Below are 54915 nucleotides of genomic sequence, written 5' to 3' on the forward strand. Positions count from 1 at the left end.
ATCCGACCGACGACGCTCGCCTGCGCCTTCACCGCGAGCTTGGCGGCGGGCATCCCGACGAAGCTGCCGAAGGACAGATTGTAGCTCTCGGCGGCGATCGCCGCGACGTTGGTCTTGTCGGGCGCGACCGTGACCTGCACGGTCAGCGGCCGGTCCGGCGGCGATTTCGCCTCCGATCGCACCGTCTGCTCGGTGACGCCGACCACCGCGGCGGTGCTCGACAGGGCAAGCTTGAGGGCGTTGCCGCCGGCGAGCGCTCCGGCGTCGACGGCGGCCTGCAACTGGTTCCGCCGGGCCGCGAGGCGCGCATAGTCGACGCCGCCGCCGACGAGGCCGAGCAGCACCGTCGCGCAGAGGCAGAAGATGACGGCCACGGCGCCGCGTCCGTCGGCTCCGAACGCCCGGAAGCGAGACGCCGCGGACGCGAACGCCACGCCGCCGCGATGCCCCGTTCGCCACCCGCTCCCCATCCCGACCGCCTCCTCGGCCCATCTTGAACCGACGGGTCTACAGGCTTCGGATTAATGAAAGGCCCTCTCGATCCGATCGGATGGAGGCGGGCGCAGAGTGATCGCGTCTGGCGTGCAGGACTCGATGAAAACAATCAAGGATTGAATTTTAAGGGTCGATGCTCGTCTCCGGACGAGGACCGTTGCAGGATCGAGCCTGAATCTACATCTACAGGTAGAAATTTGCGGCGGCCTGTCGACGACATCGACCGTAGCGCCCGGCCGGCATCGAATATCGGTATTACCCCAGGTTGTAGGCCTGTTCGCCGCTCGGATCGCGTCGTCGCCGCTGCGATTGCCTTGCCCGGCCTCAGGAATTTTAAAGCTCTACCACCGTAGACTGCGGTCCATTCGGGGTAGGACCGGGCCGACGATCGGCGATCCGATGCCCTTCAGGCCGAGAATGCGTCGGACGCCCAGGACACGCTGCACGTTGCCGATCGATCGGCCCGGACCCGTCGGCTCGATCGCCGTTCGCGCTGCGGATCTCCGGGCGTGGCTTCGCCGCGCATCGGTTCACGCATGGGCGCGGGTCCGGTTCGTGTCCGCGGCGGCTCCGATCCGGGCGGGCCTGCTGGCCGACCGTCGGGGCGTCGCCGCCGTCGAGTTCGCGATGCTGGCGCTGCCCTTCATCGCCCTGCTCGGCGTCGTCGCCGAATCCGGCGTGGTCGTGCTGGCCCAGCAGACCCTCGACATGTCCGTCGACCGGGCCTCGCGCCTGCTGCGGACGGGCGAGTTCCAAGACCGGGCCGACGGCTCGGATCCGGCACAGCGCCTGCGGCAGCTGATGTGCGGCAATTCCAGCCTGTTCTTCGCCTGCCGGGACGTCCGCCTCGACGTGACGCGGGCGGATACCTTCAAGGGCTCGCAGGTGTCCGAGCCCTACGACACACAGACCAAGACCGTCTCGCAGAGTTTCGGTACCCAGTTCCAGTGCCCGACGGGGGACGACGTGATCGCGATCCGCGCGGCCGTCCCGATCCTGCGGCTGTTCGCGTTCCTCGACTTCACCGGGCGTCGCCTCGCCGACAACCGCCAGCTCCTCGTCTCGACCGTGATCTTCCGGGCGGAAGCCTACGACGCGAAGCCCTGCCAATGACGGCGGGCCGGGGCGGCCTCGGGCGGTTCGCGCGTGCGGAAGGCGGCGTCAGCGGCGTCGAGTTCGCCTTCATCGCCCCGATCCTGGTCCTGATGTTCATGGCCTCGATCGAGCTTCCGCGCGCGATCACCACGGGGCGCCGGGTCTCGCTCGCGGCGACGACGATGGCGGACCTGATCTCGCGCGCCGACGTGACCGACATCGCCGACGTCTACGCCGCCGCACAGGCCGTCTCGAGCCCGTACGACCTCGGCCGTGCCGGGATCGTGCTCACCGCCGGCGGGATCTACCTCGACGGGTCGACCCCCGTGGCGAAGGTCTGCTCCAGCGTCGCGCGCAACGACACGCAGCGCGCGGCCGGCTCGACGATCGGCCCCGCGCCGGCCGGAACGGCAAGCCCCGGGGACCGCCTGGTGATGGCCGAGCTGCGCCTGCCCTACACCGCCGTGTTCGGCGTCTTCCCCGTCCTGAACCGCTGGACGTTCGTGGTCAGCAAGACCTGGCCGGTGCGGGCCGGCAAGACCTATCTCGGCCGCGAGGAAGTCGTGCTGCCCGGCGGAAAGCCCTGCGCGGCATTCTGAACGAAGACGCATCGCGCGCGCCGCGATGATCGAGCGGGAAGGCGCGGCCCACACGCACGAGGCGCGACGGCCGGCTCGATCATGAAAGGCCGCGATTTCCGAAGACGGTCCCGAAACGCAAAAAGCCGGCCTGAGCCAGCTCTTGCAGTTCGATCAGTACCTAAATTGGAGCGGGCGAAGGGATTCGAACCCTCGACCCCAACCTTGGCAAGGCTCTCACCCCGCCGCAACTTTCCTAGGGACCGGCGTCCGGCCCGTCAATTCCCATGCAACGCCGTTCGATTGGATCGAGCGCCATGCACGGCCATGCGGGCCGGATTTCGTAATTGCGGGGCCATTCCGGGACCCCGCTCCGGGCGTCAGATATACACGTACCGCCCATCCTTCAGACGCATCCGGATCCCCAGGACGACGACGAAGGCTCCCGGCAGGATCTGGAACAGGTAGCTCACCAGGTACAGCCAGGGCGCGCCGGCCATCGCGGACATGATCGCCTCCGCGGTGGATCCGACCAGCATGAGGCCGGAGCCGAGGATGAGCGCGTCGAGGCTGTAAGCCCGCTTTGGCTGCGGCTCGGTCCTCAGGATCCCGCCGACGCTCCACCAGCAGCCGAGAGCATGCCGGAGCTGATCGAGCTTGGTGTCGCAGTCGGCGAGGTGCGATGACCACTCCTCGGCGTAGGACTCCCGCTTGCCCTCCGGCAGCCGGGCGGCCGCCTTGCGGATGAGGAAGCGGGCGAGCCTCGGGCAGCGGTCGTAGAGGTCCGCGCCCAGGATGTTCATGAGCAGCCCGATCAGGAGTTCCATGCGAGGGCTCCTTCCGGCGCGACCTGGTACTCGGCGAACGCGGCACGGGCCCGGGCGCGCCCTGCCATCGTCAGCGTGTAGAACCGTCGCCTCGGCCTCCCGGCCTCGCTCGGTTCCACCTCCTCCCACTTCCCCTCGACCCAGCCGGCGGTCTCCAGCCGGGCGAGCATGGGGTACATCGTCCCCGACCCGATGCGGGCGGACTTGCTGATCTCCGCGCCCGACCTCCCCTCAAGGGGAGCCGAGAGCAGGAACTTGAGCGCGCGCAGGGTCGTGTCGGAGAGCCGGACGTCCTCAGCCATGGTGTACCTCGAAAGTCGACATAGCCCCCTATATCGACTTTCGACTACGCTTGTCTAGTCCCTGGTCCTTCCGACGCAGGGCCCGCCCTCAGGCCAGTGTCGCGAGGTCGGCTTTGTCCTCCTCCGGCGCCGCCGGGGCCCACTCCATCCGGATCTCGGCCGCGCGGCGTTCCAGGTCCTCGGCCGCTCGGATCGCGAGACGCCGAGTGGGCTCGAACAGGGCATCGGGCACGGGGCGGGAGCCCGAAATCCACTGCGACACCTGCGCCTGGGTGATGCGCCGGCCCGCAACTTCCGAGAGCGCCGTCGCGAAGAAGCTCTGCCAGCGCGGCCCGAAGGCTCGCTCGCCGAGGCTGATGACGCCCCGTCGGATGAGGATTTGAGCCTCGGTCAAACCCGAGAGGTCGACCTTGGCCTCGCGGATCGGCTTGGGGAAATCGAAGGACACGGTGCGGGCTCCTGCGCAGGACGGGCGTTTCAATTCTACACCGGCCGCCCCGTGATGGGGGGCCGGTGGAGGTGCAGGCTTCAGGCGGCCTCGACTTCGAGGAGGTTTTTGATCCCCCGGCGGATGCGCTCGGCGCCCTCGTGCAGGCCCTGGTCGTTGCCGGCCTTCCAGCCGAGGATCGCCATCTCGACCTCGCGGCGCGTGACGTCTCCGGGGAGCGAGAGGATCGGCCTGCCACCCACGCGGACTTGGATGCTCATGCCTCCCGGCGCGCCCCACGCCCACCACCCCTGACCGCGGACGTCGTACCCGGGGAACTGGCCGATGCGATCGCACGCGACCTCCTCAAGATGGCGCACCTGCAGGTTTCGCAGAGTCGCAATCAAGTGCTCGCGTGCCTCCCAGCGGTCGTGGCCGGCGCGTCCGTGGCCGGTCATCCGAGCTACCTCTCCGACGAAGGTCCTGGCGGCGTAGACGGCCCGCTCAGCGGCCGTCCACTCGTCGTCCTCGGTCGACTGGCGCAGCGTCGGTGCCGCGGCGGCGTGCGGCTCCAGGGCGGCGGCGACGGTAGCGTGGTCGTCGGAGGTGCAGAAGTCGAACGTGAGGATCGCGGCAACGGCGGGGTGCTCCGGGAAGGCGCGTTTGGCGGCGGCCCGACCCTCGGCGTCGATCGTGCCGAGGGCGCCGAACATGGCGTAGACGGTCGCGTCCTCGTCCCGGGACGGGGACGCGGCGAGCACGGCCTCGATGGCGGGGATGGCAGCTTTCATGGGTGTGGTCCTTCCGGAAGGGCTGGGTTCGGTCCTGAGGCCCGGGATCGGGAGGTCTCTCACCCCTCCCGAGGGGCGGGCCTCAGTCGCCGGAGAGGCGGCGCTCGGCGCGCTTGCGCAGCACGGAGGCCTCGATCGTGCGGGCCGTCGGGCCGGTGCGCACGTGCACGGTCGCCTCGCGCTCGAAGTCCCGCTCGCCCTCGTAGCGGCGGTAGACGCCGACCCGGACGATCCAATTGCCGTCGAACCTGAACTCGCCCTCGGTCGTCAGGCGCAGGCCGTCGTCGAAGTCCACGCCGTCGTTGTCGAAGTCCACCATCCTGGCCATGTCCGGATCCTCTGTGCTGGGGGTAGGGTTCTCGCCTGAGGCCGGGGGGCGATCCCCCGGCCGGTCCGCGCCCTCAGTCGGCGCAGACCTGGGAGTCCTCCCAGATCTCGGCCTGGAGCTCGGCGTTCATGACGCCATGGCCGTCCTCGGCGCCGCCGGCGACGACGATGTCGCGGTACGTGCGGCCGTTGATCCTGTGCTCATTGCCCCAGCAGAGGACCGAGCCGTCGCCCAGCACCGCGATCGCATCGGAGCCGAGGTCGTCGAGGTCGACCGTGGCGGTCTCGGTGGGGGCGGAGAGGGCCGCGATCTCGGCGAGCGCGGTGTCGAGGTCGGACTGGGTGATGATTTCGTTCAGGGCGTGCTCGACGGCCTGGTTGTGGGCGACGTTGGCGGCGGTGAGTTTGGACATCGGTGCGGTTCCCTCGGGGAGACCGTCTCCCCGTTGCTTGTAAATATACAAGCAACGGGGCCGAAAGCAAGGGGTGCTTGTAAAAAATAAAGCTCCGCGTCAGGCCGCCGCAGCCGCCTTCTGGTAGGCGCTCGACGTGTGGCCGTAGACCTTGAGGACCATGGCCAGCGACATGCCGAGGTACTCGCTCACCTCCACCGGAGGCACGCCGGCGCGGAGCATGATCGTTGCCCTGGAGTGCCGGAGGATGTGCGGCGTCGGCCAACCCATCTCGTCGGCGTCGCCCTCGGCCTCCTCCGAGAGGTAGCCCTCCTCCTCCTCGGGCAGGTCGGCGGCGAGGCCGGCCGACAGGTCGGTGACGCGGTGCGTCCCGTCGATGTCGCGCCGGTCCAGGCAGGCCCGGATCGCGGCCATCCTGAACCCCTTGCTGACCCGCTTCACGGCGGCACCGTTCCGATGGACGACGCGCGACACGCCGGCCGCCAGGTCCTCCTCGCGCCACTCCTTGAGGAGCGGGAGCAGGCGATCGTGGATCCGGCACGGGGGCTGCCTCTTGCGGGATGCCGGCGCCTCGGGGCCCTCGCGGAACATCGTCACCGTCGGGAAGTCCACGTACCCGGCGACCTTGTGCTTGCGCCAGCGCAGGTCGAGGACGGCCGCGCTCCGGGTGCCCGAGTAGAACGCGATCTGGAGGAACCGCACCAGCTGGTCGCCGGGCTCGTGGCGCAGGCCCTCGATCGGCTGCCAGTACGGCTCGCGCGTGGCGATGTCTGAGGAGAACCAGCGGAACCCGGAGGCCGCCTTCAGGAGGCGCTCGAACTCCGATTCGGTCAGCCAGTCCGGATGGCCCTTCGAGGCCTTGGGCAGTTCGAGCACCGGAACCGACGAGAGGTTGTACTCCCGATGCCAGGCGTTGATGGCGGCCGACAGGGTCCCGAGCTCGCGCCGGGCCGTCGACGTCGAGATCGGCTTCGAGATCTTCCAGCCGGGCTTCGTGTAGCGCTCGCTCGTCCGCTTCTCGACGTAGTCGCGGCACGTCGATCCACGGATCTGCGCCAGCGTCAGGCCCCTCAGGATGCGAAGTAGGTGGACGATGTGCTGGCCGACCAAGGCGGCATTCTTCGTGCCCTCCATGCGGGCGCCGTAGAACGTCAAGCAAGCGGCGACGGACACCAGGCGGGGGTTGGAATTCGCCGGGTCGTCGTGATCCGGCGAGGCCATGAGCCGCTCTCGGGCTAGGCGCCCTTGCTCCGCGATGTGGAGCGCGAGCTCCTCTTGAGCCGCGCCGCGAGCTGCAAGGCCGTGTCGTGTTCTGCGCTTGTAGCGCTCGCCATCGATGAAGTCTGCGATTGCCCAGACCTGTCGCTTCCGGTCGAAGACAAGGCGGGAGGGTTGCTTGGGGCGAGCCACGTATTTCTCCAGTCGAGCAGGTATTGGCGGGTCGTGTAGATCGCGTGTCCGGGCTGCATCGATTTCAGTCGATGAGGATCCGGGGCACGCGTCGCGGCCCGCAGCTGCGCGGTGGAGAAGGTCGGGAAGCCTAGGGCGTCCGCTAGCTCGGGGGCCCACGCGGCGACGTCGAGCGACATCAGCGTGTCCGTACCGGCCATGGAGGCCTCGTCGCGGGCGCCGTCCGAGAAGTCGAACGGGCCGGCGTGAAGGACGAATGTGGGCTTCGAATTGAGCATGGTGCGATTCTGAATCGAGGGGGCTTCGACTGCAACGGCAAATAGAGGCCGCGGTTAACACGGCGGGGGATGGTTACTGGGACATGCTCGAAGTCCCAGCGTTTCGGCCGTCCGCGTGTAGGTCCGGTTCGGGCGGTACCGGCGGTAGATCTGCCGCATCGCGTCATCGACGGCCTCGGCGCTATCGTCCTCGAGGAGCTCCGCCGACGCATCGCCGTCGTCGGATTCCGAAAACCGAAAGACGATGTACTGCCGCCCCAAGGTCGGCCGCCATCCGAAATGGGCCGGGCACGCGTCCGGGTCCCGCCGGCGGAAGAGCAGGAGCCGCCCCTCCTCGACGCCGAGGATCTCCCCCAGGAACTCGTCCTCCGGATCGCGGGAGAGGTGGGAGTCCCCGTCATCCCTCGCCGTGAACGGCGGACTGGCCGTCACCAGATACCCATGCTTGATCACGCAGCGATCGAGGCTGTGGGCCTCGGTGATGCTCATGTCGAACGTGATCGACAGGGGAGCGGACGGGGTCGGGGCGGGCTTCTTCTTGGTGGCCATGGTCAGGTGTCCTTGTGTTCGGTGGAACGCGCAGCCTTGGCGCGTGCCCGGGAGGATCCGGCGCCTCACCACGCGAGGCTACCGAGGGCATCGGCATCGTCGGAGGGGGGCGGTTTGGGCCCCGCCGCCTCGACCGCGGCCACCCGGCGGCGGATCACCCGGAGCCAGTGCAAGCACGTCGCGACGTCGAACCCGGCGTGGCGGTGGTGCGCCGCGAGCGTCGGGACCGCCGCGTCGACCCGCGCCGTGCGGAACTCGGGCGGCAACGCGCCGATCCTGACGAGGGCGTGCCCCACGAGGGCGTCCGGATCGAGCACCAGCAGCTTGCGCAGAAGGGGCTCAACAGCGGCGTCGAGTTCCAAGTACGACCGGGCAACCCGCCCGCGTGGCCGCGCCGACCTCAGCGCCGCCGCGACCGCCTCCGCTTCGCGCACCTCGGCCTCGTACGCGTGCCGCGCGGCCTGCTGGACCGGCGGGAGCCCGCGGACCTGGATGTAGTGGGTCCGCCCGTCGTCGTCGCGGAACTTGATCCACGTCTGCTCGTGTGTCAGCAGGCGCCACATGCGCTGCCCCTCGGGCCCCGTCTCGGCCGCCAGCATGTCGACACGCAGGCCGTAGCGGACGATGACCCCCGCATCGCGCCAGGGCGTCTCCGGGTCGCGGGGGATCACGAGGGCCCGACGTCCCTCCCTGATCCTGGGGAGGTCCTCCACGATCCGATCGATGCCGAGCACGTCCACCGGCTCGCCGTCCCCGTAGACCCCGTAGAGCCAGAGGACGTCCTCGCAGACGGCGACCATCTGAGCGTAGGCACCGGCCTCGCCCAGCGGCGTACCTGCCTCAAGGCCCTCGTCGAACGCCCCCTCGTAGCGCCTCGTCCGGAGCTCCTCGATCTGGCGCACCAGCTCGTCGAGACCGGAACCGGTCAGGATCCCGCCCGCCATCAGATGACCTCCCCGACACAGGCGTTCTCGACGCGCGTCCACGCGCCGTCGACGTAGTGGAAGGCGCGCCTGTCCTCGCCCTCGGGATCCCACCCACGCACGTGGGGCTCGGGGCCCCCGTCCACTCTCAGGACGACGACGCCCCCATCGAACAGGCGCACGCGCGTGACCAGGACCTCGCCGTCCCGGCGCACCGAGAGAACCGCCGAGACGAACGTCGGCACGTCGGCCGGCAGGCTCCTCGCGATCGCGGCCTCGACGATGGCTACGTCGCGGGGCCGCCGGCGCCCGACGCCCGCGTCGTCGATGAGGGCCGTCAGGCGGGCGCACGGCGGCAGGGGGGCCGCCTCCCGGATCAGGGGGACCGGCGGCGTCCAGTCGGCCGGCCGGGTGAGCTCCTGCAGCGCGATCTGGCGCCACATCGGATCGCGGACCATCGGGCCAGGATCCGGGACGTAATCCCAGAGGGTCATGAACTCGTCGGCGGGGGGCTGCTCGGGCACGGGGATCACTCCGGCTTGGCGAGGTCGGTGAGCAGCGCCTCGACGTGGGCGCGGTGCTCGGCGGCGAGGCGGTCCGGATCGAGGTGCGGGGGCAGCGCCTCGTCCTCGTCGTCCGGCTCCATCACCTGGTGGTTGTGCTGAAGGTCGATGGCACGGTCGCTCATGCGGCTCATCAGGCGGCCTTCCGGAAAGCGGGGACGTAGGCGGCCTCGCGCGACCTCGGCGCGACGGTCCGGTGCGCCGGGCAGTAGGGCGAGCCGAGATCGGCCGGGTGCCCGCAGGCCGTCGGGTCCAGACGGGGATCGCCGGCGATCCAGCGGCAGACCCCGTCTCGGACGTCGAGGATCGAGACGCGGCGGGACTCCGGCAGGAGAACGTCCGATGCGGCCGGGCGGGGCGCGGGCTTCGGCGGGGGCGGCGGCGCCTTAACCACGAGGGCCTTCGGGGCCTTCCGCGGGCCCTCGTGGGGCTTACGTGCAAGGGGGGTCCTGCTGGCCCCGGGGCCCTGGAAGCTGACGTTCTCGCGCCGCATCCGGCCGATGACCGAGCTGTGGCTACGGGCGATGCCCTCGGCGGCGAGCGTGGCCGAGATGGAGCGGGCGGACACGCCGGCGAGCCACAGCGCTTTGACGCGCTCGACCAGGTCGGGCGACCAAGTGTGGGGATGGAGGGGCATGGGGGTACGAGGCACCGGGGGTCTCCTAGCGAACGCAGATCAACATGCAGCCAATGCACCAGCTTTGTCAACAAGACTATTGGCCGGGCTTATTTCGGAGCATAATCTTGCGTTAACCATTTCCCCTGTGGACACGCCCCATGCCCCGGTTGACCGCTCCCCCGCTCGATTTCGACGGCTTCCCTTGGCGCCACGTCGGCGAGCGCCTCCGCTACGGCCACGCCATGGCGCTCTTCGTCATGGACGAGGCCCCGCAGACCTTCTCGGACGCCTACCGAGCCGAGCGCGGCTTGATGGTCGCGGCGGTCTTCTCCTGGACGGACCGCGCCGGCACCCCGAACCTGCTGCCGTGCTGGTGGGGGATCTCGGCCGAGGACGTGGACGTCCCGGCGCTCAGGGCGGCGGCCGACGCCGCAATCGCTAAGGCCCGCGCCGCCCGTGACGAGGCCAACGCTCGGGCCGAGGAACGCCGGCTCGCCGCGCAGGCTCGCGTCGACGAGATGGCGGGACCGATTCGCGAGCGGCTTCAGGCGCTCGTCGGGGCGGCACCCTGGCAGTTCGGCCGGTCCCTGACGGAGGCGGCCGAGACCGCGCACCGGGCCGAATGGGGGCCCTACGATCTTGAGCGTGCGGAGCGCTGGCTGTCCAACGCCGAGGCCAACCGCGTCCGCGCGGAGCAGAGGATCGGGCGCCCGGCGATGCCGCACTTCTACGCCCGGTCAGAGGACCCGGCGGTGCGCGCTGCGACCCTGGAGGGGCTGCGCTACCTCGCCTCCCTCGACGAGGACTGGGCCGCCATCCAGAACGGCGAGGGTTTCAGCCAGACCACGACCTGGAGCGGTCACGTCCTCGCCGAGCGCGAGGTCCTCGACCGGGGCGAGGCCGCCCACGGGCTCGCGCTGATCTATCAGCACAGGCTGCAGCTGCCCGACGAGCTCTGCGAGCGCGCCCTCGGCGAGGCCCCGGTGCGCCGAGGCCGGCGCCGCCTCCCAGCTGGCGACTTGCTAGCCCCGGCCTGACGATACCCTCGCCCCTGTCTCTCCGTCTCCCTCAGTTCAACTTAGGCAGTCCCGCAATGATCGACCTCAAGAAAATCCTGGCCTTCATCGCCGCTCTCATCGCCGCCATTTTTGGCGACGCCCGCGAGGCCGCCGTGTCCCTGTACGGGGACGTGAAGCGCGTCGCCGGCGTCGCGAAGGCCGCGGTCGACCGCACCGCTACCGCCGTCGGAGCCGGCCTGGAGGGCCCGGCTCGGGGGCTGGATCTCACGGCTTCCGGGATCGGCGGTGTCCTCGGGGCCCTGCTGCCCCGTCCGGCCGTCCACGCGTCCGACGTCGCCGAGGTCGCCCTGGCCAACGACAACCGCGCCGCGGCCGGCCCGCGCCCGGTCGCGCTTGGCCTCGGAGAGCTCGTTATCGCGCACAACCGAGCCGCGATGGACCCGACTGGCCGCTCCGGCAGGGATCTCGCCCCGCTCCCGCGGGACGTCGCATCCTGGCTCGCCGGCCTCGACACTGGCGCCCGGTGCAATCTGGCATTCGTGCCCGCGTTCCGCGTCGAGCAGCATCTCCGCGCCGAGTCCCTCTCGGAGATCCATGGGGGCCTGCCCCTGATGCCGTCCCTTCAGGCGCGCCTTGATGCCGAGGCCCCGAAGCCTCGCCCCGGCGAGTACGACGCAGACGACAAGAGGGTCATTGAGGAGGCCTACAGGCTCCTGGAGACCCCCGAGGCCCACGCCCGCGTCGCCGCCTGCCGCATGTGACGTGTCAGCGACCGAACGACGAAGGGCCCGCCGGTCATCCCGGCGGGCCCTTCGCATGTCTGGGGGGGCTTGAGGCTAGACGAGGCCCTGGCGCCGGGCGGCGGCGACGACCGCGCGCTCGGCCCGCTCGGCCCGGGCCTCGGCCGCCGCGGCGCGCTGCAGGGCGGCCCCGAGGAGGAGGCGGAGCTCGGCGGCCTCAGCGGCAAGGGCATCGGCCTCGGCCTCGACCGCGACGGCATCCCGGCGGGCTTGCCCGAGGCGGCCGGCGAGGCGCGAGACGGCGTGCCGGTCCGTGTCCTGCCGAGCGCGCAGGCCGTCGAAGGCACCCTGGATCGCGGAGTGCCCGAGAGCCAGGCCCTGGCCAACGCGGATGCTGCTGTCGATCGCGAAGCTGCGGGTCTGGTGCGACATGGGCGTCTCTCCTGGCGGGGCGGATCTCACCGCCCAATTCGCGCCTGGGCGGGACTCCCCGTCAACCCGGTGCCACGTGGATCCACATGGGATGGTGAACACCCCGTTTCCGGGGGGGCTGCAGCATGCGTCCTGAACGGATCGCGATTTCGCTCTTGATGAATCGCCGATCATGCAGACTGAAACGCCCAAAAATATGCTGAGGAAATGCTGAGCTCAGCACGACGTGCGCACGAGGGAGTGCCGAGCGAGTGCCGATGCCGTGACATGTCATGGTGCCTTGCACCTCGTCACGGCATCCTACGCCCATGACCGCACCCCGCACCTCATCCTCGGCCGCCCGTGCACGCGAGGCAAACCGCGCCGTCAAGGCGGCCTCCCGCGCCCGGGCGGCGGAGGCGGGCGCGCCCGACCCGGCGACGCTCGACCGCGCGATCGCTGACGGGCTGGCGGTCGTCATCGCAGGCGCGCCCAAGGGGTACCGCCTCGCGAGCCCGATCGACGCGGGAAGGGTTCTGCTGGCGGCGGCCGCCGCGCTCAAGGCCCGCACGGAACGGGCCATCGCGGCCGGAAAGCCGGCGGTCGTCTACCGGCGCGAGGCCGTCGCGACCGCCCTCGCGGCCCGCCTCGGACTGGATCCCTGAGGTCCGGGAGTTCGCAATTCCCGCGTTACACCGGATAGGAGTAACGGGGGGAGGAGATGGCCTGGTCGAAAACACTCGACTGACGCGACGCCCCTTCGGAGGGGTTCTCAGCCCTTGGAGCGCGGCTTCAGCGTCACTTCGAGATCGCAGCCCATCGCGTCGGCCACGGAGCAGAGCCGGGCCCAATGCCAGCCCGCCAGGTGCCCTGCCCTGAGCTCCGTCCGGACGTGGCTGTCCTTCATCCCCTCGGGGTAGCTGAGGCGGCAAGGCTTGGCGGATGGGGCGGCCGGCTTCACCCGCTCGCAGAAGGCCTCGATGGTGCCGGCGTGGGAGACTGCGATCTGCTGGGCCACCCCGTCGCGGGCCCGATCGGCGATCGCCGCGCCCCGGGCGGCGTCGTAGCGCTCGATGATGCGGTCGCTCCGGATGCCGAGGAGGCGGTCAGTGGCTAAATGGCCCGGGCGGCTTGGGCGCGGGCGACCTAGTGCACTGACGCGATCAGAGGATTCACGTGGTGGGTGACGTGTGCGAGTCTGTGCGATGGCTCAGACCGTTTGCGTGCTCCTCGATGACACCGCCCAGTCACAGCTGACCGAGATCGCCGGGGATCGATCACGGCCCCTCAAACACATCCTGCGGGCCCGTATCGTTCTGCTCTCGGCCGAGCGTCTCAACGTACAGGACGTGGCCCGGCAGGCCGGTGTCAGTCGGCCCGCCGTCTGACGCTGGCAGCAGCGCTTTGCTGAGGAGGGCGTCGAAGGCTTGCTGCGCGACAGGACCCGCCCGCCAGGCATCCCACCCCATCCGACCCGAACGGTGGCCAAGGTGCTGGCGCTGACCTGCTCGGAGCCCCCCGGCGAGGTGACCCACTGGACCGGGCGCGCCGTCGCCCAGCAGACCGGGATCTCGTTGCGCTCCGTGCAGCGGATCTGGCAGGCGCATCGCCTGCAACCGCATCGGGTTCGCACCTTCAAACGATCCCACGATCCGGCCTTTGCCGAGAAGGTCGAGGATGTGGTCGGCCTCTACATGGATCCGCCCGCCCATGCGGTCGTGCTCTCCATCGACGAGAAGAGCCAGATCCAGGCCCTGGAGCGCACCCGTCCCGACCAGCCGCTCGGACCAGGGCATCCCGCCGCCCAGACCCATGACTACAGCCGTCACGGCACCACAACCCTGTTCGCCGCCTTGAACGTCTTGGAGGGCACCGTGCTCGGCCGCTGCATGCAGCGCCATCGCCATGGCGAGTTCATCCGCTTCCTGAACGCGGTCGAGGCCGCCGTGCCGGCGGGCAAGGTGATCCACGCGGTGCTCGACAACTACGGCAGCCACAAGCACCCGAAGGTCCGCGCCTGGCTCGCCCGCCATCCGCGATGGACTTTCCACTTCACCCCGACATAGGCCTCATGGCTCAACGCCGTCGAGGGCTTCTTCTCCGCCCTCACACGCCGCCGGTTGCGACGCGGGACCTTCACCGGACTCGTCGACCTGCAGGCGGCCATCAAACGCTACATCGTCGAGCACAACCAAAGGCCCAGACCCTTCGTCTGGACCAAACCCGCCGCTGCCATCTTCGACGCTCTCAACCGAACCCTTGAACCATCCGTCTGAGTCAGTGCACTAGTCGACGGAGCTTGAGTAGCATGGCGCTCCACCAAGAAGGCCATTGACGCTCTATTGCCACGCAAGAAGATAGAGATGCGCTTGAGCCACGGGAACTTCTCCAACAAAGTGGACAAGGCCTACAGGCGGCGTCCCGAGGACTGACGGGTCGGAGCCAGCGACGCCGCCGGCGCCCCTTACGGATCCGAGGGTTCTGCTGCTAAGCTCGAACCCGTGCGGGGGAACGAGTCTCGATGGCGGCGACGGGTTCGGTCTTCGAGATCATCCTGCAATGGTCGAGGAATAAGCCTGACTGGCAGCGGGACGCCCTACGTCGCATAGTGGCCAAGCGCACCCTCGACGCCGACGATCACCAAGAGCTTGCACTGCTCTGCAAGAGGGGATGTGGCTTTCCCGGTATCGAGGTGACACCGTCGCCCTTGGGCGCCGAGCATGTTCCGTCCATGGCCACCGCCGGTGAGAAGGTAGCGCTGACCTCGATCAGGGATGTCATGGGCGTCAATCGGCTCGCTCCCGGCCAGGAACTCTCGTTTGAACCCGATGGAATTACGATCGTCTACGGCGACAACGGGGTAGGAAAATCCGGGTATGCCCGCATCCTGAAGCGGGCGTGCCGGGCACGTTCCCCCGGCGAGATCCTGCCGAATGCCTTCGGCGGCGGTGCCGATGCGGGATCCGCCACGATCGGATGCGTCGTATCGGGCGATCCGATCGCGCCGCTGGCCTGGACCGACGCGGGCTCTCCCCACGCCATCCTTTCCAGCGTCAGCGTCTTCGACCGCGAATGCGGAATGGTCCATGTGCGCGAGAGGAACGAGGTCGCGTTCCGTCCGTTCGGGCTCGACATCCCCGATGAGCTCGCCGGTGTCTGCCAAGCGATCCGCACGGCGCTGACGGCGGAACAGGGGGCGCTTGAGCAGGCGCGGGATTCGGCGTTCACGGAACCCGCGTTCGGGTCTGGGACCCGGGTCGGGCGGCTTCTCGGCGCGCTCGCTCCGGGTACCGACCTCGGACCCCTGGAAAAGCTGTCGAACCTGTCAGCGGAGGAGCGCGCAAGGCTTCGCCGGCTTGAGGAGGACCTGGCCCGCGACCTGGTCCGGGCCTCAGGGGAGCAGCGCGAGCTGGCCCGGGCCGTACGCCGCCTCTCCGAGGAGCTTGATAGGGTCTTCGGGGCGGTGTCGGATGCGGAGCTCGCGCAGCTTGCGGCGCTCGCCGGGACCGCCCGCTCCAAACGCTCCGCCGCCTCGCTCGCGGCCGAACGCGCCTTCGGCGGAAGCGCCCTGAAGGGGGTCGGGGAGGCGACCTGGCGAGCCCTATGGGACGCGGCGCGGCATTACTCGGAGCATGTCGCCTACGAGGGGCACGACTTCCCGCGGACGGACGCGGAAGCGGTCTGCGTGCTCTGCCACCAGCCGATCTCCGAAGGGACCGGGGATCTGAAGCTGACCTTTGAGGAGTTTGTGAAGGCCGACAGCGAGCGCGAGGCGCGGAAGGCCGAGGTCGCCTACGAGGAAGCCCTGGGGAAGCTGTCGGGTCTGTCGCTGCGGATGTCCGGGTTTCCGCTGCGCCGCCAGCTGTCGGTGACCCATCCAGATGTCGCCGCCGCGATCCTGCGCGGGCTGGCGACCGTCCGGCTTCGGCGATGGATCTGCACGCGGGCACTCGCCGACCGCGGGGCGGGTCCAATGCCCGTGGTTGCGGCCGGCATCATCGGCACGCTGACGACTCTTGCGGATGATACGCAGGCCTATGCCAAGGAGCTTCTGACGGCGGTCGATCCCGCCGGTCGGGTACGGCTGGTTGCGGAACGGGACGAGTTGCGTGACCGCGCACTCTTGGAGGCACTGCTGCCGAAGGCGAGGATCGAGGTGGCACGGCTGAGCGAGCTGGCGGGTTTGAAGGACTGCCTGTCCGAGATGGCGACGAATGCCATCACGACGCTCGGCAACACGATCGCCGACAAGGTCATCACGCCGAAGGTCCGCGATCGCTTTCAGGAAGAAATCCAGAAGCTGGCCGCCCACAGGGTGAGGGTCGACATCGTCCGTTCGGGCGGCAGGTACGGCTCCCCGCAGTACCAGGTCCGGCTGTTCGCCAACGAGAGGGCGAAGGTCGGCGAGATCCTGAGCGAGGGCGAGCAGACCTGCGTGGCCCTGGCCGCCTTCCTGACCGAGCTCGCTACCGCGGCTCATGGATCGACGCTGGTCTTCGACGATCCGGTCTCCTCGCTGGACCATCGGTGGCGGCGCAAGGTCGCCGAGCGGCTGGTCGAGGAAGGGGGCGTCCGGCAGATTATCGTCTTCACGCATGACCTCGTCTTCCTGAACGACCTGCATGCGCTGTCAATCGACGGCAGGATCCCGGTCTCCCTGATCTCGCTCACCCACACCTCTGCCGGCGCGGGCGTCGTGAACCAGGGACTGCCCTGGATCGGGGCTAAGGTCCGGGAGCGCCTCGACGCTCTTGAGAAGGACGCACGGGCGGCCAAGGTCCTCTACGACGACAATCGGGATGATGAGTACGGGGCTGCGGCCTCCCACTTCTTCAGCAGGTTACGAAGCACGTGGGAACGGGCCCTTGAGGAGGTGGCCTTCAACTGCGTCATCCAAAGGCACCGCGACTACATCAGCACCAAGGACCTGAGAAAGGTGGCGAGCCTGACCGTTGCCAACGTCGAGGATTTCGCCGCCGGCTTCAAACGGTGCTGCGATCAGACGGAAGCCCACGATCCATCTCCCGGGCGGAACGCTGCTCCCCTGCGCCCAGACGAACTGCTCAAGGCCGTCGGGGACCTGAGGGCCTGGGTGGACCAGCTTCGTGAGCAGCAAAAGGGCGTTTGACGGCCTTCTGTCATCGTCGCCTACCGCAGTAGGTGCCGCGGCCACCTGGTTGAGATCGACGGCGCCCTCCGCCGCGGCAGCCTGGCCCTGCTAGCCCCCGACACCATGCAAGGCCCCTTTCTAATGATCGCCGAGCGGATCCCCGACGCGCTGACCACCTCGACCTTCGAGCGGGATGCCGACCGGAACATCGCAGGCCGCGACGAGCCCTGATGCGCCTTAACGGTTTTCACCTATCAATCGGATTTGGAGGTACGGGCCCCGGCCTACCGCCGATAGGCATCGTGCCAGGAGTGGTCGTCCCACCATCGACGAGAAGGGTGTCGCCGACGATGTAGTCGGACAGGTCGCAGGCTAGGAACGCGATGGCTGAGGCGATGTCCTCGACCCGTCCGATGCGACCATACGGGATCTGCGACACCGCACTGCGCAGATTTTTACCCTGCATCTGGCCCGCGTTAATGCCGGTCCTCACGGCGCCGGGTCGATGGCGTTCACGCGCAACCCGCGCGGGGCGAATTCCTGGGCGAGGGTGCACATCAGCGTCGTCGTGCCGCCCTTCGAGGCCGCGTAATTAACGTGATCGCCCCACGGGATGCAGTCGTGTGACCTGAAGGCTCCCGACGCGATGGGAACCAGCGTCGTCGGCTGACTTCCCGGCTATTGAGCCAGCCCCGGCTTCTGTTCACTTCCGGCCGTTTGTAGTTCGCGCCGATCAGTGTAACAGGCAATTTTTCAAATATCAAAAATCGCCTTTTCATCGTCTATCGAAGGTAACCGGGGGCTCCTAAGCAGTCTCAATCTTTCATGTCTTACATATGCTGCCCTTTCAATTTGTCCTCTTAGTGAACTTTGCATGATTTCACCGGGGACAGTTTCGAGAATATCTGAAATTGTTTGATATTTTATTGGTAAAAACAACCTCTTTTTCAGGACGCTTTTATTGAGAGGTTCCTTCCCCCAATATGTTTTTAAATCACGAATGACAGGCTGGATTTGATCGAGCACGGCTGCTCCGTGTAATCGTGTGAATTCTAAGTGATCCATATCTTGATCGTCATCGTGCATCCGATTTATATCTCTCAAACAACATGCAGGAAATCCGTTTACATACAGATTCGACTCTGGTCTTGACAGACTAAATCTGAGATCAGTTGATATTTCTTGACAGTCAACTATTCCGAATGCGACGGCCTTAACGAGTAGGTCAACATCTTCAGTAAGTCGCTTGGGTCCAATTTTTATGAAAGGTAGCTTCTGTTCTCGCTGATACATACAGGCTTGTACGAAGCCGACAGCATCCAAATCAAAATTATGCCCAGTGAAGATTGCGCGAATTCTGAGTTCGATGTCGGACGGCGCAAGCTGATTTATATCAGCAAATACTCGAGGTTTTTCTATTTCCTCGTGAAATATTTTGTAGAATTCTGCGCTTCCGATACCTATCATGCCATTATTATCTCTCGTTGAGAGTTTCGCGTAGCGAATGCGTGATAATTAGTCCGGGATGGATATGTACAAGTACAATACAATCCGATGAGATAGATCGCGTGACAACGCTTATAGCTTCTTAGATGCGCTTTCATCAAAACCCCGTCACCAAGGTTACAGCAAATCGCCGCGGCACACCGAAACTGATGCCCGGGCTCAGGCCTTGAGCGCCTCGATGCTGTCGAGGAGGTCTGGGCCGCCGGTCCGGCGGGCGCTCCACTTGCGGAAGATCGCGAGGACACTGCGATCGGTGATGCCGTGGCGGGCTGGGTTGTTCTCGTCCAGGACGCGCCGGAGCCGGGCGGGGACGTCGCGGTGCCAGAACTTGGTATGGTTCGGGCCGACCTCGCGTCCGAGTTCCTGGTAGGCGCCGTTGCCCGCCCAGCGCAGGCCCTTGGCGCCGAGCAGGGTACCGATCTCGCTGGCGCGGAAGTCGAGCTTCCGGCCGATACTGCCCGCGGTACAGATGTAGACCACTGCGGACTCCGCGGAGACGGTGGGCAGGTCCGGGGCGGCGCTCTCGCCGCCGACGCGGGCGAAGGCCTCCTCCGCCTTGCCGGTCCGGACGCCGTGCATCTCGGTGACGAGGAGCTCGACGCCGCGGGTGAGCCGCTCAATGAGCTCGCCTTGCCGCTGGAGGCGCTCATCCTGTTCCCGGACACGCGCTAGATGCTCACCGCGCTCGGCGCGGAGGATCTCGTTCTGCTCCCGGAACTGTGCCGCGATGGTCTCTCCCACGTCGCGCCGGAAATCCTCCATATCCGCGAGGGGTTTCCTCGGCGGAAGGTGGTGGAGCACGCCCATGGGAGGCTTCTCGCTCATGCGGCGACGGCTTCCGGGTTCGCGTGGTTACCGTGGAAGGCGTCGAAGGCCGCGTCGGCAGCGAGGGCGGCGAAGCGCTCGTGGTCGATCTCGGTGCGCCGCCCGAGGGCGTCGCGCATGACGGCGTGGGCGCGCTTGCGATCGTCAAGCTCGATCTGGGCGAAGACGCCCTCGGCCTCCGGGTTTACGACCCCGGCCGCAAGCATCTCGCGGCGGGCGAGGTAGGGGTCCCGGGCTAGGGCTCGGATGTAGCGGTCGGCGACCTTGCTCTGAGGAACCTTGCCGCGCTCCCAGCGGGTCCAGGTCTTCGGGCCGGTGGAGAGGATCTGTTCCATGTCGGCCTGGCGGAGCTTGTACTTGAGGCGGATGGCGTTGAGCTCGGCGGCGGACAGGAGCCCGTCCATCTCTCGCACGGCGTTGGCGACGGCGAGCTCGTGCTCGGAGATCTGAGAGCCCTGATAGCTGACGTTCCCGCATTCGGCACAGGCCATGCGACGGTCCTGGATGGCGAGGCTCTTCCCCGACCGTTCGACCACGAAGGGCTCGACGCGCTCGCAGACCGCGATCGCCTCGCAGGCTTGGCAGGCCTCCATCGTCATCGATCGATATCCTTCTTGAATGAGGTGACGACCAGGACGTCAGCGCCGGTGACCAGCAGCTTCAGGAACATCCAGTCGGCGCAGTCGTCGACCCAGATCGAGTAGTAGTCCGACACGGTGGTCGGGTGGTGTCTTCGCGTCGGCTCGGACTTGCTGAAGTGCGCCTCGCCCAATTCCGTCTGGATGATCGCCCGCAGGTCGTCCGTGTCGAGCTTACGGGTCCTGAGCTCTTCGAGGACGGGAGAAAAGAACGAACAGGCCTCCTCGTCGGCGGCGAGCGCGCGGACCTTTGCCAGGGGATTGTGCGGCGTCATCCAGCCTCCAAGAGGTAGCACCATGCTACCCGAACTTCAACCGCGGCATTCTGCTGAGGCTGGCGGCCCGGCTCCCTTGGTTGATCCCCGGTAAGCGTGGCCTGGAGGGTTTTACGCATGGGCCGGTGCGCGGTTCCGTCCCTTCGTGGAAGGGGCCGCCCGTGCCTAACCCAGCTCCATCTTCGGCTTGTCGGACGATCGCCAGGACCGGTTCCAAACTAGGTGCGCAGCATGTCCGATGCCCGGTCCCGCTCCTCGCCGACCTGCTCGGGCGGCCGGGAATCGCGACGCTACGGCGACCCCAGACGCAGAGGGGGGCGACGTCTCCGCGGACGCACCCCCGAGCATGTCGGCATTCGGATAGGCGCCCTGGGACGCCCGTCCGGCATGTACGAGCGCCTCCGGATCGTCCATAAGGCAGTCATGAGCGCGGGATTCCCGATCAGGGCCTACGAGGCGTCGCGCGGCTGGTGGGCGACCGCCGTCCGCCTGCTGTCGTTCGTCCTCCTCCTGGCGCTCATGGCGCCCTGTGCGATTTCCTCCGCCGACGCCCATCGCCTTCCTGATCACGCGCCCGCGTTCGCCACGTCCTCGCATAAGGGTGCGCCGGACCAGCCCGACGGGTGCCCGGCCTGCCATGCGACCTGCGGCTGCCATCTGGCCATTGGCATCGAGGCGTCACCCGGGATTCCGATCGCCACCGCCGGACGCCCGTCCTATGCCACGGCCGACGTCACCGTAGCCTCGATCTCCGCCGGTCGCCTTCCAAGGCCCCCTCGCGCCTGAGGCGGCACCGCCACGGCCGTGGCGGATGCAGACCGGACATCCCAGCGGATGCCGGCTCCTTGAGCGAGCTTGACTTGAACCGGACCGTCGACCCAGCCCCAGGCGGTGACCGCGGTCCTATGCGAACGGCCTCCCTTCCATGCGTGCAATCATATCCGTGGCCCTCCTGGCCATAGGCGTCGCCATCGGCGGTGCCGTCCCCCGCGTGTCCGAGACCGTGCGGGGCGCGCTGGCCGCCGCCGGCCTGTCCTCCACCGCGGCCAAGACTCCGGCGACCAACGCGGCCGTGACCGGGGCGCAGGCCACCAAGGTCGACGGCGACCACAAACACGCCGAGGGCGAGGCGCACGGCCACGACGAGGCAAGCGAGGGCAAGATCAAGATGACGGCCGAGCAGGCCGCCGAGCAGGACATCAAGCTGGCGCATGTCGAGGGCGGCATCCTCTCGCGCCATCTCCTGGTGCCCGGCACCATCACCCAGGACGCCGACCGGATCGCCCGGGTGCCTGCGCGGGTCGCCGGGACAGTGGCGGAGATGCGCAAGCGTCTCGGCGAGGACGTCGCCAAGGGCGAGATCGTCGCCGTCCTGGACAGCCGCGAGGTCGCGGATGCCAAGAGCGACTTCCTCACCGCGACGGTCAAGGCGGATCTGGAAAAGACCAACTTCGACCGGCAGCAGGCCCTCTGGGACAAGAGGATCTCGGCGGAATCGGCCTTCCTGAACGCGAAGGCCGCCTACTCCGAGGCGGGCCTGCGGGTCGATCTCTCCCGCCAGAAGCTATCGGCCCTCGGGCTGAACGCGACCGAGGTCGCCGCCGCGGCCAAGAAGGACGAAACCACTCCGAACTTGTCGTCGCTTCGCCGCTTCGAGCTCAGGTCCCCCCTCGCGGGGCGGATCGTGGAGCGCAAGGTCGACGTCGGAACGAAGGTCGGCAGCGAGGGGGACCCGGCCGACGTCTATACCGTGGCCGACCTCTCCTCCCTCTGGATCGAGCTCCCCGTCCCCACCACCGAGCTGTCCAAGGTCCGCGAGGGCGCCAGGGTGACTATCGTCGGGGGCGAGGACGCTCCCCGCCCCGAGGGCAAGGTCGTCTTCGTCAGCCCGATCCTCAACCCGGAGACGCGCTCGGCCCGGGTCATCGTCGCCCTGCCGAACAAGGACATGTCCTGGCGCCCGGGCACCTTCGTCACGACCGAGATCGAGATCGCCCAGGACAAGGTCGCGGTGCGGCTGCCGAAGTCCGCCATCCAGACCATCGGCGGCGAGAAGGTGGTGTTCGTGCGGACCGAGGAGGGCTTCTCGAAGCGAGAGGTGACCCTCGGCAAGGCGGACGACGATGCCTACGAGGTCGTCGCCGGCCTGGAGCCCGGCGACGAGGTCGCGGTGGCCAACTCCTTCGTCCTGAAGGCCGAGCTCGGCAAGGCCGAAGCCGACCACGACCACTGAGGGCGGCCGCCATGATCTCGAAGATCCTCGACTTCTCCGTCCGCCAGCGTTGGCTCGTGGTGCTCCTGTCGCTGCTCGCGGCCGGGTTCGGCGTGTTCTCGCTGACGAAGCTTCCCATCGACGCGGTGCCGGACATCACCAACAACCAGGTGCAGATCAACACCACTGCGCCCTCGCTCTCGCCGAACGACATCGAGCGCATCATCACGTATCAGGTCGAGACCGCGCTCGCAGGCATCAAGGGCCTGGAATACACCCGCTCGCTATCCCGGAACGGGTTCTCCCAGGTCACCGCCGTCTTCTCCGAGGCGACGAACATCTACTTCGCCCGCCAGCAGGTCGCCGAGCGTCTTCAGGAGGCCGAGGCGGCGATGCCGTCCGGGGTCGAGCCGCGCATGGGGCCGATCTCGACGGGCCTGGGCGAGATCTACATGTGGTCGGTGCACTACGCGAAACCTGCTGAGCGCAAGGTCTCGAAGCCCGGCAAACCCGGTTGGCAGCCGGACGGCAGCTACCTCACACCCGAGGGCCAGAGGCTCTCGACGGAGCTCGAACGCACGGCCTACCTGCGCACGGTCCAGGACTGGATCATCCGCCCACAGGTGAGGACCGTCCCGGGCGTGGCCGGCGTCGACGGCATCGGCGGCTTCGAGAAGCAGTACCACGTCCAGCCCGATCCGATGAGGCTGACGGCCCTCGACCTGTCCTTCGCCGACATCGGGCGGGCGCTGGAGGCTAATAACGCCAACCAGGGTGCGCGCTACCTGGAAGACAACGGCGAGGGCTACGTCGTGCGCGCCGCCGGCCGCTTGGAGAGCATGGAGGACATTGGCTCCGTCGTCGTGACCACGCGCGGCGGCGTGCCGGTCCGCATCTCCGACGTCGCCGAGGTGCGGATCGGGCGCGATCTGCGCACCGGGTCAGGCAGCGAGGACGGGCAGGAGGTCGTCATCGGCACCGCCCTGATGCTGATCGGCGAGAACAGCCGCACCGTCGCCGCCGCGGTCGACGCGCGCATGACCGGCATCCGGCGCACGCTCCCGCCCGGCGTCGAGGTCCAGACGGTCCTCAACCGCACGGTCCTGGTCGAGGCCACCATCCGGACGGTCGCCAAGAACCTGGCCGAGGGCGCGGCCCTCGTCGTGGTCATCCTGTTCCTGCTGCTCGGCAACATCCGCGCGGCCATCGTCACGGCCCTCGTCATCCCGGTGGCGATGCTGATGACCATGACGGGCATGGTCCAGGGCCGCATCAGCGCCAACCTGATGAGCCTTGGGGCCCTCGATTTCGGCCTCATCGTCGACGGGGCAGTCATCATCACCGAGAACGCCCTTCGCCATCTCGCCGAACGCCAAGGGGAACTCGGGCGAAAGCTCGACCTGGAGGAGCGCCTCGCCACCGTGCGGGCCTCGGCCGAGGAGATGATCAAGCCCTCCCTCTACGGGCAGGCCATCATCATCCTCGTCTACGTGCCGCTCCTCACCTTCACCGGGGTCGAGGGCAAGATGTTCGAGCCGATGGCGCTCACCGTCATCATCGCCCTGGTCGCGGCCTTCGTCCTGTCGCTCACCTTCGTCCCGGCGATGATCTCCATCGTCATCACCGGCAAGGTCACCGAGACCGACAACCTCTTCGTCCGGGCGATCAAGGCCGCCTACCGCCCAGTCCTCGGGGCCGCCCTGCGCGTGCCCATGCTGTTCGTCGCGGTCGCCCTGGTGTTGCTTGTCGGGGCAGGCATCCTGTTCAGGGGTCTGGGGCAGGAGTTCATCCCGCAGCTCGACGAGAAGAGCATCGCGTTGAACGCCCAGCGCATCCCGTCGACGTCCCTGTCGCAATCGCAGGCGATGCAGCTGAAGGTCGAGCAGGCCATCGGCCGGTTCCCCCAGGTCGCCTACGTCTTCTCGAAGACCGGGACCGCCGAGGTCGCCTCGGACCCGATGCCGCCGAGCTCGTCGGACACCTTCGTCATCCTGAAGCCGCAAGCCGAATGGCCGGACCCGGACCTGTCCAAGGCCGAGTTGCAGGAGAGCATCGAGAAGGCCCTCGGGGCGCTCGCGGGCAACGTCTACGAGTTCTCCCAGCCCATCCAGCTTCGCTTCAACGAGCTGTTGGCCGGCACACGCGGCGACCTCGCCGTGAAGGTCTTCGGCGATGACCTAGGCGCGATGACCGCGGCCGCGAACCAGATCGCCGGCATCCTGCGCGGGGTCGAGGGCGCGGACGACGTGAAGGTCGAGCAGACGGCTGGGCTGCCGTTCCTGGAGATCGGGATCAACAAGGCCGAGGCGGCCCGCCTGGGCCTGAGCACGTCCGCGATCCAGGACGTCATCGGGGCGGCCATCGGGGGCCGCGAGGCGGGCGTCGTCTTCGAGGGCGACCGGCGCTTCCCCATCGTCGTGCGCCTCAACGACAAGGTGCGCGAGGACCGCGAGGCCCTGGAGAACATCCCGGTGCCGTTACCTCCCGGACCGAACGGGCGCGCCGCGTCCGTGCTCCTGAAGCAGGTCGCGAGCTTCTCGGTGACGGAGGGCCCGAACCAGATCTCGCGCGAGAACGGCCGGCGCCGGGTCGTGGTCACCGCCAACGTGCGGGGCCGCGACATCGGCTCGCTCGTGGCCGAGGCGCAGGACAAGGTAACCTCGGGGGTGTCGCTCCCGGCCGGCTACTACGTGACCTGGGGCGGACAGTTCGAGAACCTGGCTTCCGCCCGCCAGCGCCTGATGGTGGTCGTCCCGGTGTGCTTCTTCCTGATCTTCCTGCTGCTGTTCTCGGCCCTGAACTCGGCCCGGGACGCGCTCCTGGTGTTCAGCGCGGTTCCTTTGGCGCTGACCGGGGGCATCGCCGCCCTATGGCTGCGGGGCATGCCGTTCTCGGTGCCCGCGGCCGTCGGCTTCATCGCCCTGTCCGGGGTGGCGGTGCTCAACGGCTTGGTGATGCTGACCTATATCAAGCAGCTCATCGCCGAGGGACGGCCAAGGCGCGAGGCCATCATGGAGGGCGCCATGACCCGGCTCCGTCCAGTGGCGATGACCGCGCTGGTGGCATCCCTCGGGTTCGTACCGATGGCGCTGGCGACCGAGACCGGGGCAGAGATCCAGCGCCCCCTGGCGACGGTAGTCATCGGCGGCCTCATCTCGGCGACCCTTCTGACCCTCGTGGTCCTGCCGGCCCTCTATGCCAGGTTCGCCGGTGCGGTCGCCCCCGAGAGGAAGGATCGGCCCAAGCCGGTCCAACCGCATCTCCGCGCCGCCGAGTAGGAGGGTCGGCATGAGCAAGAAGGTCGCCCGAACCATCGCCGACTGGGGCGGCGGCGGCCCACGTCGCCGACGCCGCGTCAGGCCCCACGTCCGTCGCGCGGCCGGCCGGGCGTTCGCCCTGGCCCTCATCGCCATCCCGGCCTGCGTCTACGTTCTGTACTGCCTCTGCAACATCGGCGGGAGGACGCACTTCCACCTGATGCCGACGGGGCCGATCCATCCTCAGGACGGATCCCCGTGGGGAGACAAAGCCTCGATGATGCGGCAGTCGGCGACGGACCCGCAGCCGCACTGACCGATGACGTCACGCAGCTCATGCGCCAACCGGGTCAGGTCGGCCAGCTTGCGCTCGACCTGCGCCAGGTGGGCGCGGGCGATGGTGTCGACCTCGGCGCAGGACCGGTCGCGGTCGTCGGCCATGGCGAGAAGCTCCCGGATCTGGTCGACCGTGAAGCCGAGGTCCCGTCCCCGCCGGATGAAGCTCAGGCGGCGCAGGTGCTCCGGACCGTAGAGACGGTAGTTGCCCGCCGACCTTTCCGGCGCCGGCAGGAGCTTCATCTTCTCGTACCACCGGACCGTCTCGACGCGGGTGTTCGTCGCCGCGGCCAGGTCGCCGATGGTCATGGGGGGTGCCTGCGCCATGGCCTTGACCCTGTAGTTGCTACAGGGTGCATGTAGGGCCTCAGACCCTTCGGCGCGAGGCCCGGGTCGACGGAGCTTGCCATGTCAGGGCCAGGAACATCGGGAGCGGTCCCCGCGGGCGCCGCGCTGCGCTACCGCGTGAAGGGCATGGATTGCCCGAGCTGCGCGACCAAGATCGAAACGGCGGTAACCCGCCTGCCCGGCGTCCGCGACGTGCGCGTGAACTACACGGCCCAGGTCCTCGACCTCGTGCTCGACGAGGGCTCGACGCCCAGGGCGGACCTGGAGAACCGGATCACGGGGCTCGGCTATGGCGTCGGGTCCCTGCCGACCGCGGCCGACCTCGCCCGCTCGCAGACGACGGGCATCGCGGCCCCGGCCATCGTCGAGGAGGAGGCGGAGACCCCCGCCTGGCGCAGCCGCAAGGGGCTTTTGGCGCTGGGCATCGCCGTCCTGTTCGCAAGCGGATTTCTCCTGCAGACGGTTCGGCCCGGGCTGGCCGGGGAATACGCCTACTGGCCCGGCGCGCTCCTGGGTCTCGCCTTCTACGGACGCCGCGCCATCGCCGCCGCCCGCAACGGCTCGCCCTTCTCCATCGAGATGCTGATGTCGGTCGCCACCATCGGGGCGCTCGCCATCCATGCCGCCGAGGAAGCGGCGGTGGTGGTCCTCCTCTTCACCGTTGGCGAGATGCTCGAAGGCTTTGCGGCCGGCCGGTCCCGGGCCGGCATCAAGGCCCTCGTGGGCCTGGTGCCGAAGACGGCGCGCCTGGTCGAGGGGGACGGCGCCGTGCGTGAGGTGGCGGCCGCCTCCCTGGTGATCGGCCAAACCGTGCTGGTGCGCCCGGGTGACCGCGTCCCTGCGGACGGCGAGGTCACGGACGGCACGTCGAGCCTCGACGAGTCCCCGATCACGGGGGAATCGGTGCCCCGGCCAAAGGAGGTCGGGGACGCCGTCTATGCCGGCAGCGTCAATGCGGACGGGGCCCTGCAGGTCAGGGTCACCCGGATGCCGTCGGACAACACCGTCGCCCGCATCCTGCACATGGTGGAGGAGGCGCAGGCGTCGAAGTCGCCGACCGCCCGGTTCATCGACCGCTTCAGCGCCGTCTACACCCCGGTCGCCTTCGCGGTCGCCGCGCTGGCGGCGCTTGGCCCGCCGCTGCTGCTCGGCGCCGACTGGGGCACCTGGATCTATCGCGGACTGGCGTTGCTCCTCATCGCCTGCCCCTGCGCCCTCGTGCTCTCGACCCCGGCCGCCATCGCCTCGGGTCTTGCCGCCGGAGCGCGGCGGGGACTGCTGGTGAAGGGCGGCGCCGCCCTGGAGACCATCGGACGGGTGCGTACCGTCGCGTTCGACAAGACGGGGACGCTCACGGCAGGGCGTCCAAGGGTCACCGACGTCCTCCCATTTGCCCCGGACATGACGGATCGCACCCTGCTCGGGCTCGCGGCGACGGTGGAGGCCGGATCGAGCCACCCCATCGCTCGTGCGATCCTCGAACGTACGGAGGCCGACGCCATCCCCCTGCGCCCCGTACGCGATGCCCGTGCGGTTCCCGGCAAGGCCGTCCAGGCCACGGTCGCCGGTCGCACGGTCGCGGTGGCATCCCCGCGCCACGCCGCGACGCTGGCCAGCCTCTCGCCGGAAGCGGAAGCGACGGTGCAGGCCCTTGAGGAAGCCGGCAAGACCGCCGTCGTCGTGGTTCGGGACGGAGAGGCGCTCGGCGCCGTGGCGGTCCGGGACGAGCCCAGACAGGATGCGGCCGCCGGCGTCGCGGCCCTGCGCCGGCTCGGGGTCGAATGCGTGATGCTGACCGGCGACAACCGGCGCACCGGCGAGGCCATCGCCAAGGGCCTGGGACTATCGGTCCGGGCCGACCTGCTGCCGGCCGACAAGCTCGCCGAGATCGGCGCGTTGAAGGAGGTCGGCCCGGTCGCTATGGTCGGCGACGGCATCAACGACGCCCCCGCGCTCGCCTCCGCCAGCGTCGGCATTGCCATGGGCGGCGGCACAGACGCGGCACTGGAGACGGCTGACGCGGCCATCCTCAACGACCGGGTCTCGGACGTGGCCGCCCTCGTGGCGCTGTCCCGGGCGACGCTCGGCAACATCCACCAGAACGTGGCCATCTCGCTGGGGCTTAAGGCCGTGTTCCTGGTGACGACGCTCGCAGGCATCACTGGGCTATGGCCGGCCATCCTGGCGGATACCGGGGCGACCGTCCTAGTGACGGCCAACGCCCTTCGCCTGCTCCGGGCTTGAGCCGATGCGTCTCATACGGGAAAGGGCCGAGGTCGGCGCCCTCGTCGTAATCGCTGTGACCGCGGCGGGCACCGACCTGTGGACCAAGGCGCTGGCGGTCGACAGGCTTTCCGACGGAACCGTGCACGCGGTACTGCCGATGCTCGACCTCAGGCTCGCGTTCAATCATGGCATCAGCTTCAGCCTGCTTCCGGCGCATGACGCGACGTCCCTGGTCGTCCTTCTTGCGCTTCAGGGAATGCTGACGGCCCTCGTTGCCGGGTTGGCATTCCGCGCGACCGGAGCGTCGGAAGGAGTTGGTTTCGCCATCATGACCGGCGGTGCCCTGGGAAACCTCATCGACCGATGTGCGGACGGCCGCGTCACGGACTTCCTCGACCTGCACCCGGCGGAGGTGCATTGGTTCACCTTCAACATGGCCGATATCTGGATCAGCCTCGGGGCCGCCTTGATAGCTTGGGAGGCAGTCGGCAAGCCGGGCCGGCCGAGACCACCAGCGCCGCTTGATCCGGCCGCCCTACGGGCCCCCTAACGGCATCATTTCGGTCGTGCCCGTAATGGTCGGACGGCCTGGCCGCAGGCATCGACGATGCGGTCCTGCTAATCGAACGAATACTGGGATGCGTCCGTTCCTTCAGTCAGGCGGAGGATGCGTTTAGGAAGAACGACGCATGGGGTCCTATGCCTCGATGCCGGCCTCGCCCGCGACATGGTCGGGCTTCTCGACCTTACCGCGTCGCTGGAGCTGGAGGGCCACGACCCAGCACAGGACCGCCCAGGCCGACCCCACGCACCAGCCCGCCAGCACGTCGGTCGCGTAGTGCACCCCGACATAGACCCGGCTCATCCCGACCACCACCGTGAGGAAGACGGCCAGCCCCATGAAGTATGCCTTGAGGCGAGCGCCCGCCGCCACGCGCGTCATGAGGGCACCGAGCGTCAGGTAGGTGACGGCGGAAAGCATGGCGTGGCTGCTGGGGAAGCTGGCGGTAAACACCTGGATGCCGCCGGGGATCTCGGGTCGCGGACGGTTGAAGAGGAGCTTGAGGCCAAAGCTGATGACCGTCCCGCCCAGGATTGAGCCTACCACCAGGACCGCTGCCCCCTGCTTGCGGATCAGGAGCAGGTAGCCTGCCACAGCCGCGATGAGAAAGCAGAGAACCACCATGCTGCCCAGGGAGGTCACGTCCCGGGCCATCTCGTGCAGCCAATCCGGTCCAATCGGACCAGCCGCGCCGGGTGGACGGAAGAAGTGGGCGACGCGGGTGTCGAACCCCATCGTGCCGCCCTCCATGACCTTGTCGGCCAGGAGACCAAACCCGAGGATGAGGGCGGCGACGCAAAACAGCGTCACGGGCAGACCAATCTCCCGTTTGCCGAGGCGCGCCATGATACCGGCACGGGCGGACGGAGAGGATTGGTTCATGCGCCCGAACTCCTGGATCGGTCCCTTGACGGTTGCTGGCTCGGGACACTCACCGCCTCATGCGGCAGAGCCGAAGAACCCGTTCGGATCCTCGCCCGTTCCCCCGCGGTGAGCGGCGAGCCAAGGAGAACCCGCACCTTTGTTGCCCGCAATGGTCGCATCCACGCCGAGATCCCTGCGGAGGAGGACCTGAAACGTCGGATATCGACCCCGAGGCCTAGTGGTCGAAACCTGACGCTTGATACCGTCCGCTTCCGACCCTTCTCGGACCCTCAGAGTGTCCGCTTCCGGGCAGCCTGATAGACCAGATGCTTATGACCGGGATGGGTGGAGAGCAGTCTGGCCGCTTTCGGCGGCGTGCTGTGCTAAGACAGACATAGGTGGCCCTGCCGACCGTGGAAGCACCGCGGTGCTACCGCGCGAACGGACTACGAGCCGAAGTCTGCCGGTCATCCAGGATGGCCAAGAGATGCGTAGGGCGAAGGAAACAGCCTGATCTGACGCGTGGCGAGCACGACCGCCGCTGGCAATGGATCGAAAACAATCTCGACCGCACTCGGACCTCCCCGGGATCAGATGTCGATCCGGGCGCCGATCTCGACGGCACGGTCGACCGGGATGCGGAAGTAGCGGGACGCGTCCGTGGCCGCACGGGCCATGGAGATGTAGAGCCTGTCCTGCCACACCGGCATGCCGGTCTCCGGCGAGGCCACCAGCACCCGCCGCGTCAGGAAGTACGACAGGTCGCCCTTGTCCAGGCCCGCGGCCGCAAGGGCGCGCGGAAGGTCGGGCAGTTCGGTGAACCCGAAGCGCACCGTCACGCAGGAGAAGGCGTCGGACAGCTTCCTCACGGCGACGCGCTCGGCGTCTGCCACGCGCGGCAGGTCCTCGGTGACCACGTGCAGGATATAATTGTTCGCGTGCATCACCCGGTTGTGCCTGACGTTGTGCATCAGGGCCCCTGGGGTATCGCCGGGCGTTCCCGTCAGGAACATGGCCGTTCCCGGCACCCGTTGGATCGAGCCGGTCTCCACCATCCGCGTGAACTCGGAGAGCGGCACGCGCCGACGGTGGATCTCCTCGGCGATCAGGGCCGAGCCGCGCCGCCAGGTCCACATCGCCGTGACCAGGGCGGCGCCGATGGTCAACGGCACCCAGCCCCCGTGCAGGATCTTGAGCGCGTTGGCCGAGAGGAACACCAACTCGATGAGTAGGAACGGCGCGATGACCGCGGCCGCGACCGCAGGCGACCAGCGCCAGACCTTCCAGGCGACGACGAACAGCAGGCAGGCGGTGATGACCATGTCGCCGGTGACCGCGATGCCGTAGGCGGCCGCCAAGCCGCTCGACGACTTGAACAGCACCACCACGAACACGACCGCGACGAGCAACCACCAGTTCACCCGAGGGATGTATATCTGCCCCTTCTCGGTCTCGGAGGTGCGCAGGACCCGCATGCGCGGCAGCAGGCCGAGTTGCATCGCCTGCTGGGTGATCGAGAAGGTGCCGGTGATCACCGCCTGGCTGGCGATGACCGTCGCCACGGTGGCGAGTAGCACCATCGGCAGCAGAGCCCAGGACGGATAGAGCAGGAAGAACGGGTTCTCGGCCCGCTCGGGGTGGGCGAGCAGCATGGCGCCCTGGCCGAGATAGTTCAGGGCGAGCGCCGGCAGCACCAGCCCGAACCAGGCCGCGCGGATCGGCGTGCGACCGAAGTGTCCCATGTCGGCGTAAAGCGCCTCCGCGCCGGTCACAGCGAGGAACACGGCACCGAGCGCCAGCAGGCCGGCCGTGCCGTGGCTCAGGATGAACGAGACGCCGTGGGCGGGGTTAAGCGCACCCAGAATGCTCGGGTCGTCGACGAGGTGGCCCAGGCCGCCCAGCGCCATGACGATGAACCAGAACGCCGTGAGGGGGCCGAAGAAGGTCGCCACCCGCGCCGTCCCGTGGCTCTGCAGGGCGAACAGCCCGATCAGGATGGCGAGGCTGATGGGCAGGACGTACGGGTCGGTGGCCGGGGTCACCAGCTTCAGCCCTTCGACCGCAGAGAGCACTGACATGGCCGGAGTGATGATGGCGTCGCCGAAGAACAGTGAGACGCCGACCATGCCCAGCACGATCACGAACCCGCCGGAATGGCCCAGCGCCCGCTGGGCGAGCGCCACGAGGGACGGCGTGCCGCCTTCGCCGTCGTTGTCGGCCCGCATCACCAGCAGCACGTACTTGAGCGTGACGATGAGGATGAGCGCCCAGAGGATCAGCGAGACGACGCCGAAGACCATCTCGCGGGTCGGCGCGTGCCCCCCTCCGGCGGTGGCGTGGAGGGACTCCTTCAGGGCGTAGAGCGGGCTGGTGCCGATGTCGCCGTAGACTACGCCGACCGAACCGAGCGTCAGCGCCCAGAACCCCGCCCTCGGGCCATGTCCCTCATCGGAGGGCAGCGGGGTCTCGGACTTCGCGAACTCGGTCCTGGCGATTGCGGGCATCCACTGGCTCCACGTCAGCGAACGCGGGAAGCTCGCAAGGCAAGCCTCCAACGGCCTGGGGCCGGGAACGTTCAGGTAACACGAAGACGAATGTCCCCGTTCAGGCAGGCCGTCGCGACGTATGTCTTGAGGACTGAGAAGTAGACGCCCGACCAGCCGGAGTTCGCGATGGCCAGCGCCAGGGCGGCGCTCGCCATCAGGATCAGGCCGCCTGAGGCCTCGCCCCGGAGGACGTTACGCAGGGCCGAGGTCGGGCGAAGGCGCCGCGGCATGGGCATAGATCTCCCGCGCTGGCGGCCCGACCAACGCTGAAGCCTGCCGGTCCGAAGGTCGGACCGCGCACCCATGGCCGGCTATCGCATTCGTTGGCCTATCCGGCAATCCGAAGCCCGGAGCGTCCCGGGACGGTTCATGTCATGCAGCCCGGCCCGCCGCACCGACGCCGACTTGGCTGACGCTCCAGTGCTCCAGGTGCTTGTAGACGATGACCTTGTTCGCGAGTTGGGCACCGTGCCGGCTGCAGAAGCCTTCGAGCTGCTCGCGGGTGCCGATCAGTTCGACGCACATGGTCAGCTCGGGGTTGAGCGACTCGGCGCCGTCGTCCTGGATCGGCCCATGGTTGCTGTAGCCGTGGTGGGACTGGTGGGCGACGGCGTTCATGAGGCCCTCCGCCTTGGCCTGGGCGACGAGCTCCCGATAGAGCGGCTTCGAGCCAGAGAACCACCGGCCCTTGCCGGCGCCGCCGCGCTCGCCCGGCTTCATGTAGATACGGATCATGCCGGTGTCGGCGGCGACGACGCGATGCGATGGGGTCATGACGTCTCCTCGGTGATGGGGCGCTCGGCCAACGGTGCGACGGTCGGCACCCGGCCCGTACGGGCCTGGCGCAGGGTCATGCCGTCCGGGATGTTGGCCGCCGCCGACTTCGGGACCGCGATGCGCTGCGACAGGTAGATGCCGTTGTGACCCGAGCAGAGGTAAGCCAGGAAGCACGCGACGGCGAGATAGACCCCGTGCGTCGCGCCGAAGAGCTCGATGCCCATCAGCGTGCAGGCGAGCGGCGTGTTGGCTGCGCCGGCGAAGACCGCGACGAACCCCAGCGCCGCGAACAGGTCCACCGGCGCGCCGAGCAGCCCGGCCAGGGCGTTGCCGAGCGCCGCGCCGATGAAGAACAGCGGCGTGACCTCGCCGCCCTTGAACCCGGCGCTGAGGGTCACGACCGTGAACAGGATCTTCAGGGCCCAGCTCCAGGGATGGATGTCCGGCCCGAAGAAGGTGTTGATGGTCATCCCGCCGGCGTCGGCGGCCGAGACGCCGAGCCCGAGGTAGTCCCGCGTACCAAAAGCGTAGACGAGGCCGATGACCGCGAGGCCGCCGATCACCGGGCGGAGCGGCCCGTACGGGACCAGGCGCTTCAGCCAACCACCGAGGAGGTGGTTGGCTTCCGCGAACAGCAACCCGACAAGGCCGAAAGCGACGCCGGCGAGCGCGACCTTGGCAAGGAGCAGCGGATCGACGGTCAGGGCCTTCGCGCCGCCGGCGAGGAAGTCCACGTGGTAGAAGCCGTGGTGGATGCCCCATGCCTGGCAGGTCCAGTCGCCGACCACCGCGGCGAGGAGGCAGGGCACCAGCGCGGCGTACTCGACGCGACCGACCGCGAGCACCTCCAGCGCGAACACCGCGCCGGCGATGGGCGTGCCGAAGACTGCGCCGAAGCCGGCGGCGATACCCGCCATCAGGAGGACCCGGACCCCGGCCGCATCGACCCCGAAGAGCTTGCCGAAGGCGCTGGCAAGGCTGCCTCCCATCTGGACGGCGGTACCCTCGCGCCCGGCCGACCCGCCGAACAGGTGCGTGACGATGGTGCCGAGGAAGATAAGCGGCGCCATCCGGAGCGGCACGCCGCCGTCCGGCTCGTGGATCTCCTCGACGATGAGGTTGTTGCCGCCTTCAACGCTCTTGCCGAACAGGTGGTAGAGCAAGCCGACGGCACAGCCCCCGAGCGGAAGCAGGAACAGGAACCAGGGATGGTCGAAGCGCGCCTGGGTGGCCGCGTCGAGGCTCCACAGGAAGGCCGCGCAGAGGGTGCCGACCGCCGCGGCCATCGGCACGAGGATGGCCGACCATCGCGCCACCGAAACGGCATGGGCGTGCCGCGTGCGGACGAACGCCGCGAGGTTCAGGCTGTCGAAGAGATTTTGGAAGGTCGCGCGCATGAGTCCCCCTTGTTGCGGCGCCGCAAAAGGTAGGAGTCATTAGCCCAGGGGGCGGTTTGGCCGAAAGGCCCGGCAGATTCCATTGCCGTGGACGGGAGATGCCTTCGCCTCGCCCGTTCGTCAAGATCCAACTCCCGCGCGCCCGGGCCCCATCCCGAGTGGGGATGGGGCCCGGGTCGTTCGAAAGCATCACGAAAGACGGTGGCTGGTCCAGGGCCCGGGGCATGTCTATGCCCTCCGCGGCCGAGGCCGGCGCGTTCGACGCCGGCCCGGGGCGGAGCGCATCCCATGACCCTTTCCTGGCTCGGAGCCGTCATCACCTTCCAGGTGACCTTCACCGAACTCTTCATCGCCGCGACGGTGATGATGGCCGGGGCGTACCGGTTCGGATGGCGCAGCGTCCTGGCGGGCTCCATCCTCGGCGGGCTGGCGGTGTCGATCCTCGCGGTCGTCCTGCGCAAGGCGGCCTACCTCCTGGCCCTGAACGTCCTGGATTGGATCTCGGCGGTCTTGCTGCTCGGGTTCGGCCTGTACCTGCTCTACGAGTTCATCGACGGGCTCTCGAAGCGCGATGCCGGCACGGCCCCCGGCTCGACGGACGCGAACTGGTCGCGGCCGATCAACGCCGCGGGCCTCGGCGTCGCCGCCTGGGCCCTGGTCGCCGAGGGGCTTGAGATCCTGGTGGTCTGGCTCGGCGTCTCGCTTCGGGAGGGCGCGGGAACGGCGACCCTCGGGGTCGGCATCGGGGTCGTGCTCGTGGCGACCTTGGCTTTCGCCCTCGGCGGCACCGGGATCTTCCGGAAGGTGCCGCCCTACGTCCTCGACGGGGTCGCGGCCCTCATGGTGACGGCCTACGGCGCCTATTTCCTCTCCCTTGCCGTGACCCGCGCGTGATCGGTCGACGAAGGGATTGACCCGGACGACGGATTAATCCACGTTGCCGGACGTGGGATGGGGATGAAGCTCCCCGATAACTGCCGGCCCCCTATGGGCCGGACGATAGCTTCTACCGAGCGCTTCGGCGCGGGTAGAGCTATGTGTTGACCCGCACCGTCACGCTCATGACCGCAACCGGATCGCCGCAAGGCGGCCCCTCATGAGCCGACCGATGACCCTGCCCGATCCAAGACCGTCCTGATGCCCGCCGTCGCCCACCAGGCGCGGTCCGGGCCTTTTCCCGTTCGCGCACGAAAAAAAAGGCGGAGCCATAAGGCTCCGCCGCGACCAGGACACATGCCTCCGAGCGGTCACAAGAATACATGTGCTTAGGTCTAGTCTGTCGCAGGAATAAGGATAGCCACTCGATAGTCTGAGTCAACGCAAAAAAGCGATGTCTCGGAATAATAAAGAGCGGCATCTTTATTTAAAAAACAGCACTATTTGCGCCCCTGATAAAGCCATGGCTTTTTCGGGCGACGTCGTATTGGTTAAATCAGCATCTGCATGATAATGACTGGATAATTCTGTCGCACTTAGAAAATGCTTATTGCGCTGATCTTATAATTCGATACTTCTACCGGCGCTCCACTTGGGCTCCCGGACGATGATCTTGGGGCTCGAGGGGAATGCAGCCCCGGTCCGGGGCCCGGCGCGGAAGCGCGCAGGGCCGACACGTCGCCGCCGACGGACCGGGATGCGGTGAGGAGACCCCTGGCGGACACAACGTCCGGGTTCGAACGCTCAAATGGAGGAACACCTATGAGGAAGATCGCCCTTGCGGCGTCCGTCGCCTACGCCGCGACGCTCCTGCCGGCCGCCATGCCGGCCATCGCGAACGAAAACCTGATGAAGCTGATGCAGGACCCCAACCAGTGGGCGTTCCCGGGCCTCGACTACACGAACCAGCGCTATTCGAAGCTCGACCAGATCAACAAGGACAACGTCAAGAACCTCCAGGTGGCCTGGACCTTCTCGACCGGCGTGCTGCGCGGCCATGAGGGCGCCCCGCTCGTCATCGGCAACATGATGTACGTCCACACCCCGTTCCCGAACATCGTCTACGCGCTCGACCTCGACCACGAGGCCAAGATCGTGTGGAAGTACGAGCCCAAGCAGGACCCGTCGGTGATCCCGGTGATGTGCTGCGACACGGTCAACCGCGGCCTGGCCTACGCCGACGGCGCCATCATCCTGCACCAGGCCGACACCACGGTCGTCTCGCTCGACGCCAAGTCCGGCAAGGTGAACTGGTCGGTCCAGAACGGCGATCCGAAGAAGGGCGAGACCAACACCGCCACCGTGCTGCCGGTGAAGGACAAGGTCATCGTCGGCATCTCGGGCGGCGAGTTCGGCGTACGCTGTCACGTGACCGCCTACGACCTCAAGTCCGGCAAGCGGGTCTGGCGCGCCTACTCCGTCGGCCCGGACGACGAGATGCTCGTCGACCCGGAGAAGACCACCTACCTCGGCAAGCCGGTGGGCAAGGATTCTTCGCTGAAGACCTGGGAAGGCGACCAGTGGAAGACCGGCGGCGGCTGCACCTGGGGCTGGTACTCGTACGACCCCAAGCTCGACCTGATGTACTACGGCTCGGGCAATCCCTCGACCTGGAACCCCAAGCAGCGTCCGGGCGACAACAAGTGGTCGATGACCATCTGGGCGCGTAACCCCGACACCGGGCAGGCCAAGTGGGTCTACCAGATGACCCCCCACGACGAGTGGGACTACGACGGCATCAACGAGATGATCCTCACCGACCAGAAGGTCGACGGCAAGGAGCGCCCGCTCCTGACCCACTTCGACCGCAACGGCTTCGGCTACACCCTGGACCGCGCCACCGGCGAACTCCTCGTCGCCGAGAAGTTCGATCCGGTCGTCAACTGGGCCTCCAAGGTCGACATGGACAAGGGCTCCAAGACCTACGGTCGCCCCCTCGTCCAGGCCAAGTTCTCCACCGAGCAGAACGGCGAGGACACCAACTCCAAGGGTATCTGCCCGGCCGCGTTGGGTTCGAAGGACCAGCAGCCCGCCGCCTACTCGCCGAAGACCAACCTGTTCTACGTGCCCACCAACCACGTCTGCATGGACTACGAGCCGTTCCGGGTGACCTACACCCCGGGCCAGCCCTACGTCGGTGCGACCCTGTCGATGTACCCCGCGCCGAACAGCCATGGCGGCATGGGCAACTTCATCGCCTGGGACGGCGTGAAGGGTAAGATCGCGTGGTCCGATCCCGAGCAGTTCTCGGTCTGGTCGGGCGCCCTCGCCACCGCCGGCGACGTTGTCTTCTACGGCACGCTGGAAGGCTACCTGAAGGCCGTCGACTCCAAGACGGGTAAGGAACTGTACAAGTTCAAGACCCCGTCGGGCATCATCGGCAACGTGATGACCTACACCCACAAGGGCAAGCAGTACGTCGGCATCCTGTCGGGTGTCGGTGGCTGGGCCGGCATCGGCCTCGCGGCCGGCCTGACCGACCCGAACGCCGGCCTCGGCGCGGTGGGCGGCTACGCCGCCCTGTCGAGCTACACCAACCTCGGTGGCCAGCTCACCGTGTTCGCCCTGCCGAACTGATCGGTCGCGAACACCAAGGAGCCTAGGGTGCCGGCGCGGGTCCTCCGCGCCGGCATTTCCCTGTCCGCACCACCCTTCGCCCGGAGCCCGCGTGATCGCCTCCCCAGTACCCCCGCCGGGGCGATGTCTCGTCCTCGTCCGCCATGGCCAGAGCCAAGCCAACGCCGACGGCCTTTTCACGGGACTGCTCGACTCACCCCTCACCGAGCGGGGCCGACAGGAAGCCTGCTCGGCCGGGCTGCGGCTCAAGGACGAAGGATTTCGCTTCGCCTCAGCCTTCACGTCGACCCTCGCGCGGGCCATCGCGACCTCCCGGCTGGCGCTCGATGCCCTGGGGCAGGCCGATCTGGTGCCCCTCCGGGATGCCGCCCTGGACGAGCGCGACTACGGCGACCTCAGCGGCCTTGGCAAGCAGGGCGCCTACGAACGTTTCGGGGCGGAGCGGATCGAGGGCTGGCGGCGCTCCTACAAGGGTCAGCCGCCGAACGGCGAGAGCCTCCGGGACACCGTCGCCCGGGTCGTGCCCTTCCACCTAAGGCATATCCAGCCGGCGGCGATGCGCGGTCCAACGCTGGTCGTCGCCCACGGCAACTCGTTGCGGGCCTTGGTGATGGTGCTCGAAGGACTGGGCCCAAGGGAAATCGAATCCGTCGAGATCGCGACCGGATCGATCCGGGTCTACGAGTTCGGTCCGGATACCACCATCGCATCCCGCCGCATCATCGACTGAGCTCCGGCTCCGTGCCCGTTCCGGATCGAGCCGGTGCGGCCTCGGCTACTTCCCGCTCGATCTCGCCGCGGGATTGAAGCCAGAGGGCGAGGATCCAGCAGGACACCGCCCAGGCCGCGCCCACGCACCATCCGGCGAGGACATCGCTCGGGTAGTGCACGCCGAGGTAGATCCGGCTCAGCCCAACCGCCACCGTCAGGAACACGCTCAGGCCCATGAAGTACGACTTCATACGGCGGTCGGCGCTCCCTCGGGTCAGGAGGACGCCGAGTGTCAGGAAGGTGACGGTTGCAAGCGTTGCGTGACCGCTCGGGAAGCCCGGCGTGAAGACCCGCACCGCGTTCGGGAAGTCCGGCCTGGGCCGGTCGATGCCGTACTTGAGCAAGGTGCTTGCGATTGCGCCGCCGAGGACCGCGGCCACCATCACCATCGCGAGGCCGCGCTTGCGGACCAGCATGAGGTAACCAACGGTCGCGGCCGAAAGGAAGCCGAGGAAGACGAAGCTTCCCAGCGCGGTGACGTCCCGTCCCGTCTCCTGCACCCAGGCCGGTCCTATGGGGATGGCGAGATCCTTGCCCGTTCGAAGCGCGGTGAGCACCGCCAGGTCGAACCGTGCTGTTCCGCCCTCGATCACCTCGTCGGCGAGAAGCCCGAAGCCGAGGAGCAGTGCCACGACGAGGAAGGCGCCCGCCGCCAGCCCGAAGTCGCGCTGCCCCATGCGTGCTAGGAGCGATGGGGTGATCTCGGCGGCCTTGATCTCATCGGTCGCGACCGGCAGCGAGGGCCGGGTCATCGCGGCGCCCCGGAACGCCTGAGGACGCTTTCCACCAGGATCAGGCCTAGCCCTCCGAACAGGAAGATCGCGGCCGATGTCGTGCCGGCCTGTCCGTAGGCGCGCACCAGCCAAGCCGCCCCGACCCAGGCGACGATGGAGGCGGCGAAGCCGACATCGTCCACGACCAATCCCAGGAGTTCGCGAAGGACGGTTCCGAGCCAGTGCATGCGGATGCCTAGAGGTTGGGAAGGGGACGAAGGGCGGCGGCACGTCGACGGCACGTCGGCACGGCCAGAACCGAGAGGCCGAGGAAGCCCGCGGTCAGCGCCGCGACCGCCCAGTCGCCGCCGGGCCAGTCGAGGCCGATGCCCTCGCCGACCCAGAACGCGCCGAAGGCCGACAGGAGGACGCCGACCGTGAACTTGAGCGTGTTCTCCGGCACCATCGACAGGGGGCGGTGAAGCGCGACGCCGAGCGCCACCACGACGATCAGGGCGCCGAGCGCCCCGAGGCTGGCGGGGACCAGGAGTCCCGCCCCGCCCGCACCGACGGCGACGACGATGAAGACGACTTCCAGGCCTTCGAGCATGGTGATCTTGAAGGCGGTGGTCACGGCCACCGCATCCCATCGAAGGCGGCCGCCGCCTCCGGTGCCCAGCGCGGCCGCCTGCTTGCCGTAAGCCTCGTCCTCGTCGTGCAGGGCGATGACCCCGGCGGAGCGGAGGATGGCCTTGCTCAGCCAACGCATGCCGAACAGCAGCAGCAGGCCGCCGACGACGAGTTGTACGTCCCGCAGGGGGATGCGGGTCAGCAGTGGGCCGAAGAGCAGCACGATGGCAAGGAGGACGGCGAGGGCGCCCGCGGCGCCCGCGAGGGCGTTCCGCCAACCCCGGGTCGCGCCGACGGCGAGCACGATGGTGAGGGCCTCGACGAACTCGACGATGGAGGCGAGAAACGCCGCAAGTGCCGTGGGCCATGCATGCACCCAGTCGATGGCCATTCCGATCCTCCCTGCCACTCGACCGCTTGGCCGGACGCGGTTTCCGTCGGGAGGAAATGTCGCTCTTGCTACCGATGTCAACATCATTGTAGAAAATGCTACATCATGGTTCCAAACGGGGCACCACCGACTGGCGGAGTCGAAGCCGATGGCGGACGAGTTCGGCGACACGGTCCGGCGGCTGATGCCATCCCTGTCCCCCGCCGTTGCCCGGGTTGCGGGTTACCTGGATCAGAACCGGGCGACGGTTCTCGCAAGTTCGGCCCAGCAGATCGCCACGCATCTCGCGACATCGGACGCGACCGTGATCCGCGCCGTCCAGGCGCTGGGGTTCGATGGCCTGCCCGATCTCAAGCAGGCGCTCGCCGCCGGACTCGACGGCCGACGGACGCCGGCGACCGACATGCGTCGAACGCTGGCGGAAGTCGGCGCCACCACCGGCGATGCCATCGATGCCGTGCTGGAAGCGCACCGGGAGGGGATGGAAGCGCTCCGGACCGAGGACGGACGCGCGGGTATCCTCGCGGCGGTCACCGCCCTGCATCCAGCGACCCGGATCGGCGTCTTCGGGATCGGCCCCTCCGCGCATCTTGCCCGGTACGTGGCCTTCCAACTTACGCGCTCGGGACGGCAGAGCCTGCTTCTCGATGCGACGGGATGGTCGCTGGCCGACCAGTTGCTGGGCCTGCATGCCGACGACGCGGTCGTACTCCTGGCCTACGGCAAGCCCTACCGCGAGGTGCAGGCCGTGATGGGCGAGGCGCACCGTCTGGGCCTGCCCGTGGTCCTCGTGACCGACACGGAGACCAGCACCATCGCCCGCAAGGCCACGGTCGTGCTGTTGGCCCGTCGCGGCCGCGCGAACCAGGTCGCCCTTCACGCCACCACGCTCGTCGCCCTGGAGGCCGTCATCCTCGGCCTGGCCGCGGCCGACCGCGACACCGCCCTTCGGCAACTCGCCAACCTCGACCGGCTGAGGAAGCTGATCGGGTCCTGAGCGGCAGCCGTGACGCCGCCGACCCATCGACCTGACGGAGGACCCATCCATGGCCGACGACCGAACCGGTATCGAAGTGAGCAAGGTCCCGGAGATCACGCTGGCCTTCTGGGGGATCAAGATCGTTGCCACGACCCTGGGCGAGGTCGGCGGCAACGCCGTCACCCTGACGTTGGGTCTGGGCTACCTCGTCGGCACCCTGATCTTCGCGACCCTCCTGGCTGTCGCCGTGGCGGCCCAGATCAACGCCAAGCGGTTTCACCCGTCCCTGTACTGGGCCGTCATCACTGCGACGACCTTGGCGGGAACGACGATGGCCGATCTCTTCGACCGGTCGCTGGGCATCGGCTACCTTGGCGGGTCGCTATCCCTCCTCGCGCTCGTGCTGGGCTCGCTCGGCCTCTGGTACAGGTCGGAGGGGACGGTCGCGGTCGAGACCGTCGCGACCCCGAAGGTGGAATGTTTCTACTGGCTGACCATCATGTTCTCGCAGACGCTCGGCACCGCGTTGGGCGACTGGATGGCCGACGACACCCCACTCGGCTACAACGGAAGCGCCCTGCTGATCGCCGGCGCCCTGGCCGTCACGGCCGGTCTCTACTTCTTCACGAAAACCTCCCGCACGGCGCTGTTCTGGGCCGCCTTCATCCTGACGCGTCCGCTCGGTGCGACGGTCGCGAACTCGCTCGACAAGCCCTCTGCCCAGGGTGGCCTGGGGATCAGCGACCTGACCATCTCGGTGGTGCTCGCGGCGTTGATGGTCGTATGCGTTCTGGTCGTTCCCCAGAGGGCCGGCCACCATCCGGCGTCGGCTTAGCCTCGACGTTCCGAGGAAGGCCGAGGCGGGAATTTCGCGGGTCGTCGATTTCTGTGCCTCCACCCTTGAGGCAGATCGAGGACCGGCGTCGCTCCCATGTGGGCCTTCCCCCTGATCGCGAAAGCGTCGGGGATACGGTCGCGCGGATCGTCCCGTCCCACCTGACACTCGTCCAACGGAGCGCGATGCGGGGCGCGGCCGCGGTCCCCGGCCAGGGCAAAGCGTTGCGGGCGTCGGCGATGGTGCCGAAAGGCCTTTGGCCGAGAGAGGTCGAGGGTCATCGAGGTCGCACCTCCCGACAAACGCCGCAAACCTGCCGACCCGACTTTCAGACCGCGCACCCGAGGGACCTGTCGCACCGGCGGATGAAGACGGCAGCCCGCATCCGTCCGCCCTTGCGAAGGATGACGCCACGGTCAGTGGCCGCCCACGGCGAAGGTCGCCCCCGGCTTGTCGTGGGTGCCGACGCGCTCGACCATCGTGGCCGTCGCCTCGTTCATGCCGACGACGTCGACCGCGATGCCGTGATGACGGAACTTCAGCACGACCCGGTCGAGGGCGTTGATGGCCGAGATGTCCCAGAAGTGCGCCGCCTGCAGGTCAGTCACGACCGCCCGCAGGGCCTCCTCGCGAAAACCGAAGGCGGCGTGGAAGGCTTCGGCCGTCGCGAAGAAGATCTGCCCGGTGACCTGGTAGGTCCGCACGTCGCCCTTACCGTGGGACGACCGGACGGCGAAGAACCTCGTAACCTTGTGGGCGAAGAACAGACCGCTGAGGACCACGCCGAAAAGGACGCCCTTGGCGAGGTCGTGGGTGGCGACCACCACCGCCACGGTGCCGAGCATCACGAAGCTCGACGCCTTCGGGTGGGTCACCAGGGTCCCGTGCGACTTCCACTGGAAGGTGTTGATGGCCACCATGATCATCACCGCAACGAGGGCGGCCATCGGGATCCGGGCCACGTAGGGACCAAGCACGACGATCAGGAACAGCAGTCAGGATCTATGAGCTTGCTGCGGACACGACGATCACGGCCCGCTGGATCGACGGGTGAATCCGCCTGTCGGCCCCTCACAATGCGTCTCCGCAAACTCTGAAGGGGTCCGCATTTCATCTATTTCAGTGATGAAAAGCATCTAATCATTCCGTTGGAGTGAATGAACGGGACCTGGGATCCTCCGGCATCACATCGGAGCCATCCATGTCCGCGCCCAGACTTTTCTCCCACTCTCGTCCGACGCGTGCCTTGGCCGGCACGAGAGCCATCCTTCCGGGACTGGGCCTCTGCGTGGCGGTCACCGCCGCAGCGATCGGCTTCGAAGCCGCCGAGGCGCACCTGTTCGGTCGTGCCTGGCTCGAAGCCCTGGTGCTCGCGATCCTGCTCGGCAGCGCGATCCGCACCATTTGGACCCCGTCGCAGCGTTTCTTTCCCGGCATCGCCTTCGGGGCCAAGACCGTGCTGGAGATCGCGGTCGTACTGCTCGGCGCGTCGCTCAGCCTCGCGACGATCCTCGCCGCCGGACCGGGCCTGCTCTTCGGCATCGCGGGCGTCGTCGTCGTGGCGATCCTGTCGAGTTACGGCATCGGCCGAGCGCTCGGGCTGCATCCGCGCATGGCGATCCTCGTGGCCTGCGGGAACTCGATCTGCGGCAACTCGGCGATCGCGGCCACGGCCCCGGTGATCGGCGCCGACGGCGAGGACGTCGCCGCCTCCATCGCCTTCACCGCGGTGCTGGGCGTGCTGGTGGTGCTCGGCCTGCCGCTGCTGGTGCCGCTGCTCGGTCTGTCGCCGATGCAGTACGGCGTGCTCGCCGGCCTCACCGTCTACGCTGTTCCGCAGGTCCTCGCCGCCACCGCGCCGGTCGCGGCGCTCAGCGTCCAGGTCGGAACCCTGGTGAAGCTCGTCCGGGTGCTGATGCTAGGCCCGGTCGTCCTGGTGCTCTCCCTCGGCGCGAGCCGGCTGCGCGAGGAGACCGACGAGGCTGCCCCCGGCGTCACCGCCGGCGACCGCCCGGCCCGCGGCGGCCTCGCGATCCACCGCCTGGTGCCGTGGTTCATCCTCGCCTTCCTGGCGCTCGCGGGCCTTCGCTCGGCCGGGCTGGTCCCGCAGGTTGCGCTCGCGCCGATGTCGGAGACCGCCAACGTGCTGACCGTGGTCTCGATGGCGGCGCTCGGCCTCGGGGTCGACGTGCGCAGCGTCGCCAAGGCCGGGGCGCGGGTGACCCTCGCGGTGGTCGCCTCGCTCCTTGCGCTAGGCGCCGTCAGCCTCGGCCTGATCCACGTGCTCGGCCTCGTCTGATCCGCGCTATGGCATCGATCCGAATTCTTGATGAAAGAACTGCCGTGACACGTTCGTCCCAATCTTCGTCCGAGGCGGTCGCGCAGGCGACGGGATGGTTGATGGGGCCGGGTCGCGAAGCGGCGGACGCGGCAGCCCTTCTCGACGGGTTCAGCGCGTGCCTCTCGGGGCTCGGCCTGCCACTGGCCCGCGCCACCACCCACGCGCCGACCCTGCATCCGTCGTTCCGGTGGGTGATGCGCGTCTGGCATCCCGGAGCGTCGAGCCTAGCCCTGCGTCGCCGCCACGGCATCGAGGGTACGCCGACTTTTCACGGCAACACCGTCGAGCACGTGGTCGAGACCCGTACCCCATTCCGATGCCGTCTCGACGGGGATGGGCCGCTGCCGTTTCCCGTGCTGGGCGAGCTTCGCGACGAGGGTCTGACCGACTACCTCATCGTGCCGCTGCGCGCCGCGCGTGGACGCATGGGCGCCGCCTCCTGGGCCACGGCGAGACCGGGCGGCTTCACGCCGATCGAGATCGACACGTTGCTGGCGCTGGTCGGGTCTTTCTCGCTGCTGTTCGAGATCAAGGCGCTCGACGACATGCTCGGCGCGGTGCTGAGCGCCTATGTCGGGCGCGACCCGGCGCGGCAGATTCTGGCCGGCACGGTGCGGCGTGGCGACGTGCGCCTGATGCGGGCCGCGATGATGCTGACTGACTTGCGCGGGTTCGGTGAACTGTCCGACCGGCAGAGCCCAGACTGTGTCGTGGCCGCCCTCAACCGGATGTTCGATGCCATCGTGCCGGCCATCGAGGCGGAAGGCGGCGAGGTGCTGAAGTATATCGGCGACGGGCTACTGGCCGTGTTCGATGCCGATCGCAACGAGGCCGCGGCGCGCCGTGCCGCGTTGCATGCCGCCGAGGCCGCACTCGCTGCGCTTGCGACCCTGCGCGACGGTGACACAGCTGCCTTCGAGGTCGGCGTCGCACTTCATGTCGGGGAGATCGCCTACGGCAATATCGGCGGCGGCGACCGGGTCGATTTCACGGCGATCGGCCGCGATCTCAACGTGCTCGCTCGCGTCGAGCGCCTGTGCAAGACCTACGACACGCCGCTGATCGCCACCGACACCTTCATCGACGGGTTGGCACATGCCCTCGAACCTCTCGGCACCGTCGCCCTTCGCGGTTTTTCAGAGCGTCACGCCCTGTTCGGGCATCGCAGGACCGCGCCCGTCGGCGCGCCGGCGGCGTGACGCCGAGACGGCGTCCTTGATCGTCCCATCGTAGATCGAAACTTCTCAAATCATCGCGTTTGGAGATCATTCACATCGCGAAAGACCGTTGGAAGGAATAAATCGTATCCCGTAGCATCTCCATGGTCGCGAGGAATCGCGACGGGTCCGATGCCCTCGAACGCATCGACGCCGACATTCTTAGGGGAGAGACCATGCACGGACTGGACAGACCGACGAACCGCCGCCTCGTCCTGGGTGGCCTAGGGCTCGGCAGCCTCGGCGCCGCCATGCCGGCCTGGGCGGCGGGCTCGGTGAAGCTTCCGCTGCCGGGCGGCCCGGATGAGCGGGCGTTGACCACGGCCTTTCCGGACAAGGGCGAGATGATCCTGCAGCGCACTCATCCGCCGCTGCTGGAGACGCCGTTCTCGGTATTCGACGAGGGCGTGTTCACACCCAACGACCGCTTCTACGTCCGTTGGCACTGGGCCTCGATCCCGACCGAAGTCGACGCCGGCACCTTCCGTCTTAAGGTCCACGGCCACGTCGATAAGGAACTCTCGCTCTCCCTCGACGCCATCGCCGGCCTGCCCCGCTTCGAGATCGCCGCGGTGAACCAGTGCTCGGGCAATTCACGCGGGCTGTTCGAGCCGCGTGTGCCCGGCGCGCAATGGGCCAACGGCTCGATGGGCAACGCCCGCTGGACCGGGGTGCGCCTCAAGGACGTGCTCGAACGCGCTGGCGTGAAGTCTGGTGCCTTGCAGGTGCGCTTCAGCGGCCTCGACGAGCCCGTGGTCGACGACGCGCCGGACTTCAAGAAGTCCCTCGATCTCGACCACGCCAACAATGGTGAGGTGATGATCGCCTACGCGATGAACGGCGAGCAACTTCCGCTGCTCAACGGTTTCCCGCTCCGCCTCGTGGTGCCGGGCTGGTACTCGACCTATTGGGTCAAGATGCTGTCCGACATCGAGGTGCTGGACAAGCCCGACGACCAATATTGGATGAAGACCGCCTACCGCATCCCGGACGTGCCGGGCGCCAACATTAAGCCCGGCCAGACCGGCTTCAAGACGGTCCCGATCAACAGGATGGTGCCGCGCTCCTTCGTCACCAACCTGACCGATGGCGCCAAGGTGGCGGCCGGAACGCCGGTGGCCCTTCGCGGCATCGCCTTCGGCGGCGATTGCGGGGTGAAGACGGTCGACTTCTCCGGAGATGGCGGAGCGACGTGGTTCCCGGCGCAGCTCGGCGCGGACGAGGGCCCCTACAGCTTCCGCCGCTTCGAGGGCAGCCTACCGGCGCTGGCCTCCGGCACCCACACGATCAGGGTCCGCTGCACCAACACCAACGGCGTCGCGCAGCCCATGGACCGGGTCTGGAACGGCGCCGGCTTCATGCAGAACGGCATCGAGGCCGTGTCCTTCCAGGCCGCTTGAGGAGAACAGCCATGAACCCAATCCGCCCTGCGGCCCTCATCGCCGCGCTCATACTGTCTCCCCTGGTGGCGCTCGCCGCCCCGGCTCCCGAGCCGATGCGCTTCACCTCGCAATCGATCGAATTCCCGACTTCCGACCGAATGTTCCCCGACGGACCGGGGGCCGAGGCGGTCAATAACAACTGCCTCGCCTGCCACTCGGCCGGGATGGTGCTGACCCAGCCCAAGCTCACGAAGGCGCAGTGGACCGAGACCGTGAACAAGATGGTCCACGTCTACAAGGCGCCCGTCGATCAGGCCGACGTGCAGACCATCGTCGACTACCTCACGGCGTTGAAGCCGACGCCCTGAACCCCCGAATCCCGAGGCCGCCGCGCTATTTCGCCGGCCTCGGGGAATAAACCGCGCCTTCTGGCGTCTCCTCAGGGCGATGCACGGCCGGCCCGGCCTTGCACCACGGATTTCCGATTTCGAACCAGCCCTCACGGCAGGCCCCGGCCGCCGAACGAGCGCGCATGCCCGAGAGACCCGCTTCATGACCCATATCCGCACCAGCCTCCGCACCCTCCTCACCGGAGCCGCCTTGCTCCTAGCCCAGGCCCAGCCCGGGTTCGCCGCCGGCTTCGACGGCGCGATCAAGAACAACGCCCTGGCGCTGAACGCCGCCGGGACCGTCGCCGCTGTTTCGAACAGCGAGGAGAGCGCCGTCGTCGTCTACGACGTCGCCAAGGGCACGGTGCTGCGCCGCCTCGACGGCTTCGTCACGCCGCGCAACATCGTGTTCGCGCCGGACGGCGCCCGCTTCTACGTCTCCGACAGCGGCACCGGCCGGATCACGGTCTACGAGACCGCCACCGGCAAGGAGGCCGGCGTTCTCGCCGCGGGCCCCGGCTCGTTCGGTACGGTGCTCTCGGCCGACGGAGGCAAGCTCTACGTCAACAACGAGGCCGCGAGCACGCTGACCGTGTTCGACACCAGGACCATGCTCGCCGAGGCCGTGATCCCCGGCTTCGCGCAGCCGCGCCAGGGCGTGAAGCTGTCGCCGGACGGCAAGACCGTGTTCGTGACGAACTTCCTCGGCGACAAGATCACGTTGGTCGATACCGCTACCAACAAGATCACCGGCGAGATCGCCGGGTTCGACAAGCTGCGCGCCATCTCGATCACCAAGGACGGTAAGACGCTGTTTGCCGCCAACAGCGGCCGCAATACCATCGGCGTGGTCGATGTCGCCGCCCGTAAGGTCACCTCCGAGGTGGCAGTGGGCAAGGACCCCTACGGCGCCGCGCTGACCCCGGACGGGCGCTTCGTCTATTCGGGCAATCTCAAGGACAACTCCTTGTCGGTGATCGACACCGGCACTCTCAAGGTCGTCGCAACGGTGACCGGCCTGAACGAGCCGCGCCAGGCGATCGCGTTCTCGACCGACAACGCCCGCGCCTACGTCCTCAACCGCGACCTCAGCGTCGCCGTGGTGGACCGGGCGAAGAACGCGGTCATCTCGACGATGAAGCCCTGAGGCGACGCGCGCCGGGGGCCTTATCGGTTCCCGGCGCGTTCTCGTCGTCGACACGTCACGAACGCAGGACAAAGACCCCATGCTCGGCCTGTTCCAGCGCAAGGACCGCCTCATCGTCCACGGCAAGGCGCCCTACAACGCCGAGCCGCCGCTCGATCGCCTGCGCGCGACCTTCATTACCGAGCAGGCCGACTTCTACGTCCGCAGCCACGGCGACATCCCGGACATCGACGCCGACAGCTACCGCCTGACCGTCGACGGGATGGTCGCGACGCCGCTCGACCTGTCCGTCGCCGACCTCAAGGCGCGGTTCGCACCCATCACCGTCACGGCAGTAATGCAATGCGCCGGCAACCGCCGGGCCGACATGCTGGCGGTGGCCCCGGTCGCCGGCGACCCGTGGGCGGCCGGCGCCATCGGCAACGCGGAATGGACCGGCGTGCGCCTCGCCGACGTGCTGCGCGCGGCCGGCCTCGACGCGGGGGGCGCACGTCACGTCGCCTTCGAGAGCCACGACCGGATCGCCCATACGGACACGCGCTTCGGCGCCTCGATCCCGCTCGCCAAGGCGCTCGCCCCCGAGACGCTGCTCGCCTTCGCGATGAACAGCGAGCCTCTCGCCCCCGAGCACGGCCATCCGTTGCGCGTGGTGGTGCCGGGCTTTGCCGGTATCCGCAGCCCGAAGTGGCTCGCCCGCATCACGGTGCAGGATCACCCCTCCGACAACCCGATGCAGGCCGACGACTACAAGCTGTTTCCGCCCGACGTGACCGCCGAGACCGCGGACCCCGCCCACGGCATCACCATCGAGGCGATGCCGCTCAACAGCGCGATCTGCGAGCCCGCCCGCGGCGCAGCGTTGAAGGCCGGCCGGCACGCGATCCGCGGCTACGCCATCGCCAGCGACCGAGCGGTCGCCCGCGTCGACGTCTCGACGGATGGCGGTCGCAGCTGGGCGCAGGCCCGGATCGACCGCGATGCGGACGCGCCCTACGCCTGGACGTTCTGGGAGATCGACTGCGAGCTGACGACCGGCGAGCACGAACTCGCGGTGCGGGCCTGGGACTCCGCCGGCCAGACCCAGCCTGCGGCGCCGGACGACACCTGGAACTACAAGGGCTACCTCAGCGCCGCCTGGCACCGGGTGCGGGTCACGGTGGCCTGACCGTCACGCCCAGAGCAGGGCAGTGGCCGCGAGGCCCGAGATCGCGATGAGTAGGGCCGCAACCCCGACGGTGAGGATGCGCGGCATCATCGGGATCTCGGCATGGGCGAGTCGCGCTCGGATCGCCCGGTCCCGCCATGCGGCGCCGGCGAACGAAGCAAGCGCGCAGGCGATCAGCGTGAGCGACAGCACCTTCAGTGGCCAGACCGCCAGCACCTCTCGCAGGAAGCGCTGCGCGGCCAGGCCGACGCCGAGGAAGGCGAGCCCGGTGCGAAGCCACGCCACGAAGGTGCGCTCGGCTGCCAGCACCGTGCGGTCCTCGGCGAGCCTGACCCGCGGGTCGTCGGGGGGAACGGGCTTCGCAGGTTCCCTCATCCGGCAGCCGCCTCCTGGATCAGGTCGAGCAGCGCGTCGGCTGCCCGACTGCGATAGCGCTCCTTGTGGCGCAGCACCCGGAAGGGCCGGCTCGGCAGGGCGAACGCCGCCCGCACCAGCGTTCCGGCCCGTAGCGCGGCGGCGACCACGGTCTCGGACAGGACGGCGGCCCCGCCCCCGGCCTCGACGGCGGCGCGCACCGCCTCGTTCGAGGGCAGTTCGAGCGTGACCCGGAGTTGGGCCGTGGAGAGGCCAGCCTCCATGAGCGCTGCCTCGAAGGCCGAGCGGGTTCCGGATCCCGCCTCGCGCAGCACCCAATCGGCCCCGGCGAGGTCCTCGGGTGCGAGCGCGGTCGCCCCCGCGAAGGGATGTGTTGGGGCAACCACGAGGACGAGTTGGTCCCGCGCGATGGTGGTGCTCGCAAGCGTCGGGTCGTCCAACGCTCCCTCGACGAAGCCGAGTTCGGCCTGCCCGGCGCGCACCGCGTCGGCGGCATCGGTGGTGTTGCCGACCGCCAGCCGGATGGCGATCTCAGGGTAGGTGCGGCGGAAGGCGACGAGGCGGCGCGGCAGCCAGTCGCTGGCGATGGTCTGGCTGGCGTAGAGCGCCAGCGTCCCGCGTCGCAGGCAGCTGAGGTCGGCGAGCACCAGTTCGGCGGCTTCCGCCCGGGCGAGCACCGCGCGAGCCTCGATGAGGAATACGCGCCCCGCCTCGGTGAGTTCGATCCCGCGGCCGACCCGGTGAAACAGCTTCGTCGCGTGCCGCCCCTCGATGTTGGCGATCGCCGTGCTGACCGCCGACTGGACGATGTTCAGCGCCTCGGCGGCTCGCGTCACGTGCTGCCGCTCGGCCACCGCCACGAAGATGCGAAGCTGGTCGAGGGTCACGGCTGCCGACGATCCGGCGCGAGGCCGCGGACGTGCGCATCGACCGCCTGCGCGACGGTGAGCAGCCGGGCCTCGTCGGTACGGCCGGTGACGACGTAGGACATGCCACCATCGACCCAGGAGAAGGCAGCGATGTCGCCCTCTCGGGCGAAGCGGAAGAGCGTTCGCCCATCGCCGTCTCCGACGCGGCTGTAAAGCGTCAGGCGGGTTCCGCGGTCGTCGTCGTACATTAGCATCGCTGCGGATTCAGCGCCGGCCGGCAGCAGCCGCCCGCCCATCAGGCGAAACCCTTGGGCCGCGAGATCGGGGGCCGCGACCGCGTGACCGAGGCGCTTCGAGAGCCACGTCACGAGGTGGGGCTTCTCGTCGGCGCGCACCTCCACCGGATGCACCACCTCGACCACGAAGGTGCGAAAGGCCGCGACCGCGTCCTGCGTCGCCGGTGACTCCGTCACCATCGCCGTTGCGGGTCCGCCGCGCAGGGCATGGCCGACCCAGCCGCCGGCACCGCCGAGCGCAAGGCAGAGCACGGCTGCAGCCGCCATGGGGAACCAGCCCCTGCCGACGAACCGACGTCGCGGGCGAATGTTGGCCACCCGGAGCCGCGCCGGGATCGCCTCCTCGGCGATCGGCGCGAGGCGGGCACGCAGGCGCTCGCGCAGAGCGCGATCCGCCGAGACCTCGGCCGCACGCGCGGGGTTTCCTTTGAGCCATGCCTCGACCAGCGCCTGCCGCTCCGGTTCGAGGCGGCCATCGATCAGGCCGTGCAGGTCGTCCTCGCCGACCGGGCGTGGATCCCCGCTCATTTCACCCTCCTCAAGAGGCCGGTTCGGCCTGTTTCCAGAAAACTTCGCATCCGCGTCCGCGCCCGGCTCAACCGCGACATCACGGTGCCGAGCGGTACGCCAAGCACCTGGGCCGCCTCGGCATAGGACAGATCCTCCACCGAGACGAGGAGCAGCACCGAGCGCTGTTCCTCGGGCAGGGCGTCGAGGCCGGCGAGCACGTCGCGGGCCCCCATCGCGGCCTCCGGGTCGATACCTGGGTCGGGCACCTGCTCCAGCGCTTCCGCGCCGCAATCGACGCCGCGCCGGCCCTGGCGCCGGACGGCGCCGAGGAACAGGTTGCGCTCGATCGTGAACAGCCACGCTCGGAGGTCGCCGTCGCGGCGGCGCCCGGACCAAGCGGACAAGGCCCGCTCCAGGGTGTCCTGGACGAGGTCGTCCGCCGCCTCGCGGTCTCGCAACAGCGCGACGGCGTAGCGCCGCAGGGCCGGGATTTGCGGTTCGATCAGGGCGGCGATCTCGTCCAACGATGCTTCCCGGTCAGAGGGGGCCGATCAAGGCATTCACCGATCAAGGCTTGGCGATGTGCCACGCGCCATTGAGGAAGCCGTCGCCGGTGATGTCGCCGGGCTTGGTGTCCTTGGCAAAGGTGTAGAGCGGCTTGCCCTTGTAGGCCCACTGCATCGTGCCGTCGTCCCGCGTCACCATCGTCCAGTCGCCGCTGGCGGCCGAGCCGGAGGCGGCCATCAGGGCCGGCCAGTTGGTGGCGCAGGGGCCGTTGCACATCGACTTGCCGCCCATGTCCTTGTCGAAGGTGTAGAGGGTCATGCTCTTGGCATCGACGAGCGCCGGCCCCTTGGCGGTCTCGGCCGTCATGGCAGGCGCGGCGGCCTGGGCGGCCAAGGCGGAGAAGGCGACAGCCGCGAAGGCGCCGCGGATCAGCAGAGTGCGCATGGGTGAGGTCTCCCGCGGTCGAGCATGACCGCATCGGGAGGGATGCCGAAGAGGCGCCTCTATTCCACGCGTCTTCTCGACGACAGATCACGAAGGCGTGAACGGGCTCTCAGCCACATCCGCGGAATAAAGCCGCGCCCCAGGCATCCTTCCCATCGACACCGGATCAAAAGGAAGCCGCATGCGCGGAGCACTGGGATTTGCCGTGACGGCGGCGCTGATGGCGAGCGGCCTCGTCGGCGGCCGGATGATGATGCGCCCGACCTTGGCCGCCACCGAGCCAGCGGCAGCTCCGTCTGCGTCCTTCGACGCGATGATGGCGCAGTCGATGGCGCAGATGCATGCCGACATGATGGTCCCGCCCTCGGGCGACCCCGACCGCGACTTCGCCGCGATGATGATCCCGCACCACGAAGGCGCGATCGCGATGGCGAAGGCGGAGCTGCTCCACGGCGAGGATCCGGTCCTGCGCCGCCTCGCGCAGGGGATCGTCGTCGAGCAGGGCCAGGAGATCGATGTGATGCGCCGCGCGCTCGCCGATCGCCTCGCGATGCCGGGTCGGGCCGCCGGCGCCCCTCCCGTTCACCACCATGGCGCGGCACCTGCCGCCGAGATGCCTTCGGAGCACCGCCGATGAAGACCGCCCTGACCGTTCTCGCCCTTGTGCTGCTCTCCGGCTCGGCCTTCGCCGGGCAGGCTCCAGGCCCCGCCTCGGCGCCCGACGTGCCCATCAGCAGCAAAGACCGGTTCTACACCTCCGATCAGTTCTCCAATACGGTCTCTGTGGTCGATCCCGCCGCCAACACCCTGCTCGGGGTGATCCGGCTCGGCGACCCGACGCCGACAAACCTGAGCCCGCTCTATCGCGGGCAGCTTCTGGTTCACGGCATGGGCTTCTCGCCGGACCACAGGACCCTGCTCGCGGTCTCGATCGGTTCGAACTCCGTGAGCTTCATCGACACGGCGACCAACGCGGTCCGCCACACCGCCTATGTCGGCCGCTCGCCGCACGAAGCCTTCTTCACGCCGGACGGCCGAGAGGTCTGGGTGAGCGTGCGCGGCGAGGACTATATCGCCGTGCTCGATGCCGCGACCGCCATGGAGACCCGCCGGATCACCGTACCGAACGGGCCGGGCATGACGATCTTCTCGCCGGACGGCACCTACGGTTACGTCTGCTCCAGCTTCAGCCCCGAGACCGTCGTCATCGACACCAAGACCCACGCCATCGTCGGCCGCGTGAAGCAGGAGAGTCCGTTCTGCCCCGACATCGCCGCCACGCCGGACGGCAAGCAGGTGTGGTTCACCCTCAAGGATGTCGGCCGGACCCAGGTGTTTTCGGCGCGTCCGCCATTCGCGCCGCTGAAGACGATCGAGACCGGGCCGATCACCAACCACGTCAACATCGTCTCGACCAAGGCCGGCCAGTTCGCCTACGTGACGATTGGCGGCCTGAACCAGGTCAAGGTGTTCCGCACCGACGATTTCTCCCAGCTCGCAACGATCCCGACCGGCGCCCTGCCGCACGGGCTCTGGCCCTCGGGCGACGGCAGCCGCGTCTATGTCGGTCTGGAGAACGCCGACAAGGCCGCGGTGATCGACACCGCGTCGAACACGGTGATCGCCGAGGTGCCGATCGGGCAGGGTCCGCAGGGCGTCGCCTACGTCCCGAACGCCGTACCGGAGGGCGACGGAATGCAAAACCTGCAGCCGCTGGGGGCCGCAGGCCAGACCAGTGCGCTGACGCTCGCGGGCAGCGACGGCAAGCCGGCGACGCAGGTCACCCTGTTCGACC

At 68.4% G+C, this 54915-nt stretch carries 58 protein-coding genes, 3 pseudogenes and 2 riboswitches (2 of these 63 cut by a window edge); of the genes and pseudogenes, 25 read left to right on the forward strand and 36 right to left on the reverse strand.

The window, feature by feature from the left end; translation table 11 throughout:
• Positions 1–470: the beginning of a TadE/TadG family type IV pilus assembly protein gene (locus tag MKK68_RS18160; RefSeq protein WP_147842777.1), read on the reverse strand. Its footprint begins 943 nt before the window's first position; the window shows 470 of its 1413 coding nt (coding positions 1–470); it begins with the start codon at positions 468–470; the stop codon falls past the left edge of the window.
• Between the two features lie 580 nt (positions 471–1050).
• On the opposite strand from MKK68_RS18160, the gene MKK68_RS18165 reads away from it, so the two are divergent.
• On the forward strand, positions 1051–1608 hold the full coding sequence (locus MKK68_RS18165) for a TadE/TadG family type IV pilus assembly protein (protein ID WP_244032134.1): 558 nt from the start codon (positions 1051–1053) through the stop codon (positions 1606–1608).
• Positions 1605–2189 carry a TadE/TadG family type IV pilus assembly protein gene (locus tag MKK68_RS18170; protein ID WP_147726298.1) on the forward strand — a complete coding sequence of 195 codons (585 nt, stop codon included), beginning with the start codon at positions 1605–1607 and terminating at the stop codon, positions 2187–2189. The genes MKK68_RS18165 and MKK68_RS18170 overlap by 4 nt, the downstream gene beginning before the upstream one ends.
• A gap of 359 nt (positions 2190–2548) precedes the next feature.
• Here the strand turns inward: MKK68_RS18170 and MKK68_RS18175 are convergent, their stop codons facing one another.
• The 13 genes from MKK68_RS18175 to MKK68_RS18235 all read right to left on the reverse strand — a co-directional run bounded on the left by MKK68_RS18175 (position 2549) and on the right by MKK68_RS18235 (position 9630).
• Positions 2549–2995, reverse strand: coding sequence for a hypothetical protein (locus MKK68_RS18175; protein ID WP_056250388.1), 447 nt, complete (start codon positions 2993–2995; stop codon positions 2549–2551).
• The gene (locus tag MKK68_RS18180; protein WP_056250390.1) at positions 2983–3297 is read right to left on the reverse strand and encodes a PadR family transcriptional regulator; all 315 of its coding nucleotides are present in this window, start codon (positions 3295–3297) and stop codon (positions 2983–2985) included. The genes MKK68_RS18175 and MKK68_RS18180 overlap by 13 nt, the downstream gene beginning before the upstream one ends.
• 88 nt (positions 3298–3385) lie before the next feature.
• Positions 3386–3745 carry a hypothetical protein gene (locus MKK68_RS18185; RefSeq protein WP_056250392.1) on the reverse strand — a complete coding sequence of 120 codons (360 nt, stop codon included), beginning with the start codon at positions 3743–3745 and terminating at the stop codon, positions 3386–3388.
• An 80-nt stretch (positions 3746–3825) separates the two neighbouring features.
• A complete protein-coding gene (locus MKK68_RS18190) occupies positions 3826–4515 on the reverse strand; it encodes a hypothetical protein (RefSeq protein ID WP_147842675.1) in 690 nt (229 codons plus the stop codon).
• A gap of 82 nt (positions 4516–4597) precedes the next feature.
• Positions 4598–4843 carry a hypothetical protein gene (locus tag MKK68_RS18195; protein ID WP_147842676.1) on the reverse strand — a complete coding sequence of 82 codons (246 nt, stop codon included), beginning with the start codon at positions 4841–4843 and terminating at the stop codon, positions 4598–4600.
• A 73-nt stretch (positions 4844–4916) separates the two neighbouring features.
• Positions 4917–5255, reverse strand: a complete 339-nt coding sequence (locus MKK68_RS18200) for a hypothetical protein (protein ID WP_056250399.1) — start codon at positions 5253–5255, stop codon at positions 4917–4919.
• 99 nt (positions 5256–5354) lie between these two features.
• Positions 5355–6476 (reverse strand): tyrosine-type recombinase/integrase, encoded by a 1122-nt coding sequence (locus MKK68_RS18205; protein ID WP_243924973.1) that lies wholly within the window; start codon positions 6474–6476, stop codon positions 5355–5357.
• A gap of 14 nt (positions 6477–6490) precedes the next feature.
• Positions 6491–6943 (reverse strand): hypothetical protein, encoded by a 453-nt coding sequence (locus MKK68_RS18210; RefSeq protein WP_056250404.1) that lies wholly within the window; start codon positions 6941–6943, stop codon positions 6491–6493.
• 54 nt (positions 6944–6997) lie between these two features.
• A complete protein-coding gene (locus MKK68_RS18215; protein WP_147842678.1) occupies positions 6998–7492 on the reverse strand; it encodes a hypothetical protein in 495 nt (164 codons plus the stop codon).
• Positions 7493–7557: 65 nt separating this feature from the next.
• A complete protein-coding gene (locus MKK68_RS18220; protein ID WP_147842679.1) occupies positions 7558–8436 on the reverse strand; it encodes a hypothetical protein in 879 nt (292 codons plus the stop codon).
• Entirely contained in the window at positions 8436–8939 is a 504-nt protein-coding gene (locus tag MKK68_RS18225) for a hypothetical protein (RefSeq protein WP_147842680.1), read from the reverse strand. The genes MKK68_RS18220 and MKK68_RS18225 overlap by 1 nt, the downstream gene beginning before the upstream one ends.
• 5 nt (positions 8940–8944) lie before the next feature.
• On the reverse strand, positions 8945–9103 hold the full coding sequence (locus MKK68_RS18230) for a hypothetical protein (RefSeq protein ID WP_187274963.1): 159 nt from the start codon (positions 9101–9103) through the stop codon (positions 8945–8947).
• A gap of 8 nt (positions 9104–9111) precedes the next feature.
• Positions 9112–9630, reverse strand: coding sequence for a GcrA family cell cycle regulator (locus MKK68_RS18235; protein WP_243924974.1), 519 nt, complete (start codon positions 9628–9630; stop codon positions 9112–9114).
• A 125-nt stretch (positions 9631–9755) separates the two neighbouring features.
• Between MKK68_RS18235 and MKK68_RS18240 the strand changes: the two genes are divergently transcribed.
• Both MKK68_RS18240 and MKK68_RS18245 read left to right on the forward strand, forming a co-directional pair.
• Positions 9756–10634 carry a hypothetical protein gene (locus MKK68_RS18240; RefSeq protein ID WP_147842682.1) on the forward strand — a complete coding sequence of 293 codons (879 nt, stop codon included), beginning with the start codon at positions 9756–9758 and terminating at the stop codon, positions 10632–10634.
• A gap of 56 nt (positions 10635–10690) precedes the next feature.
• Positions 10691–11377, forward strand: coding sequence for a hypothetical protein (locus MKK68_RS18245; protein WP_147842683.1), 687 nt, complete (start codon positions 10691–10693; stop codon positions 11375–11377).
• Positions 11378–11452: 75 nt separating this feature from the next.
• Here MKK68_RS18245 and MKK68_RS18250 read toward each other — a convergent pair whose 3' ends face one another.
• Positions 11453–11788, reverse strand: a complete 336-nt coding sequence (locus tag MKK68_RS18250) for a hypothetical protein (RefSeq protein ID WP_056250418.1) — start codon at positions 11786–11788, stop codon at positions 11453–11455.
• A gap of 308 nt (positions 11789–12096) precedes the next feature.
• Here MKK68_RS18250 and MKK68_RS18255 point away from each other — a divergent pair, with 308 nt between their 5' ends.
• Positions 12097–12432, forward strand: a complete 336-nt coding sequence (locus tag MKK68_RS18255) for a hypothetical protein (protein ID WP_056250420.1) — start codon at positions 12097–12099, stop codon at positions 12430–12432.
• A gap of 107 nt (positions 12433–12539) precedes the next feature.
• Here MKK68_RS18255 and MKK68_RS18260 read toward each other — a convergent pair whose 3' ends face one another.
• On the reverse strand, positions 12540–12785 hold the full coding sequence (locus MKK68_RS18260; RefSeq protein ID WP_147840812.1) for a hypothetical protein: 246 nt from the start codon (positions 12783–12785) through the stop codon (positions 12540–12542).
• A gap of 187 nt (positions 12786–12972) precedes the next feature.
• Between MKK68_RS18260 and MKK68_RS18265 the strand changes: the two are divergent.
• Together MKK68_RS18265 and MKK68_RS18270 are read left to right on the forward strand one after the other, a co-directional pair.
• Positions 12973–14043: pseudogene (locus tag MKK68_RS18265) on the forward strand (IS630 family transposase).
• Positions 14044–14288: 245 nt separating this feature from the next.
• On the forward strand, positions 14289–16895 hold the full coding sequence (locus MKK68_RS18270) for an AAA family ATPase (RefSeq protein ID WP_147840813.1): 2607 nt from the start codon (positions 14289–14291) through the stop codon (positions 16893–16895).
• 229 nt (positions 16896–17124) lie between these two features.
• Here MKK68_RS18270 and MKK68_RS29940 read toward each other — a convergent pair.
• The 5 genes and pseudogenes from MKK68_RS29940 to MKK68_RS18290 form a co-directional block, all read right to left on the reverse strand.
• Positions 17125–17534 (reverse strand): annotated as a pseudogene (locus MKK68_RS29940) (SDR family oxidoreductase).
• A gap of 96 nt (positions 17535–17630) precedes the next feature.
• Positions 17631–18344, reverse strand: coding sequence for a hypothetical protein (locus tag MKK68_RS18275; RefSeq protein WP_147840815.1), 714 nt, complete (start codon positions 18342–18344; stop codon positions 17631–17633).
• 198 nt (positions 18345–18542) lie between these two features.
• Positions 18543–19208, reverse strand: a complete 666-nt coding sequence (locus MKK68_RS18280) for a hypothetical protein (protein WP_147840816.1) — start codon at positions 19206–19208, stop codon at positions 18543–18545.
• A complete protein-coding gene (locus MKK68_RS18285) occupies positions 19205–19807 on the reverse strand; it encodes a type II TA system antitoxin MqsA family protein (protein ID WP_147840817.1) in 603 nt (200 codons plus the stop codon). The genes MKK68_RS18280 and MKK68_RS18285 overlap by 4 nt, the downstream gene beginning before the upstream one ends.
• Entirely contained in the window at positions 19804–20121 is a 318-nt protein-coding gene (locus tag MKK68_RS18290) for a type II toxin-antitoxin system MqsR family toxin (RefSeq protein WP_187275328.1), read from the reverse strand. Before MKK68_RS18290 ends, MKK68_RS18285 begins: the two co-directional genes overlap by 4 nt.
• Before the next feature lie 387 nt (positions 20122–20508).
• On the opposite strand from MKK68_RS18290, the gene MKK68_RS18295 reads away from it, so the two are divergent.
• The 3 genes from MKK68_RS18295 to MKK68_RS18305 all read left to right on the forward strand — a co-directional run bounded on the left by MKK68_RS18295 (position 20509) and on the right by MKK68_RS18305 (position 25611).
• Entirely contained in the window at positions 20509–20907 is a 399-nt protein-coding gene (locus MKK68_RS18295) for a hypothetical protein (RefSeq protein WP_243924975.1), read from the forward strand.
• A gap of 139 nt (positions 20908–21046) precedes the next feature.
• A complete protein-coding gene (locus tag MKK68_RS18300) occupies positions 21047–22354 on the forward strand; it encodes an efflux RND transporter periplasmic adaptor subunit (protein WP_147840819.1) in 1308 nt (435 codons plus the stop codon).
• 11 nt (positions 22355–22365) lie between these two features.
• Positions 22366–25611 (forward strand): efflux RND transporter permease subunit, encoded by a 3246-nt coding sequence (locus MKK68_RS18305; protein ID WP_147840820.1) that lies wholly within the window; start codon positions 22366–22368, stop codon positions 25609–25611.
• Positions 25612–25833: 222 nt separating this feature from the next.
• Here MKK68_RS18305 and MKK68_RS18310 read toward each other — a convergent pair whose 3' ends face one another.
• Complete coding sequence (locus MKK68_RS18310) at positions 25834–26235, reverse strand: MerR family transcriptional regulator (RefSeq protein ID WP_147840821.1); 402 nt, start codon at positions 26233–26235, stop codon at positions 25834–25836.
• A 99-nt stretch (positions 26236–26334) separates the two neighbouring features.
• Here MKK68_RS18310 and MKK68_RS18315 point away from each other — a divergent pair, with 99 nt between their 5' ends.
• Entirely contained in the window at positions 26335–28518 is a 2184-nt protein-coding gene (locus MKK68_RS18315; protein ID WP_147840822.1) for a heavy metal translocating P-type ATPase, read from the forward strand.
• A 4-nt stretch (positions 28519–28522) separates the two neighbouring features.
• Positions 28523–29050, forward strand: coding sequence for a signal peptidase II (gene lspA / locus MKK68_RS18320; RefSeq protein WP_056250438.1), 528 nt, complete (start codon positions 28523–28525; stop codon positions 29048–29050).
• A gap of 147 nt (positions 29051–29197) precedes the next feature.
• Here the strand turns inward: lspA and MKK68_RS18325 are convergent, their stop codons facing one another.
• From MKK68_RS18325 to MKK68_RS18345, 5 genes are all read right to left on the reverse strand, one after another.
• Positions 29198–29944, reverse strand: a complete 747-nt coding sequence (locus MKK68_RS18325) for a phosphatase PAP2 family protein (protein ID WP_147840823.1) — start codon at positions 29942–29944, stop codon at positions 29198–29200.
• Between the two features lie 572 nt (positions 29945–30516).
• A complete protein-coding gene (locus MKK68_RS18330) occupies positions 30517–32430 on the reverse strand; it encodes a potassium transporter Kup (protein WP_147840824.1) in 1914 nt (637 codons plus the stop codon).
• Positions 32431–32501: 71 nt separating this feature from the next.
• Positions 32502–32702, reverse strand: coding sequence for a Na+/H+ antiporter NhaA (locus MKK68_RS18335; protein ID WP_243924977.1), 201 nt, complete (start codon positions 32700–32702; stop codon positions 32502–32504).
• Positions 32703–32844: 142 nt separating this feature from the next.
• A complete protein-coding gene (locus MKK68_RS18340) occupies positions 32845–33246 on the reverse strand; it encodes a DUF190 domain-containing protein (RefSeq protein ID WP_147762561.1) in 402 nt (133 codons plus the stop codon).
• Positions 33243–34646: a voltage-gated chloride channel family protein gene (locus tag MKK68_RS18345; protein WP_147840825.1), complete on the reverse strand. Its 1404-nt coding sequence runs from the start codon at positions 34644–34646 to the stop codon at positions 33243–33245. Before MKK68_RS18345 ends, MKK68_RS18340 begins: the two co-directional genes overlap by 4 nt.
• 23 nt (positions 34647–34669) lie before the next feature.
• A riboswitch (Fluoride riboswitch) is annotated at positions 34670–34742 on the reverse strand.
• A gap of 192 nt (positions 34743–34934) precedes the next feature.
• Here MKK68_RS18345 and MKK68_RS18350 point away from each other — a divergent pair.
• From MKK68_RS18350 to MKK68_RS18360, 3 genes are all read left to right on the forward strand, one after another.
• Positions 34935–35540 (forward strand): TMEM165/GDT1 family protein, encoded by a 606-nt coding sequence (locus MKK68_RS18350; RefSeq protein WP_147840826.1) that lies wholly within the window; start codon positions 34935–34937, stop codon positions 35538–35540.
• 50 nt (positions 35541–35590) lie between these two features.
• A riboswitch (Fluoride riboswitch) is annotated at positions 35591–35662 on the forward strand.
• A gap of 682 nt (positions 35663–36344) precedes the next feature.
• On the forward strand, positions 36345–38159 hold the full coding sequence (gene xoxF5 / locus MKK68_RS18355; RefSeq protein WP_147840827.1) for a lanthanide-dependent methanol dehydrogenase XoxF5: 1815 nt from the start codon (positions 36345–36347) through the stop codon (positions 38157–38159).
• A 94-nt stretch (positions 38160–38253) separates the two neighbouring features.
• Complete coding sequence (locus MKK68_RS18360) at positions 38254–38889, forward strand: 2,3-bisphosphoglycerate-dependent phosphoglycerate mutase (protein ID WP_409565425.1); 636 nt, start codon at positions 38254–38256, stop codon at positions 38887–38889.
• Here the strand turns inward: MKK68_RS18360 and MKK68_RS18365 are convergent.
• The 3 genes from MKK68_RS18365 to MKK68_RS18375 are packed head-to-tail and all read right to left on the reverse strand — an operon-like array spanning position 38879 to position 40664.
• Positions 38879–39682, reverse strand: coding sequence for a phosphatase PAP2 family protein (locus MKK68_RS18365; RefSeq protein ID WP_147840829.1), 804 nt, complete (start codon positions 39680–39682; stop codon positions 38879–38881). The two genes, MKK68_RS18360 and MKK68_RS18365, sit on opposite strands and share 11 nt — an antisense overlap.
• Complete coding sequence (locus MKK68_RS18370; protein ID WP_147762555.1) at positions 39679–39891, reverse strand: hypothetical protein; 213 nt, start codon at positions 39889–39891, stop codon at positions 39679–39681. Before MKK68_RS18370 ends, MKK68_RS18365 begins: the two co-directional genes overlap by 4 nt.
• Before the next feature lie 8 nt (positions 39892–39899).
• Positions 39900–40664, reverse strand: a complete 765-nt coding sequence (locus MKK68_RS18375) for a COG4280 domain-containing protein (protein WP_147840830.1) — start codon at positions 40662–40664, stop codon at positions 39900–39902.
• Between the two features lie 148 nt (positions 40665–40812).
• On the opposite strand from MKK68_RS18375, the gene MKK68_RS18380 reads away from it, so the two are divergent.
• Both MKK68_RS18380 and MKK68_RS18385 read left to right on the forward strand, forming a co-directional pair.
• Positions 40813–41661 (forward strand): MurR/RpiR family transcriptional regulator, encoded by an 849-nt coding sequence (locus MKK68_RS18380; RefSeq protein WP_187275329.1) that lies wholly within the window; start codon positions 40813–40815, stop codon positions 41659–41661.
• Positions 41662–41710: 49 nt separating this feature from the next.
• Positions 41711–42478 carry a hypothetical protein gene (locus MKK68_RS18385; RefSeq protein WP_147840832.1) on the forward strand — a complete coding sequence of 256 codons (768 nt, stop codon included), beginning with the start codon at positions 41711–41713 and terminating at the stop codon, positions 42476–42478.
• 416 nt (positions 42479–42894) lie between these two features.
• On the opposite strand, the pseudogene MKK68_RS18390 reads toward MKK68_RS18385, so the two are convergent.
• Positions 42895–43473: pseudogene (locus MKK68_RS18390) on the reverse strand (STAS domain-containing protein); the annotation flags it as partial.
• A 206-nt stretch (positions 43474–43679) separates the two neighbouring features.
• Here MKK68_RS18390 and MKK68_RS18395 point away from each other — a divergent pair.
• From MKK68_RS18395 to MKK68_RS18420, 6 genes are all read left to right on the forward strand, one after another.
• Positions 43680–44777, forward strand: a complete 1098-nt coding sequence (locus MKK68_RS18395) for a YeiH family protein (RefSeq protein WP_147840833.1) — start codon at positions 43680–43682, stop codon at positions 44775–44777.
• 44 nt (positions 44778–44821) lie between these two features.
• Positions 44822–46018 carry an adenylate/guanylate cyclase domain-containing protein gene (locus tag MKK68_RS18400; protein ID WP_243924978.1) on the forward strand — a complete coding sequence of 399 codons (1197 nt, stop codon included), beginning with the start codon at positions 44822–44824 and terminating at the stop codon, positions 46016–46018.
• Between the two features lie 194 nt (positions 46019–46212).
• Positions 46213–47436, forward strand: a complete 1224-nt coding sequence (locus tag MKK68_RS18405; RefSeq protein ID WP_147840835.1) for a molybdopterin-dependent oxidoreductase — start codon at positions 46213–46215, stop codon at positions 47434–47436.
• Positions 47437–47447: 11 nt separating this feature from the next.
• Entirely contained in the window at positions 47448–47786 is a 339-nt protein-coding gene (locus MKK68_RS18410) for a c-type cytochrome (RefSeq protein WP_147762548.1), read from the forward strand.
• A 184-nt stretch (positions 47787–47970) separates the two neighbouring features.
• A complete protein-coding gene (locus MKK68_RS18415; protein ID WP_147840836.1) occupies positions 47971–48954 on the forward strand; it encodes a beta-propeller fold lactonase family protein in 984 nt (327 codons plus the stop codon).
• A 79-nt stretch (positions 48955–49033) separates the two neighbouring features.
• On the forward strand, positions 49034–50119 hold the full coding sequence (locus MKK68_RS18420) for a sulfite oxidase (RefSeq protein ID WP_147840837.1): 1086 nt from the start codon (positions 49034–49036) through the stop codon (positions 50117–50119).
• Between the two features lie 3 nt (positions 50120–50122).
• Here MKK68_RS18420 and MKK68_RS18425 read toward each other — a convergent pair whose 3' ends face one another.
• The 5 genes from MKK68_RS18425 to MKK68_RS18445 are packed head-to-tail and all read right to left on the reverse strand — an operon-like array spanning position 50123 to position 53120.
• Complete coding sequence (locus MKK68_RS18425; RefSeq protein WP_056203338.1) at positions 50123–50494, reverse strand: YidH family protein; 372 nt, start codon at positions 50492–50494, stop codon at positions 50123–50125.
• Complete coding sequence (locus tag MKK68_RS18430) at positions 50491–51381, reverse strand: LysR substrate-binding domain-containing protein (RefSeq protein WP_244032136.1); 891 nt, start codon at positions 51379–51381, stop codon at positions 50491–50493. The genes MKK68_RS18425 and MKK68_RS18430 overlap by 4 nt, the downstream gene beginning before the upstream one ends.
• Positions 51378–52187 carry an anti-sigma factor family protein gene (locus MKK68_RS18435; protein WP_147840839.1) on the reverse strand — a complete coding sequence of 270 codons (810 nt, stop codon included), beginning with the start codon at positions 52185–52187 and terminating at the stop codon, positions 51378–51380. Before MKK68_RS18435 ends, MKK68_RS18430 begins: the two co-directional genes overlap by 4 nt.
• Positions 52184–52693, reverse strand: coding sequence for an RNA polymerase sigma factor (locus tag MKK68_RS18440; RefSeq protein ID WP_243924979.1), 510 nt, complete (start codon positions 52691–52693; stop codon positions 52184–52186). The genes MKK68_RS18435 and MKK68_RS18440 overlap by 4 nt, the downstream gene beginning before the upstream one ends.
• A 43-nt stretch (positions 52694–52736) precedes the next feature.
• On the reverse strand, positions 52737–53120 hold the full coding sequence (locus MKK68_RS18445; protein WP_147840841.1) for a hypothetical protein: 384 nt from the start codon (positions 53118–53120) through the stop codon (positions 52737–52739).
• Between the two features lie 181 nt (positions 53121–53301).
• On the opposite strand from MKK68_RS18445, the gene MKK68_RS18450 reads away from it, so the two are divergent.
• Positions 53302–53757 (forward strand): DUF305 domain-containing protein, encoded by a 456-nt coding sequence (locus MKK68_RS18450; protein ID WP_147840842.1) that lies wholly within the window; start codon positions 53302–53304, stop codon positions 53755–53757.
• A protein-coding gene (locus tag MKK68_RS18455; protein ID WP_147840843.1) for a YncE family protein crosses the window boundary here: on the forward strand, positions 53754–54915 show its 5' portion. The gene runs 275 nt beyond the window's last position; 1162 of the gene's 1437 nt are visible here — the first part of the coding sequence; its start codon is at positions 53754–53756; the stop codon falls past the right edge of the window. Before MKK68_RS18450 ends, MKK68_RS18455 begins: the two co-directional genes overlap by 4 nt.

Origin of the sequence: Methylobacterium sp. E-016 (assembly GCF_022829745.1) — a bacterium.
Taxonomy (GTDB): domain Bacteria; phylum Pseudomonadota; class Alphaproteobacteria; order Rhizobiales; family Beijerinckiaceae; genus Methylobacterium.

Coding starts and splice junctions, on each gene's coding strand:
- MKK68_RS18275 (WP_147840815.1), bottom strand. CDS start 18,344: ATGATAGGTATCGGAAGCGCAGAATTCTACAAAATATTTCACGAGGAA.
- MKK68_RS18420 (WP_147840837.1), top strand. CDS start 49,034: ATGCTCGGCCTGTTCCAGCGCAAGGACCGCCTCATCGTCCACGGCAAG.
- MKK68_RS18295 (WP_243924975.1), top strand. CDS start 20,509: ATGTACGAGCGCCTCCGGATCGTCCATAAGGCAGTCATGAGCGCGGGA.
- MKK68_RS18290 (WP_187275328.1), bottom strand. CDS start 20,121: ATGACGCCGCACAATCCCCTGGCAAAGGTCCGCGCGCTCGCCGCCGAC.
- MKK68_RS18365 (WP_147840829.1), bottom strand. CDS start 39,682: ATGACCCGGCCCTCGCTGCCGGTCGCGACCGATGAGATCAAGGCCGCC.
- MKK68_RS18350 (WP_147840826.1), top strand. CDS start 34,935: ATGACCCTTTCCTGGCTCGGAGCCGTCATCACCTTCCAGGTGACCTTC.
- MKK68_RS18255 (WP_056250420.1), top strand. CDS start 12,097: ATGACCGCACCCCGCACCTCATCCTCGGCCGCCCGTGCACGCGAGGCA.
- MKK68_RS18170 (WP_147726298.1), top strand. CDS start 1,605: ATGACGGCGGGCCGGGGCGGCCTCGGGCGGTTCGCGCGTGCGGAAGGC.
- MKK68_RS18340 (WP_147762561.1), bottom strand. CDS start 33,246: ATGACCCCATCGCATCGCGTCGTCGCCGCCGACACCGGCATGATCCGT.
- MKK68_RS18385 (WP_147840832.1), top strand. CDS start 41,711: ATGGCCGACGACCGAACCGGTATCGAAGTGAGCAAGGTCCCGGAGATC.
- lspA (WP_056250438.1), top strand. CDS start 28,523: ATGCGTCTCATACGGGAAAGGGCCGAGGTCGGCGCCCTCGTCGTAATC.
- MKK68_RS18415 (WP_147840836.1), top strand. CDS start 47,971: ATGACCCATATCCGCACCAGCCTCCGCACCCTCCTCACCGGAGCCGCC.
- MKK68_RS18270 (WP_147840813.1), top strand. CDS start 14,289: ATGGCGGCGACGGGTTCGGTCTTCGAGATCATCCTGCAATGGTCGAGG.
- MKK68_RS18205 (WP_243924973.1), bottom strand. CDS start 6,476: ATGGCCTCGCCGGATCACGACGACCCGGCGAATTCCAACCCCCGCCTG.
- MKK68_RS18210 (WP_056250404.1), bottom strand. CDS start 6,943: ATGCTCAATTCGAAGCCCACATTCGTCCTTCACGCCGGCCCGTTCGAC.
- MKK68_RS18245 (WP_147842683.1), top strand. CDS start 10,691: ATGATCGACCTCAAGAAAATCCTGGCCTTCATCGCCGCTCTCATCGCC.
- MKK68_RS18230 (WP_187274963.1), bottom strand. CDS start 9,103: ATGAGCGACCGTGCCATCGACCTTCAGCACAACCACCAGGTGATGGAG.
- xoxF5 (WP_147840827.1), top strand. CDS start 36,345: ATGAGGAAGATCGCCCTTGCGGCGTCCGTCGCCTACGCCGCGACGCTC.
- MKK68_RS18335 (WP_243924977.1), bottom strand. CDS start 32,702: ATGCCGCGGCGCCTTCGCCCGACCTCGGCCCTGCGTAACGTCCTCCGG.
- MKK68_RS18450 (WP_147840842.1), top strand. CDS start 53,302: ATGCGCGGAGCACTGGGATTTGCCGTGACGGCGGCGCTGATGGCGAGC.
- MKK68_RS18380 (WP_187275329.1), top strand. CDS start 40,813: ATGGCGGACGAGTTCGGCGACACGGTCCGGCGGCTGATGCCATCCCTG.
- MKK68_RS18410 (WP_147762548.1), top strand. CDS start 47,448: ATGAACCCAATCCGCCCTGCGGCCCTCATCGCCGCGCTCATACTGTCT.
- MKK68_RS18300 (WP_147840819.1), top strand. CDS start 21,047: ATGCGTGCAATCATATCCGTGGCCCTCCTGGCCATAGGCGTCGCCATC.
- MKK68_RS18240 (WP_147842682.1), top strand. CDS start 9,756: ATGCCCCGGTTGACCGCTCCCCCGCTCGATTTCGACGGCTTCCCTTGG.
- MKK68_RS18405 (WP_147840835.1), top strand. CDS start 46,213: ATGCACGGACTGGACAGACCGACGAACCGCCGCCTCGTCCTGGGTGGC.
- MKK68_RS18195 (WP_147842676.1), bottom strand. CDS start 4,843: ATGGCCAGGATGGTGGACTTCGACAACGACGGCGTGGACTTCGACGAC.
- MKK68_RS18280 (WP_147840816.1), bottom strand. CDS start 19,208: ATGAGCGAGAAGCCTCCCATGGGCGTGCTCCACCACCTTCCGCCGAGG.
- MKK68_RS18330 (WP_147840824.1), bottom strand. CDS start 32,430: ATGCCCGCAATCGCCAGGACCGAGTTCGCGAAGTCCGAGACCCCGCTG.
- MKK68_RS18175 (WP_056250388.1), bottom strand. CDS start 2,995: ATGGAACTCCTGATCGGGCTGCTCATGAACATCCTGGGCGCGGACCTC.
- MKK68_RS18215 (WP_147842678.1), bottom strand. CDS start 7,492: ATGGCCACCAAGAAGAAGCCCGCCCCGACCCCGTCCGCTCCCCTGTCG.
- MKK68_RS18370 (WP_147762555.1), bottom strand. CDS start 39,891: ATGCACTGGCTCGGAACCGTCCTTCGCGAACTCCTGGGATTGGTCGTG.
- MKK68_RS18445 (WP_147840841.1), bottom strand. CDS start 53,120: ATGCGCACTCTGCTGATCCGCGGCGCCTTCGCGGCTGTCGCCTTCTCC.
- MKK68_RS18435 (WP_147840839.1), bottom strand. CDS start 52,187: ATGAGCGGGGATCCACGCCCGGTCGGCGAGGACGACCTGCACGGCCTG.
- MKK68_RS18310 (WP_147840821.1), bottom strand. CDS start 26,235: ATGACCATCGGCGACCTGGCCGCGGCGACGAACACCCGCGTCGAGACG.
- MKK68_RS18315 (WP_147840822.1), top strand. CDS start 26,335: ATGTCAGGGCCAGGAACATCGGGAGCGGTCCCCGCGGGCGCCGCGCTG.
- MKK68_RS18285 (WP_147840817.1), bottom strand. CDS start 19,807: ATGACGATGGAGGCCTGCCAAGCCTGCGAGGCGATCGCGGTCTGCGAG.
- MKK68_RS18180 (WP_056250390.1), bottom strand. CDS start 3,297: ATGGCTGAGGACGTCCGGCTCTCCGACACGACCCTGCGCGCGCTCAAG.
- MKK68_RS18305 (WP_147840820.1), top strand. CDS start 22,366: ATGATCTCGAAGATCCTCGACTTCTCCGTCCGCCAGCGTTGGCTCGTG.
- MKK68_RS18395 (WP_147840833.1), top strand. CDS start 43,680: ATGTCCGCGCCCAGACTTTTCTCCCACTCTCGTCCGACGCGTGCCTTG.
- MKK68_RS18425 (WP_056203338.1), bottom strand. CDS start 50,494: ATGAGGGAACCTGCGAAGCCCGTTCCCCCCGACGACCCGCGGGTCAGG.
- MKK68_RS18325 (WP_147840823.1), bottom strand. CDS start 29,944: ATGAACCAATCCTCTCCGTCCGCCCGTGCCGGTATCATGGCGCGCCTC.
- MKK68_RS18250 (WP_056250418.1), bottom strand. CDS start 11,788: ATGTCGCACCAGACCCGCAGCTTCGCGATCGACAGCAGCATCCGCGTT.
- MKK68_RS18200 (WP_056250399.1), bottom strand. CDS start 5,255: ATGTCCAAACTCACCGCCGCCAACGTCGCCCACAACCAGGCCGTCGAG.
- MKK68_RS18345 (WP_147840825.1), bottom strand. CDS start 34,646: ATGCGCGCGACCTTCCAAAATCTCTTCGACAGCCTGAACCTCGCGGCG.
- MKK68_RS18190 (WP_147842675.1), bottom strand. CDS start 4,515: ATGAAAGCTGCCATCCCCGCCATCGAGGCCGTGCTCGCCGCGTCCCCG.
- MKK68_RS18375 (WP_147840830.1), bottom strand. CDS start 40,664: ATGGCCATCGACTGGGTGCATGCATGGCCCACGGCACTTGCGGCGTTT.
- MKK68_RS18220 (WP_147842679.1), bottom strand. CDS start 8,436: ATGGCGGGCGGGATCCTGACCGGTTCCGGTCTCGACGAGCTGGTGCGC.